Raw genomic sequence first — 55,765 nt, forward strand, 5'->3', positions numbered from 1 at the left:
CGCCGCCCCCGCCCCCCCCCGCCGGGTTAGCTGGTTATAACCCAGCCACCAAAACCATAGATTAAGGATTAAGGGGGGTAACCACCGTTACTGGGCCCCCCCCCCGGCGCCGCGGCTCGGCCGCCTGGAAGTCGGCCTCGCGTGGTGGGGGCGTTGGGTGGGGAGGAGCGCCGGGAGTGGGAGTGGGTGGGGGGAGATGAGGGAAAGGGGAGATGAGGTGAGGAAGTGGGAGGGGGTGGTGGGGTGGATTGTGTGGCGTACTGCCGACCTGGCCTCGGGTGGGCGGGGGCTGTGACAGGATCTCCACGGTTCATACGTTGAGGGGTGATCGTGCGCGTCCTGTCCGTTGACCTGGGCACTTCCAACACCGTCGCGGTGCTCGCGGCGCACGGGCGCCCGCCCAGGGTCGTCGAGGTGGACGGGTCCGCCACGATGCCCTCGGCCGTGTACTGCGAAGAGGACGGCACGCTGGTCGTCGGGCGTGACGCCGAGCGGCGGGCGCGGTTGGACCCCTCGCGGTTCGAGCCCAACCCCAAGCGGCGGGTGGACGACGGGGCGCTGCTGCTCGGGGACAACGTGGTGCCGGTCACCGAGGCGCTGGCGGCCGTGCTGCGGCGCGTGCTGGAGGAGACCACCCGGCAGCTCGGCGGCGAGTCGCTGGACGAGGTCCGGCTCACGCACCCCGCCCAGTGGGGGCCGACCCGGCGCAACGTGCTGCTGTCTGCGGCCCGGCTGGCGGGCGTGACCACGGACATCGTGATGGTGCCCGAACCGGTCGCGGCGGCGTCGCACTACGCCTCGCTGTCGGTGGGGCAGGCGCTGGCCGTGTACGACCTGGGCGCGGGCACGTTCGACGTGGCGATCGTCGGCGCGACCCAGAACGGGTTCACCGTGCTCGCCGAGGACGGTCTGTCGGACCTGGGCGGCCTGGACGTGGACCAGGCGCTGTTGGAGCACGTGGGGCGCCAGGTGTCGCACCGCGACCCGGCCGGCTGGCAGCGGCTGCTGCGCCCCGAGTCGACGGCGGACCGCCGTGCGCGTCGGGCGTTGCAGGAGGACGTGAGGGCGGCCAAGGAGTCGTTGTCGCGGCACGCGCACACCGAGGTGCCGATGCCGGAGCCGTTCGAGGACGTCCTGGTCAACCGGTCCGACCTGGAGGCGCTGGTCCGGCCGAGCATGTTGCGCAGCGCGGAGCTGCTGGCCTCGACGATCCGGTCCACCGGCATGGCGCCCAACCAGCTCGCGGGCATCTACCTGGTGGGCGGGTCGAGCCGGATCCCGCTGGTGGCGACCATGATCACCGAGCAGGTGCGGGTGGTGCCGACCAGCCTGGACCAGCCGGAGACGGCGGTCGCGCTGGGCGCGCACCACGTGCCCAAGGACGGCGTGACGCCGCGCGCCGAGCAGCGCCCGGCGAAGGTGGCCACCGAGCCCGCGACCGTGGTGACCAAGCCGGTGACCGGCCCGAACCCCGTCGCCACCGCCCCGTACCCGCCGAACCCGACCGCCAGCGGCGGTTACCCGGTGAACCCGGCGGTCAGCGGTGCCTACCCGGTGAACCCGGCGGTGAGCGGCCCGTACCAGGTCAACCCGGCGGTCAGCGGCCCGTACCAGGTGAACTTCCCGCAGACGGGTCCGCAGCAGTTCAACTTCCCGAGCGTCGCGCCGCGCGCGCAGCCGCCGCAGAAGAAGCCGAGCAAGAACGTGCTGATCGCGGTGGGTGCGGCCGTGGTGGTCGCGGTGGCGGCGGTGGGTGGCTTCTTCGCGTTCGCCGGCGACGGCGTGCCCGGCGTGGAGGAGTGCAAGACCGAGACCGAGAAGGACGCCCAGGGCTTCACGCAGTGCCTGAAGCAGCTCGCGGGCAAGGTGCCGGACACGAGCACGTGCAAGGCGGGCGGTGCGGCCGGTGTGTCGGGTATCAGCGCCATCAAGGGCACCGTGGTGAGCTGCGCGGTCCAGGGCGACTACTCGGTGCAGTACATCCTCACCGAGACGGTCACGGGCGCGCAGCAGGGCGCGGACGCCGTGGTCCGCTCCTTGAAGACCGACATGGTCGAAGCGGAGTGGGCGGGCAACGGGCTGAAGGGCAAGTACCGGGCCGCTGCGGACGGTGGTGTGGGGTTGCTCGCATTCACTGCGGACGACCGGCCGCTGCTCGGCATCGTGACCAAGAGCGGCGGTGGCGACCTCACGGCCGACGCCATCGCCGACTTCTTCGAGAGCACCGTCCAGCCCGGTACCTGACACTTACGGAGGCTGTGCGCAGGCCGTTCGGCCTGGCACGATGATGATCATGACCACGGTCGAGGTGGTTCAGCGGCGGGTGCTCCGGGTCCTCGGGGTGACCCAGGTGCTCGGCGCGGCGGGCGTCACCATCGGCCTGGCCGTGTCGACGCTGATCGCCGCCTCGCTGTCCGGTTTGGACGCGGTCGGCGGCCTGGCGCAGACCGCCGCGGTCCTCGGCGCGGCCCTGTTCGCCCTGCCCTCGGCACGCCTGGCCGCACGCCGTGGCCGCCGCCCGGCGCTCATCCTCGGCTACGGCGCGGGCGCGGCCGGCGCCCTGGTCGCGGCGTGCGCGGTGGTCCTCGGCTCGTGGCAGGTGCTGGTCGCCGCGCTGGTCCTGTTCGGGGCCGCGAGCAGCGCGAACCTGGCCGCCCGGTACGCCGGGACGGACCTGGCACACCCCCGGCGGCGGGCCCGCGCGCTGGCGGTCGTGGTGTGGGCGGCGACGCTCGGCGCGGTCGCCGGGCCCAACCTGGCCGACCCGGCGGGGCGGCTCGTCGCGGGGCTCGGCCTGCCGGTGGGTGCGGGCCCGTACCTGGCGGCGGCGCTGCTGTTCGGCGTGGCCGCGCTGGTCGTGCTGCGCTTCCTGCGGCCCGACCCGCTGACCACCGCGCAGTCGGCGGCACCGGTGACGCCCGCGCACTGCGCCGGGGGAGTGGGCGACACGCGCGGGTCCGGCGCGGTGTGGCGCGCGCTGCCCGCGACCGGGAAGCTCGCGCTGGGCGGTATCACGCTGTGCCACACGGCGATGGTGGGGCTCATGTCGATGACTCCCGTGCACATGGACCACGCGGGGTCGTCGCTCCAGGTCGTGGGCGTGGTGATCAGCCTGCACGTCGCGGCGATGTACGCGGCCAGCCCGCTGTTCGGGTGGCTGGCCGACCGGCTGGGCCGGGTGCCCGTGCTCGCCGTCGGCTCGGCGCTGGTGGTGGCCGCCTCCGGCGTCGCGGGCATGGCGCCGGCGCACGACGCGCCGCAGCTCGCGGTCGGTCTGGCGCTGCTCGGCCTCGGCTGGTCGGCGGGTCTGGTGGCGGGGTCCGCGCTGCTCACCGAGTCGGTCGCGGTGGCCGACCGGCCGGCCGCGCAGGGGCTGTCCGACCTGTGCATGAACATCGGCGGTGCGGCCGGCGGCATCACGGCGGGGATCGTGGTGACGGCCTGGTCTTACGCCGCGCTGGGGCTGATCGTGGGGTTCACGGCGCTGCCGCTGCTGGTGGCGTGCCTGTTCACGGCGTTGCAGCGGGTCCGCTGATCACTTCCTGCGGTGGTGGTACCACCAGGCGCGGAGCCCGACCACGATCGCGGCGATCAGACCCGCGATGACCACGATCTGGTAGAGCCACGAGGCCGTCGAGTCGTCCATGGTGCGAGGTTAGCGGGCGGCGGCGGCGAATCCGCGCACCCGGCTCGTCTCGCCGGCCGTGCGCCACACCATTCCCCATTCCAGGTGAGGAGCGCCTTCAAGGGGCAGGAACGCGATCTTGGGGCGCGCGAAGTACTCGGCCGCGTGCGCGCCCAGCGGGCACACGCCTTCACCGTTCACGACGACCGTCATGAGTTCCTGGAACGTCGTGAGGGCGCGGCCACGCGCGATGGGCAGACCCGACGGCGTGGTGTCGCGCCAGAAGGCGGCGCGGAACACGGTGTCGCGGGCGAGGTCTTCCATGGTGACGCGCGGCTGCCTGGTGAACGGGTGGTCGTCGGCGACCGCCAGGACCACCGGCTCGCGGTGCACCACCGGGCCCGCCGTGAGGTCGGGCTCGTCGACCGGGAACAGCGTCACCAGCACGTCCACCTCGTCGTCCCGGAGCAGCGTGAACGGGTCCCCGAACGGCGCTTCGCGGACCCGGACCTCGCTGCCCGGGTGCGCGGCGCGGAAGCGGGCCAGGACGTCCGGGACGAGGTCGGCGAGCGCGGGGGCCTCGAAGCCCACCCGCAGCAGGCCGGTGCCGCGCCCGGCCGCGACGGCGCGTTCGACGCCCTCCACGATCCGCCGGTACGCGGGGCCGATGTCGTCGCGCAGCCGCCGACCGATGGGGGTCAGCGCGACGCGCCTGCTGGTGCGCTCGAACAGGGGCGCCCCGATGCGGCGTTCCAACTGCTTCACGGTCTGGCTGACGCGGGCCTGGGAGACGTGCAGGCGGGCGGCCGTGCGGCTGAAGTGCAGCTCCTCGGCCAAGGTCAGGAAGATCTCGATGTCCCGCCGTTCCATAATGCCCAGATTATCGTTCGTTGCGTTCCCGGTCGTTGATGAGCCCGCCGTCCGGGGAGATCGTTGCCTCATGGAGAACACGCTGCTCATCCGGGCCGACCAGGCCGAGAAGCTCACCGCCGACCCCGCTGCCGTCGTCACCCTGCTCGCCGACCTGGAGGGCCTCACCAGCAACCGCTCCACCTTCCTGGACGGTGCGGACGGTGCGCCGCCGCACTTCCACACCCGGGCGTCGGAGCTGTTCTTCGTGCTCGACGGCACCCTTCAGGTGCTGCTCGACCAGGACGTCCTCACGCTGGAGCGCGGCGACTTCCTGGTCGTGCCGCCGCGCACGCCCCACGCGTTCGGCGCGGCCAAGGGCGCGGACGCCGACGTGCTGTTCGTCTTCACGCCCGGCATGGGCCGGTTCGACTACTACCGCCTGCTGGACCGCGTCCAGCGCGGTCAGGCCGACCCCGCCGAGATCGGCGCGTCGCAGGACCTCTACGACAACCACTACGTCGACAGCCCGGCGTGGAAGGCGGCGCGCTAGCCTGGGTGCGATGCGCAATACGGTGTTCCGCAAGCTGATGTCCGGCGAGTTCGGCCAGGTCAGGGCGGAGATGGTGGCCAGGGACCACGTGATGTCCGCCCTCGGCGGGCGCACCGCCGACGAGGCACTGGAGGCGGGCCTGCCGCCGAAGGAGATCTGGTTGGCCGTCTGCGACGCGTTCGACGTGCCGGAACACCGGCGGTGACCGGCGAGTCGACCGGGCGGTCGAACACCTGTTCGGCTATAGTCCCCGACACGTCCGGGTGACACATCCCCGCTGGTGACCCGGTCTCCGCCGAGAAATGTCGTACCCCGCCCGTAACGTCGGCCCCGACATCGCTCAGCGACCCAGAAGACAAACCGAGGTGGACTCCAGATGGCACAGGCACCCGACCGGGACAAGGCCCTCGAACTGGCCCTGGCCCAGATCGACAAGCAGTTCGGCAAGGGCTCGGTCATGCGGCTCGGCGAGGAAGGCCGCGCCCCGATCGAGGTGATCCCGACCGGCGCGATCGCGCTCGACGTCGCGCTCGGCATCGGTGGCCTGCCCCGAGGCCGCGTGGTGGAGATCTACGGCCCGGAATCGTCCGGTAAGACGACCGTCGCGCTGCACGCCGTGGCCAACGCCCAGCGCAACGGCGGCATCGCCGCGTTCATCGACGCGGAGCACGCGCTCGACCCGGACTACGCCCGCAAGCTCGGCGTCGACACCGACGCGCTGCTGGTGTCCCAGCCGGACACCGGCGAGCAGGCGCTGGAGATCGCGGACATGCTGGTCCGCTCCGGTGCGCTGGACATCCTGGTGATCGACTCGGTGGCCGCGCTGGTGCCCCGGGCCGAGATCGAGGGCGAGATGGGCGACAACCACGTCGGCCTCCAGGCGCGGTTGATGAGCCAGGCGCTGCGCAAGATCACCGGTGCGCTGAACACGTCCGGCACCACCGCGATCTTCATCAACCAGCTGCGCGAGAAGATCGGCGTGATGTTCGGCTCCCCGGAGACCACGACCGGTGGCAAGGCGCTGAAGTTCTACGCGTCGGTCCGCCTGGACGTGCGCCGCATCGAGACGCTGAAGGACGGCGGCGAGCCGGTCGGCAACCGCACCCGCGTCAAGGTCGTGAAGAACAAGGTCGCCCCGCCGTTCAAGCAGGCCGAGTTCGACATCCTCTACGGCCAGGGCATCAGCCGCGAGGGCTCGCTCATCGACATGGGCGTCGACCAGGCGATCCTGCGCAAGTCCGGTGCCTGGTACACCTACGAGGGCGACCAGCTCGGGCAGGGCAAGGAGAACGCCCGCAAGTTCCTGCGCGAGAACCCCGACGTGGCGAACGAGATCGAGAAGCGGATCAAGGACAAGCTCGGCATCGGCGCGACCCTCGACGCCGACGACAGCGCGCCCGCGCCGGTCGACTTCTAGCGGTGGCGGGGCACGGCGGCCGTGGTCGCGGGGCACCTCGCGACCTCGCGGCCGACGCCTGGGGCGATCCGGCGGTGCCGGGCGGGTCAGGCGGGCCGGTGGACGGCCGGGCGGATGTCGAGCCGGTGGGTTCGGGCGGTGGTCCGGTGGACGGCCGGGCGGGCGCTGAGCCGGCCGAGGACGACCCGTTCGAGGTGTGGGGCCAGCGCCGGGGTGAGGCCGGTGAAGCCGTGCCGTTCACGCCCGCCGGCGGGCCGGTCGGTGGTGTGGACGACGACCCGTTCGAGGCGTTGGGCCGGCGGCGGTCGGCGTCGGGTGAGGCGCTGCCCGCCGGGCCCGGGTTTGCCCGGGTCGAGCAGGTCGAGTGCCCTGCCGAGGATCCGTTCGCGGAGCCGGTGTCCGAGGCTGGGGCCGGGTCTGCGGTCGAGCCTGGGTCTGCGGTCGAGCCTGGAGCTGGAGCTGAGGCCGGGTCTGCGGTTGAGGCCGGGTCTGCGTTCGAGCCGCCGGTCAAGCCCGAGTCCTCGTCCGTGGGGGTGTCCTGGGGCGAGGGGCAGGAGCAGTCCGGTCGCGGGCGGGGGGCCTCCGGGAGGGGGCGGTCCGGTCGTGGGCGAGGGTCGGGGCGGCGTGGGGAGCGGGAGGGCGAGCCGGATGCGGAGGCCGCGCCGGTCGACCCCGCGAAGGAGCGGCGCAAGGCGGCGGACATCTGCTACGCCCTGCTGACCGCGCGGGCCCGCACCCGCGTGGAACTCAGAGACGCCCTGCTGCGCAAGGGGATCCGCGAGGAGACCGCCGAACTGGTGCTCGGGCGGTTCGACCGTGCGGGTCTGATCGACGACGCCGCGTTCGCCGAGGTCTGGGTCCGGTCCCGGCACACCTACCAGGGCCTGGGGCGTCGGGCGCTGGCGCGGGAGCTGCGGCGCAAGGGCGTGGCCGACGAGGTGGCCGCCGAAGCCGTCGCGGCCGTGGACGACGAGGCCGAGCAGGAGCGGGCGCGGGAGCTGGTGCGCAAGAAGCTCCGCTCGATGTCCGGTGTGGACGACCAGGCGAAGATCCGCCGGCTGGTCGGTGCCCTGGCGCGCAAGGGTTACGCCGAGGGCATGGCCTACCGGGTGGTGCGCGAGGAGCTGCGCGCCGCCGAGGTCGACTCGCCGCTGGACGACTTCCTGCCCGACTGAGCACGTGCTCCTCCCGCACAGCGACCGGTGCAGTGGTGCCGGTCCCGGTGTCCGCGCCGGCTATCGTGGCGCGGACCGAGGGGGAGGCGCTGTGGGAAACGCCGTGAGGCACGTCGTCTGGGACTGGAACGGCACGCTGCTGGACGACGTCCACGCCATGCTGGGCGCGGTGAACCGGGTGTGCCTGCACTACGGCCGGGCCGCCGTCGAGCTGGACGAGTGGCGCGCGATGTTCAGCCGCCCGCTGCCCGCCTGCTACGAGCGCCTGCTCGGACGGGCCCTGTCCGCGCGGGACTGGGACGACATCGACGTGCTCTACCACGAGGAGTACCGCGCGCTGCTGGACACGTGCCGGCTGGCGGCGGGCGTGCCGGACCTGCTGCGCGGCTGGTCGGGCACGCAGTCGCTGCTGTCGCTGTGGTTCCACGACGAGCTGGTCCCGCTGGTCGACCGGCACGGGCTGACCGGCCTGTTCACCCGGGTCGACGGGCTGCGCCGGGCGGCCGGCGGCGGGTCGAAGGCCGGGCACCTGGCCGCGCACCTCGCCGATCAGGGCCTCGACCCGGCGGACGTGCTGCTGGTCGGTGACGTGGTGGACGACGCCGAGGCGGCGCTGCACGTCGGCGCGCGGGCGGTCCTGGTCACCACCGGCATGGGCGACCGGCCCCGGCTCACGGCGACCGGCGTCCCGGTGGTCGACTCGATCCAGGAGGCGTTCGCCCGCTTCACCTGACGAGCCGCCCGGTGCCGGGACGCGGAGCCCGGCACCGGGGGAGTCGGCGTCAGAGCGCGGACGCGGCCTTCGCCAGGGCTTCGACCCGGTCGAAGTCGCCGGCGGCCAGCGCGTCCTTCGGCGTCAGCCACGACCCGCCGACGCAGCCGACGTTCGGCAGCGCCAGGTAGCGCGGCGCGGTGTCCACCGTGATGCCGCCGGTCGGGCAGAAGCGCAGGCCGGGCAGCGGGCCGCCGACCGACTTGAGGAAGTCCGCGCCGCCCGCAGCCTCGGCCGGGAAGAACTTCAGCGCGGTCAGGCCCCGCTCGGCCAGCTCCATCGCCTCGGACACGGTCGCCGCGCCCGGCAGGAACGGCAGGCCGGTGTCCTCCACGGCGTTGAGCACGCGGGCCGTCGACCCCGGGGTGACCAGGAACGCCGCACCGGCCTTGGCGGCCTGCTCGGCGTGCTCCGGCGCGGTCACGGTGCCCGCACCCAGCACGATGTCCGGCACCTCGGCGGCGATCCGCTCGATCGCGCCCAGGGCGGCGGGGGTGCGCAGGGTCAGCTCGATGACGCGGATGCCCCCGCGCAGCAGCGCCCGCGCCAGCGGCACGGCCTGCTCGGCGTCGTCCAGCACGACGACCGGGATGACGGGGGACAGGTCCAGCAGATCAGCGCTGGTGGTCACCGGGTTACCTCCTGGTTCGCGCGGCCCGCGAAGTGCGAGGCCGCGATGGGGCCGAACACGCTGGCGCCCCGGTCGGCCGGTCCGACCGAGCGGCGCAGCGCGGCGAACAGCTCACGTCCGGTGCCGGTCCACGCCTGCGCGTCCGGCGGGAAGTCCACCAAATCGCGGGCGGCGAGCTCGGCCGGGTCCACCAGCGCCTCCAGCGTGCCGGTCCCGGCGTCGACGCGCAGCACGTCGCCGTCGCGCACGCGGGCCAGCGGGCCGCCGACGGCGGCTTCCGGCGTGACCTGGATGGCGGCCGGGATCTTGCCCGACGCGCCGGACATCCGGCCGTCGGTGACCAGCGCGACCCGGAAGCCCCGGTCCACCAGCACGCCCAGCGCGGGGATGAGCTTGTGCAGCTCGGGCATCCCGTTGGCCTGCGGGCCCTGCTGCCGAACCACGACCACGACGTCGCGCTCCAGCTCGCCCGCCCGGAACGCGGCGCTGAACGCCTCCTGCGAGGTGAACACCCGCGCGGGGGCCTCGACCACCCGGTGCTCGGGCTTGACCGCCGACACCTTGATCACCGCGCGGCCCAGGTTGCCGCTCAGCATCCGCAGCCCGCCGTCGGCCGCGAACGGGTCCGACACCGGCCGCAGCACCTCCGGGTCCAGCGTGTGGCCCGGACCGTTCCGCCAGGTCAGCACACCTTCGACGAGGGTCGGCTCCTGGCGGTAGCGGTCCAGCCCGGTGCCCGCGACGGTGCGCACGTCGGCGTGCAGCAGCCCGGCGTCGAGCAGCGTGCCGACCAGGAACTGGACGCCGCCGGCGGCCTGGAAGTGGTTGATGTCGGCGCTGCCGTTCGGGTAGACCCGGGTGAGCAGCGGCACCACCGCCGACAGGTCGGCGAAGTCGTCCCAGCCGAGTTCGATGCCGGCGGCGGACGCGACGGCCACCAGGTGCATGGTGTGGTTGGTCGACCCGCCGGTGGCCAGCAGCGCGATCACGCCGTTGACCACGGACTTCTCGTCCACCACGTGGCCGACGGGCGTGTAGTCGTCGCCCCGGCTGATCTCCACGGCCCGGCGCGCGGCCTCCTCGGTCAGCGCGCGCCGCAGCCTGGTGCCCGGCGGCACGAAGCTCGCACCGGGCAGGTGCAGGCCCATCACCTCGACCACGAGCTGGTTGGAGTTGGCGGTGCCGTAGAACGTGCAGGTGCCGGGGCTGTGGTAGGAGGCAGCCTCGGCTTCGAGCAGGTCCTCCCGGGTCGCCTTGCCCTCGGCGAACAGCTGCCGCACGCGGGCCTTCTCCGAGTTCGGCAGGCCCGAGTGCATGGGGCCGGCGGGCACCAGGACGGCGGGCAGGTGCCCGAACGACAGGGCGCCGATGAGCAGGCCGGGCACGATCTTGTCGCACACGCCGAGCAGCAGCGCCGCGTCGAACATGTCGTGCGACAGGGCGACGGCGGTGGACATGGCGATCACGTCCCGGCTGAACAGCGACAGCTCCATGCCCGCGCGGCCCTGGGTGATGCCGTCGCACATCGCGGGCACGCCGCCCGCGAACTGGGCGACGCCGCCGACCGCGCGCGCCGCGTCCTTGATCCACGCCGGGTACTCGTCCATCGGCTGGTGCGCGGACAGCATGTCGTTGTAGGCGGACACGATCGCCACGTTCGGGCGACGGTTGGCGCGCAGCAACTCCTTGTCACCGCCCGTGATGCCCGCGAAGCCGTGCGCGAAGTTGCTGCACGCGAGGTCCCGGCGGACCGGGCCCTCGGAGTACGACTCGGCGATTCTCTGCAGGTAGGCGGACCGGCTGGCGGCGCTGCGGGCGGCGATGCGGGCCGTCACCTCGGCGACGACGGGGTGCACGCTCATGGTTCGCTGTCTCCGGTGGTGATCACGGGCCGTGGTGGGCCCGGTGGGACGACAGCGCTGGCGTCGCACGGACGGACGTGACAGCACCCACACTATGTCACGACGCGTCCCCTCCACAAAAACGATTCAGGAGGTGAGACGCGACGCGGCGACGTGTGGTGCTTGTCACAGCGGCTCGGAGCGGGCAGAGTCGGCACCCGGACCCCCAAGGGAGGTGCTGCCATGACGTCCTCGGAGATCGTGGAACTGCGTCGAACGCTCGGCCAGCTTCGCCACTGCGTCGGTTCCCTGCGCGCGCGGTACGGCGACGTCGCCGCGGTGCAACGGCTGGCCAACGACGTCGAGCGGATGGACATCGACGCGACCGAGCTCCTCGACCTGGACCGCACACCCCGCCAGCGCGAAGCGCCCCGGGTGGAGAGGGAGGTCGTGGTCGTGCCGGACACCCCCTACGACCCCAAGCTCTGGCACGACGCCGACGACGAGGGTCTTGGCGGGTACCGCCACACCTGAACGACCACGAGCCCGGCCCCCGCGTCACCACGCGGGGGCCGGTTTCGGTTTTCCAGCCCCCTGTCCCCGACCTGCCGTCCCGCCCCCGCCCCCGGTCCCGGCAGCCCCGACCCCCGTCCCCGAACGAGCTCGACCGAACCGACCGACCGTCCCCGCCACAACGAAGTGGAACCGAGGTGAGGTATGAGGGCGCAGATCGCCCAGCGCACGTTGCGCACGGACCGGTGGTGGCTACCGCCCCTGGTGACCGTCGTGGGTCTGCTGCTGATCTCGATCTACGCGGCGGTGCGCACCTTCATGGGCGACTACTACTGGGTCGACGAGTACCGGTACCTGACGCCCATGTACTCGCCCTGCCTGAGCCAGGAGTGCGTGGAGGCGGCGGCGCACTTCGGTCGCCCGCTGCCCGAGCTGCCGGGGTTCCTCACGCCCCCGGTGGTGATCATCCCGTTCCTGCTGGGGTTCCGGGTGACCTGCTACTACTACCGCAAGGCGTACTACCGCTCCGCCTGGATGTCGCCGCCGGCGTGCGCGGTCGCCGAACCGCACGCCAAGTACACCGGTGAGACCCGGTTCCCGCTGGTCGCCCAGAACCTGCACCGCTACTTCTTCTACGCGGCCTCGGTCCTGTTGCTGATCAACATCTACGACGCGGTCTACTCGCTGACCGCCGGGTTCGGCGTGGGCAACATCGTGCTGCTGGTGAACGTGGCGCTGCTCGGCGCGTACACGCTGTCCTGCCACTCGTGCCGGCACATCGCGGGCGGGCGGCTCAAGCACTTCTCCAAGCACCCCGTGCGGTACTGGATGTGGACCCGGATCTCCCAGCTGAACGCCCGCCACATGCAGTTGGCGTGGGCCTCGCTGATCTTCGTCTGCGTCACCGACCTCTACGTCGCGCTGGTCTCCTCCGGGACGATCGCCGACCTCCGGATCATCGACTGAGGAGTTGGACTTGCCCGAGGTGGAACGGCATTCGTTCGACGTGCTGGTGATCGGCGCGGGAGGCGCCGGCCTGCGCGCGGCGATCGAGGCCAGGGAGCACGGGATGCGCACGGCGGTGCTGTGCAAGTCGCTGTTCGGCAAGGCGCACACGGTGATGGCCGAGGGCGGCATCGCCGCGGCCATGGGCAACGTCAACTCCAACGACAACTGGCAGGTGCACTTCCGCGACACCATGCGCGGCGGCAAGTTCCTGAACAACTGGCGGATGGCGGAGCTGCACGCGCGCGAGGCCCCGGACCGGGTGTGGGAGTTGGAGACCTACGGCGCGCTGTTCGACCGCACCAAGGACGGCCGGATCAGCCAGCGCAACTTCGGCGGCCACGAGTACCCGAGGCTGGCGCACGTCGGCGACCGCACCGGCCTGGAGCTGATCCGCTCGTTGCAGCAGAAAGTCGTGTCGCTGCAACAGGACGACCACGCGGCGACCGGTGACTACGAGTCGCGGCTGAAGGTCTTCCAGGAGTTCACCGTCACGGAGCTGGTGCTCGACGGCGGGCGGATCGCGGGCGCGTTCGGGTACTGGCGCGAGTCCGGCAGGTTCGTGCTGTTCGAGGCACCCGCCGTGGTGCTGGCGACCGGTGGCATCGGCAAGTCGTTCAAGGTGACCTCGAACTCGTGGGAGTACACCGGGGACGGGCACGCGCTCGCGCTGCGGGCGGGCGCGTCGCTGATCAACATGGAGTTCATCCAGTTCCACCCGACGGGCATGGTGTGGCCGCCGTCGGTGAAGGGGATCCTGGTCACCGAGTCCGTGCGCGGCGACGGCGGCGTGCTGCGCAACTCGGACGGCAAGCGGTTCATGTTCGACTACATCCCCGAGGTGTTCAAGGACAAGTACGCCGACAACGAGGCCGAGGCCGACCGCTGGTACGCCGATCCCGACCACAACCGCCGGCCCCCGGAGCTGCTGCCGCGCGACGAGGTGGCGCGCGCCATCAACTCGGAGGTCAAGGCGGGTCGGGGTTCCGAGCACGGCGGCGTGTTCCTGGACGTGTCGACCCGGCTGCCCGCCGAGGAGATCGTCCGGCGGCTGCCGTCGATGCACCACCAGTTCAAGGAGCTGGCGGACGTCGACATCACCGCGCAGCCGATGGAGGTCGGGCCGACCTGCCACTACGTGATGGGCGGCGTGCAGGTCGAACCCGACACCGGGGCGTCCTCGGTGCCGGGGCTGTTCGCGGCCGGCGAGGTGTCCGGCGGGATGCACGGCTCCAACCGGCTCGGCGGCAACTCGCTGTCCGACCTGCTGGTGTTCGGCCGCCGCGCGGGCGAAGGCGCGGCGGCCTACGTGTCCGGGCTCGGCGAGCGGCCGGCGTGCTCGGACGAGGCGGTCGCCGAGGCGCACCGCGTCGCCGTGGAACCGTTCTCGCGCGAGGGCGGCGAGAACCCGTACACGCTGCACGTGGAGTTGCAGCAGGCGATGAACGACCTGGTCGGCATCATCCGGCGGGCCGAGGAGATGGGCCAGGCGCTGCAGCGCCTGGACGACCTCAAGCAGCGCGCGCTCTCGCTGACCGTCGAGGGCCACCGCCAGTTCAACCCCGGCTGGCACTTGGCGCTGGACCTGCGGAACATGCTGCTGGTCAGCGAGTGCGTGGCCCGCGCGGCGCTGCTGCGCACCGAGTCGCGCGGCGGCCACACCCGCGACGACCACCCGGGCATGGACCCCGACTGGCGGCGGAAGCTGTTGGTGTGCACGGCGTCCGGCGCGGACGTCGAGGTCGCCGAGCAGCCGCAGGTCCCGATCCGGGCGGACCTGCTGGCGCTGTTCGAGTCCACCGAGCTGCAGAAGTACCTGACCGCCGACGAACTGGAGGGCTGACATGGGGTACCAGGGGCACTTCAGGGTGTGGCGCGGTGATGCGGACGGGGGCGGCCTGCACGACTTCACCGTGGAGGTGAACGAGGGCGAGGTCGTCCTCGACGTGATCCACCGGTTGCAGGCCACCCAGGCGGCGGACCTGGCCGTGCGGTGGAACTGCAAGGCCGGCAAGTGCGGCTCGTGCTCGGCGGAGATCAACGGCCGGCCCCGGCTGCTGTGCATGACCCGGATGTCGGTGTTCGCCGAGGACGAGACGGTCACCGTCACGCCGATGCGCACGTTCCCGGTGATCCGCGACCTCGTGACCGACGTGTCCTACAACTACGAGAAGGCGCGTGAAGTCAAGGCGTTCCAGCCGCCGAAGGGCGTCGCGCCGGGCGACTACCGGATGGCCCAGGTCGACGTCGAGCGGTCCCAGGAGTTCCGCAAGTGCATCGAGTGCTTCCTGTGCCAGAACACCTGCCACGTGGTGCGCGACCACGAGGAGAACAAGGAGGCGTTCTCCGGCCCGAGGTTCCTGATGCGGGTGGCGGAACTGGAGATGCACCCGCTGGACGAGGCGGACCGGGTCCGGGACGCGCAGTCCGAGCACGGCCTCGGCCTGTGCAACATCACCAAGTGCTGCACGGAGGTCTGCCCGGAGCACATCAAGATCACCGACAACGCCCTGATCCCGATGAAGGAACGCGTCGCGGACCGCCGCTACGACCCGCTCGTCTGGCTGGGCGACAAGCTGTTCCGCAGGTCCTGATGGCAGTCGGCCGGGTGGTCGCCACCCGGCCGACTCCGCATGGACGAACCGGTCAGACGTGTACGACCACTACGCGCTCCTCTTTCGCGCGTTGCGGTTCTTCGACCAGCCGGTGCAGGTCGTCAGGATCGCTGGTGAGCAGTACGACGGGGCGAGCTTGCCTCAACGCGGTGGCCGCGACCATTGCGTCGACTGCGCACCGATGCCCGGACAGGCCGGTGCTCCCGAGCAGTTCCCCGGCGGACCGTCCGATTTCTGGGGTCACCGGTACGACCACGACTCTGGACAGAACGCGGTGTACCGGTGCGTCACGGGCTCCTCCGCGAAGCACCTCCGCCAAGGTGACCGCGCTGACGACGGCCCTGCCGCGACGAAGACGTGCGGTGTCCAGGTAGGCCCGGGCACGGGGGTCCCCGGCCGCGATCTTGACCAACCCTTCACTGTCGAGGACCAGGGTCCCGCCGCTCACTGCCGGACGTCCGGCCAAGCCGCTCCCGCCTCCGCCAAGAACCGCTCCGGCACGGGGCCGTGCTCCTCGTCCAGCAACGCGGCCAGCTCACCCAGCAGGTCCAGCTCCAACTGCCGTGCGACGGCTTCGGTCACGTACTGGCTGAACTCGCCACGACCCACCCGTCGTTGCACGGCCGCAGTCAGCTCCTCGGGCATCGACACGCTGACCTTGCGCGCTCGTCCGAGGGGGTGGCCGGCTTGCCGGGACTCCGGGTGGGCGACCGGGTCATCTCCGGACGGTGGATGCCACGGAGGCGATGCCTCGCCCGTGCCGTGGAGGGACGCCAGTTGTCGGGCGAGCCTCGTCACCGATTCAGCATGACCGGCGAGCGAAGGTGGACCCACCTCCGCGTCAGCGGGCTCGAAAGGGCGTGCGGCCATAGTTCGATACTACCAGCGGTAGTAAGGTGGAGCTGCTGTTGCATCACATGCAACAGGAGATCCATTGATTCCGTTCACCGACGACCGTCGGCCCGGCCCTGCTCAGCCGCCCTCGGTCCAGTAGCGCTGGAGCCTGGCGACCGCTTCGTCCTTGCTCATCCCGGCCACCTCGGACTCGTCGAGGCCGGCACGCGTGATCAACATGTGCACGAGGTCGGCGGGCAGGGCCGCCGCCGGCGGCTCAGGCGCCCCACGAGCAGGTCTGATGCCGTCCCGCACGCATGACCAGAACGTCGGTTCGTCGACGTCGAGTTGATCGCGGAGGATGTGCTTCCACACGCTCTGCCCGTAGTTCGTGCGGTCCACCGGGTGCGAGACGCGGGTGCGCAGAACCCTGCCGTCGACAAGATCGAGTTCACAGGTGACGTGATGCGTCCCGGTTCGGCCGCGGGCGTCGCGCACCCGGCGCCATTCCTCTGCCCGGCAGAACGTTTCGTGATCTCTGCGCGTGGGCTGCGGCCAGGAAGTCACCGCGCGGAACCGACGAGCCAGTCGCGTAGCTGCTCGTCGTCGCTGAAGCTGATCAGGTGCACCAATCCCCAGTTGTCGCGGTGGTTCGGGGCGTTGAGCAGGCGCTCCTGCCAGTCGTCCGCGTACTCCCGCAGAGCGTCGATCATCTCGGTGATCGCCTCGTCGAACGACGCGCCGTCAGCGGCCACCGGCAGCCCTGGGATGAACACCGACCAGCCGCCTGCCTCCGGGACGACCTGGGTGCGCGCCGGAACGATCGATGCGAGGAAGTCGCGCAGCCGCTTCACGTCCACGACAGCTGTCGTGGCCGAATCACGACGAACCGTGGCAACCCGCCCCGTCTCCGCAGCATCCAGCAAGTCCTTCAAGTGCGCGCGAGCGTCGGTGTAGCTGTCGTAGTGAACTGCAGACATGCCGGCCTCCCCGGGTGGTCCTGACGACCAGGATGCCTGCGCGACGTAAGTACGTCAAGTACGTCAAGTACGTCAAGTACGTCAAGTGCTTCTGCGCGTGCTGCGACTGCGAGCGGAGGTGGCAGAGCCGGGGCAACATCCGTCGCCCCGGCTCCGACCGGCTACTTCACCTGCTGAACGCGATCAGCTGCACCCGGAGGTGGAGCCGCAGCCCTCGCACAGGTAGCACGAGCCCGCCGGGCGCATCTTCGTGCCGCAGGTCATGCACAGCGGGGCGTCGGCGGTCGTGCCCAGGTGCAGTTCCAGCAGCTCGGTGGAGCTGCCCACCTGGACGTTCTGCGCCTGCGGCTTCTCCTCGACGGCGGCCTTCGGGGTCGCGTCGACCGACGTGCGCAGGCCCTCCAGGTCCACGTCGCCGCTGCCGTAGTTCTCGTTCACCTGCGCGGTCCGCTCGTCGGCGGTGAAGATGCCGAGCTGCGAGCGCTTCTCGAACGGCAGGTAGTCCAGCGCCAGGCGGCGGAACAGGTAGTCCAGGACGCTGGTGGCGATCCGGACGTCCGGGTCGTCGGTCATGCCGGCCGGCTCGAAGCGCAAGTTCTGGAACTTCGAGACGTAGAACTCCAGCGGGATGCCGTACTGGAGGCCCACCGAGATCGACATCGAGAACGCGTCCATCACGCCGGCCAGGGTGGAGCCCTGCTTGCCGAGCTTGACGAAGATCTCGCCCAGGCCGTCGTCCGGGTACGAGCCGGCGTGCAGGTAGCCCTCCGCGCCGCCCACCGTGAACGACACGGTCTGAGACGGGCGCTTCTTGGGCAGCCGCTTGCGGACCGGGCGGTACTCCACGACCGTCTCGGGCTTGGCCTCGGCCGACGCCTTCGCGGACTTGCCCGCCGACAGCGGCTGGCCGACCTTGCAGTTGTCGCGGTAGATGGCCAGCGCCTTCAGGCCCATCTTCCAGCCCTGGTAGTAGACGTCCTCGACGTCCTCGACGGTCGCCGTCTCCGGCATGTTCACCGTCTTGGAGATCGCGCCGGACAGGAACGGCTGGACCGCCGCCATCATCCGGACGTGGCCCATCGGCGCGATGGAGCGGTCGCCCATGGCGCAGTCGAAGACCTCGTAGTGCTCCAGCTTGAGGCCGGGCGCGTCGACCACGTGGCCGTGCTCGCCGATGAACTCGACGATCGCCTCGACCTGCTCGTCCTGGTAGCCCAGGGACTTCAGCGCGCGCGGCACCGTCTGGTTGACGATCTGCATGGAGCCGCCGCCGACCAGCTTCTTGAACTTGACCAGGGCGAGGTCGGGCTCGATGCCGGTGGTGTCGCAGTCCATCATCAGGCCGATGGTGCCGGTCGGGGCCAGCACCGACGCCTGCGCGTTGCGCCAGCCGTTCTTCGCGCCGACCTGGATGCCGTCCTGCCACGCGCGGGTGGCGACCTTGTGCACCGCCGAGTCGTTCGCGTGGAGCGTGCGGATCAGGTCGTTGGCGGCGGCGTGCTTGCGGATGACCCGCTGGTGCGCCTCGGCGTTGCGGGCGTAGCCCTCGTACGGGCCGACGATCCCGGCCAGCTCGGCGGACCGCTTGTAGGCCACCGCCTGCATCAGCGAGGTGATGGTGGCGGCGAGCGAACGGCCGCCCTCCGAGTCGTAGGCGTGGCCGGTGGCCATCAGCAGCGCGCCCAGGTTGGCGTAGCCGATGCCGAGCTGGCGGAACTTGCGGGTGGTCTCTGCGATCGGCTCGGTCGGGAAGTCCGCGAAGCTGATCGAGATCTCCATCGCGGTGATGACCAGCTCGACCGACTTGGCGAACAGCTCCGCGTCGAACCGGCCGTCGTCCTTGAGGAACTTCATCAGGTTCAGCGATGCGAGGTTGCAGCTGGAGTTGTCCAGGTGCATGTACTCCGAGCACGGGTTCGAGGCGGTGATCCGACCGGACTCCGGCGTGGTGTGCCAGTCGTTGATCGTCCCGTCGTACTGGATGCCCGGGTCGGCGCACTCCCACGCCGCCTTGGCCAGCTTGCGGAACAGCGACTTGGCGTCGACGTGCTCGATCACCTCGCCCGTCTGGCGGGCGCGCAGGCCGAACTGGCCGCCGTTCTCGTAGGCGTGCATGAACTCGTCCGACACCCGGATCGAGTTGTTCGCGTTCTGGTACTGCACGGAGACGATGTCCCGACCGCCCAGGTCCATGTCGAACCCGGCGTCGCGCAGCGCGCGGACCTTGTCCTCCTCCCGCGCCTTGGTCTCGATGAACTCCTCGACGTCGGGGTGGTCCACGTCGAGCACGACCATCTTCGCCGCGCGGCGGGTCGCGCCACCCGACTTGATGGTGCCCGCCGACGCGTCCGCGCCGCGCATGAACGAGACCGGGCCGGATGCCGTGCCGCCCGAGGACAGCAGCTCCTTGGAGGAGCGGATGCGCGAGAGGTTCAGGCCCGCGCCCGAACCGCCCTTGAAGATCAGGCCCTCCTCGCGGTACCAGTTGAGGATCGACTCCATGGTGTCGTCCACGGCGAGGATGAAGCACGCGCTGACCTGCTGCGGCGAGTTCGTGCCGACGTTGAACCACACCGGCGAGTTGAAGCTGAACACCTGGTGCAGCAGCATCCAGGTCAGCTCGTGCTCGAACGCCGTGGCGTCCTCGTCGGTGCCGAAGTAGCCGTGCTCGACACCCGCCTCGGTGTAGGTCTTGACGACGCGGTCGATGAGCTGGCGCAGGCTGTGCTCGCGCTGCGGGGTGCCCACCGCGCCCCGGAAGTACTTGCTGGTCACGATGTTCGTCGCGTTCACCGACCAGAAGTCCGGGAACTCGACACCGCGCTGCTCGAAGTTGATCGAGCCGTCGCGCCAGTTCGTCATGACGACGTCGCGGCGCTCCCACGTCACCTCGTCGTAGGGGTGCACGCCCTCGGTGGTGTAAACGCGGGCCACGGCGAGGCGCTTGTCCCCCGCACCGTTCCGGGTGGCCGTCTTCTTGCTGGTGCCACCAACGGTTTCCGTCATTCCCCGTTCCTCTTTCCGCGCGTCGTCGAAATCGGTGGTGCGACCAACGTCCGGGCTCCCGTCCGAGGCGGTCGCGGGCATGTTCGTGTGCCACTGGGTCTGGCGTGGTGCGGCTTTGCGGTGGTGCGGCTCGGTGTGCGGTGGTGCGATTCGCGCGGGGCTAATCCCGCTGCGCGGTGCGCAGGTCCGCGATCTCCTTCTCGAAGTCCTCGACCGAGGAGAACGACCGGTAGACGCTGGCGAAGCGCAGGTACGCCACTTCGTCGAGGTCTCTGAGCGGACCGAGGATCGCCAGGCCCACCTCGTGGCTGGGGATCTCGGCGCAGCCGGTCGCGCGGATGGACTCCTCGACGCGCTGGGCCAGCAGGTGGAACGCGTCCTCGTCCACGGGCCTGCCCTGGCACGCGCGGCGCACGCCGGTGACGACCTTGTCCCGGCTGAACGGCTCGGTCACCCCGGACCTCTTCACCACGGCGAGCACGGCCTCCTCGACGGTGGTGTAGCGGCGGCCACAGCTGGAGCACGACCGGCGGCGGCGGATCACCTGACCTTCGTCCACCTCGCGCGAGTCGACCACGCGGGAGTCCGAGTTCCGGCAGAACGGACAGCGCACGACTGGTCACCCTTCCCTGCGCGGCACCCACCGCATCAGCCCCACTGGCGGGGAATACCCCAACCTGTGGACTGACTACGCCGGTGTCACCACTAGATGTGGGGGTCAACCTATGCCGGTGGCACATCTGGTGCAAGTCGGTCCCCGGCGTGTCGCGGCCGACACGGTCGGGTGAAACTCGCTGCGACGGGGCGGCTACCGGGTGGCTGCCGGGTGACGGCCCGGGGCACGGCCGGCGACACCTTAGCGGCTCCGCGCGGTGGCGCGGGCGGGGTGCGCGGCGTGGCCGTGGGTGACGTGGTGGTGAGCGGCTCGGCGGTGCGTGGCGCGGCCGTGGGCGGCGCGGCAGGCGAGGGGCTCAGCGGGGGAGGGGCGCAGCGGGTAAGAAGCCGTCGCGGCTCTTGGTCGGCCGGTCCTGCCCGGCCGGGCGGGCGGGTGCGGAGCGGGGGAGCATCAGTTCGCCGGTGCGGTGCGGCCGTCCGGGACCACCAGGGGCAGGCCGGGGGTGATCACCGTGGTGTCGGTGAGGTGGTTCAGCTCCTTGATGCGGTCCACCACCGCCTGCGGGTTGCTGTCCGGGGCGGAGCGCTCCGCCACGTCCCACAGCGACTCACCCACCTGGACGTGCACGACGCTGGTCCGTTCGGGGACCGTCGTCGCGCCCGAGCCGTACAGGTAGAGCAGGCTCAGCGCCACCGCCGCCACGACCGCAGCCGCCGCGTAGAGCGCGAACTGGAGGGCCGGGTGGCGGGGGTCCTCGCGGACCTCGCACGCCACCGGGTCGGGCGCGGCGCCCGCGGGGAGCGGGCGGGCGCGCGGCGTGGCGGGGCGGCGCGCGTCCCCGAAGGTGCGCAGGACCCTCGGACCGGGGTGGGCCTGCACTCCCCGGCGCACGTCCTCCGCCGTGGTCCCGTCCACGAGGTCGAACCCGTTCCGCGTGCCAACGACCACCGCCATGACGCCTCCATCGCAGGTCATCCGATCATGATCGAACTGTTGTTCGATCGAACGTCCGTGCGAATGTCTACCACTTCGACCGGGAAATCCGGAAGGACACGCCGACACTTACTTCGAACAGGTGTTTGATCTGGGCGTTGAGTGCGACTACCTTCACAACTGCAAGATCGACGCACAGCCGGCCTGGGCAATCGGGACCGGTGAGGAGGGAAGCACTGTGGCTCGCAAGACCGACGACGACCTGCGCATCGCCGCCGATGCGCCCTCCGCCCCCGGACCCGCCGACATCGCGGGCAACGCCGGGCTCACGCTCCGGCAGCGGAAGGTGCTCGACGTCATCCGGGACTGGCTGGACCGGTTCGGCTACCCGCCCAGCGTCCGGGAGATCGGCGAGGCGGTCGGCCTGACCTCCACCTCCTCCGTCGCGCACCAGTTGCGCGCGCTGGAGCGCAAGGGCTTCCTCCGGCGCGACCCGAACCGCCCGCGCGCGGTGGGCGTGCTGCCCGCCGAGATCGTGACCGGGGTCGACCCGGCCGCGCGGCCGACGCCGGCGTACGTGCCGATGCTGGGCAGGATCGCGGCCGGTGGGCCGATCCTGGCCGAGGAGTCCATCGAGGACGTGTTCCCGCTGCCGCGCGAGATCGTCGGCGAGGGGGAGGTGTTCCTGCTCAAGGTCGTGGGTGACTCGATGGTGGACGCGGCCATCACCGACGGCGACTGGGTGGTCGTCCGCCAGCAGCCGACCGCCGACAACGGCGACGTGGTCGCGGCCATGATCGACGGCGAGGCGACGGTGAAGACGTTCAAGCGTCGGGACGGGCACGTGTGGCTGCTGCCGCACAACTCCGCGTACCAGCCGATCCTGGGCGACGAGGCGTCGATCCTGGGCAAGGTCGTGGCGGTGCTGCGCAGGCTCTGACCGCCGTGGTGGCCACGGCGGGTGCCGGGGCCGGTCACGGTGCTGCGCGGGCTCTGAGCCGGGCAGCGGCGTGCGCCTAGACCCGCCTGCGGCGGGAGCGGCGGATGGCCAGGGCGACCAGCGCCAGCGCGGCTGCTCCCGCGCCCAGCACCGGCCACAGCGGGCGCTCCTCGGGGCTCGCCGAGGTGTCCACCGCCGCCGGCTCACCCCGCCCCGGCTCCTCCGGAGCGGGTGCGGTGGTCGTCGGTTTCGGGATCGCCGACGCCGCCGCTCCGGCGACTGCGCGCACGGTCGAGCTGGTCGCGCCCTGGTTGCCGAACTCCGAGGCGGACAGCAGGGTGCCGTCCGGGTCGAACGCGATGGCCTCGCCCTGCGCCTCGTCCGGCAGCGGGATGCGGACCGGGTCGCCCTCCAGCGCCGTGGCCAGGTCGCCGTCCGGGACGGGGAACAGGTAGGCGTCGGTGTAGGTGCGCAGCGCCGCGACCTTGCCGTCCTTCGACATCGCGCCCCCGGTGACGACCCGGGTCATCACCGAGCTCTGCACCGGGCCGCCCGGCGTGTCGGTGCCGCTGATGGACACCCGCGCGACCTGCTCCAACGGGGTCGGCCCGGCTCCGTCCCACGCGCCGGCGGGCCGGTACACCAGCGCCGACCCGATCGGCTCCTTGGTCACCAGGTGCGGGGTCCCGTCGGCGGCCAGCAGCAGGGCCTCCGCGTCGTGCTTGCCGTCGGGGTAGGTGAAGCGGAAGATCCGCGCCGACCCGTCCTGGCCGACGGCGTGCAGGGCGACCGTCTCGCGGGACTTGCCGTTGTCGCCCGTGTCGGCCAGCCAGAGCGTGCCGTCCGGGGCCAGGGCCAGGTCCTCGACGTCGTACGGGTTGGTCGCGGCGGTGATCGTGTCGGTGATCCGGCAGCGCCGGTCCAGCACGTGCACCTCGATGGCACCGTTGTCGCTGTCGTTGACCGCGAACCACCGGTCACCGTCCGACGCCAGCCCCGACAGCTCTTCCAAGCGCCGGTCGGCCACGTCGCAGACGTCGGCGACGGCCGGCTGCGCCGTGGCGAAGCCGGCCGTCAGGGTCAGGGTCAGCAGTGCGGCGTTGATCAACGGGTCAGGCGCGGCTTCCGTCCACGGCGAACTGCTCCAGCACGCCGGCCAGGTCCGGGCGGACCCGGGCGCTCAGCTCGGTGCCCTCCTCGGTGTGCCGCTCCTTGAGGATCTCGCCCTCGCGGTGGATGCGGGCGACGATCTCGCCGCGCGCGTAGGGCACCAGGGCCTCCACCACGACCTCCGGGCGCGGGATCAGCGTGGCGATGCGCTCCCGCAGCTCCTCGATGCCCTCGCCGGTGCGCGCGGACACCAGGACGGCGGTCGGGAACAGGTGGCGCAGCCGGGCCAGGCCCAGCTCGCCCACCGCGTCGACCTTGTTGACCACCAGCAGCTCCGCCGGCATCGGGTCGTCGCGGCGCTCGCTGATCTCGGAGATCACCTCGCGCACGGCCGTGACCTGCTTCTCCGGCATCCCGTCCGAGCCGTCCACGACGTGCACCAGCAGGTCGGCGTCCGCGACCTCCTCCAGCGTCGACCGGAACGCCTCCACGAGCTGGTGGGGCAGGTGCCGGACGAAGCCGACCGTGTCGGTGAGCGTGTAGGGCAGGCCCTCCGGGGTGGTGCTGCGCCTGGTCGTCGGGTCGAGGGTGGCGAACAGCGCGTCCTCCACCAGCACGCCCGCGCCGGTCAGGGCGTTGAGCAGGCTGGACTTGCCGGCGTTGGTGTAGCCGGCGATGGCCACGTTGGGCACCGCGTTGGCGACCCGGGCACCGCGCTTGGTGTCCCGGATGACGCTCATGGCCGTGATCTGCCTGCGCAGCTTCGCGATCCGGGCGCGGATGCGCCGCCGGTCGGTCTCCAGCTTGGTCTCACCGGGACCGCGCAGGCCCACGCCGCCGTTGCCGCCGCCGGCACGACCACCGGCCTGCCGGGACAGCGACTCGCCCCAGCCGCGCAGGCGGGGCAGCAGGTACTGGAGCTGGGCCAGCTCGACCTGCGCCTTGCCCTCCTTGGAGGAGGCGTGCTGGGCGAAGATGTCGAGGATGAGCGCGGTGCGGTCGACGACCTTGACCTTGAGCTTCTCCTCCAGCTGCCGGAGCTGGCCGGGGGACAGCTCGCCGTCGCAGATCACCGTGTCCGCGCCGGTCGAGATCACGATGTCGCGCAGCTCGGAGACCTTGCCGGAGCCGATGTAGGTGGCCGGGTCGGGCCGGTCGCGCCGCTGCACGAGGCCCTCCAGCACCTCGGAGCCCGCCGTCTCGGCGAGCAGCGCCAGCTCGGCCAGCGAGGCGTCGGAGTCGGCGGCGGTCCCCTCGGTCCACACGCCGACCAGCACGACGCGCTCCAGGCGGAGCTGCCGGTACTCGACCTCGGTGACGTCCTGGAGCTCGGTGGACAAGCCCGAGACGCGGCGCAGCGCGGCTCGTTCGGCGAGGGCGAGCTCGCCGGTGGACAGCTCGGCGTCGTGGTCGAGCCAGTCGTTGCTGTGGTGCGTGTTTTCCGTCATTTGCCTCTCATCGTCGCACGTCCGGACGCCGTCGCCGAGTGGTTAACCGCCGGATCAGTCTCCGGGGTACACCGCGAGGTAGAGCGCCACGCGGTCCCCGGAGGGGTCGCCCGGCTCGGCTGCCAGCTCATCGAACAACGAACGGAGCCGCCGGTTTAGTTCCTCGCGGTCCACCCGGACGACGAGCCGGGTCTGGTCGAGGCGGGCCGGGTCGACCTCGGCGACCTCGGCGAGGTACGCCTCCAGCACGTGGCTGCCGACCGCCGCACCGCCCGCGAGCCGCCACGACAGGCCGGTGGACAGGTAGGGGACCTCCCGCGCGCCCCGGTTGCCGGTGCGCGCCGGCTGCGCCTCCAGGAAGCCCGCGGCGACGAGCTTGCGCACGTGGTGGAGGGTGGTGGCGGGGTCCTTGCCGAGCCGGTGGGCGATCTCCTTGTTGGTGAGCGCGCGGTCGTAGGTCAGCCGGATGATGCGCAACCGCACCGCCGAGGCGAGCGCGGCGGCCTCGGCTTCGGTGGCGGGGCGCCGGTGCATGGTGCGCAGCCTAAGCGATTGACACTTTCCAATCACTTCGGTGAGACTCCCCGCCGTGTCCCTCTGGCATCACCGCGACTTCCGGCTGCTCTGGGCCGGCGACACCATCAGCCAGTTCGGCTCGACCATCGGCCGCACCGTGCTGCCGCTGCTCGCCGTGGGCGCGCTCGCCGCCACCCCGGTGCAGATGGGCCTGCTGACCGCCGCGAGCACGGCCGCGTTCCTGCTCATCGGCCTGCCCGCCGGGGTGTGGGTGGACCGGCTGCGCCGCCGCCCGGTGATGCTCACGGCGGACTTCGTGCGCGCCGCGCTGATGCTGTCCGTCCCCGTCGCCTGGTGGCTGGGCACGCTCACCTTCGCCCACCTCGTCGTGGTCGCGCTGCTGGTCGGGGCGGCCACGGTCATGTTCGACATCGCCTACCAGTCGTACCTGCCCGCGCTGGTCGGGCGGGACCAGCTCGTGGAGGGCAACGCGAAGCTCACCGCGAGCCAGTCCGTGGCCGAGGTGAGCGGACCGGCTGCCGCAGGTGGCGTCGCGCAGGCCGTGGGTGCGGCCAACGGCATCCTGGCCACCGGCGTCGGGTACCTGTGCTCGGCGCTGTTCCTGCTGCGCATCCGCACCGAGGAGCCCACGCCGAGGGTGCCCGACCGGCCCGGCCTGGTCGGCGAGATCGCCGAGGGCCTGCGGTTCGTCTTCGGCAACCGGTCGCTGCGCGCGGTCGTCGGCACCACCGGCACGGCGAACTTCTTCGACGGCGTGGCGCTCGCCGTGCTCGTGCTGTTCCTGGTCCGCGACCTGGGCCTGTCCGAGGGCGTGACCGGGCTGGTGCTCAGCTCGGCGGGCGTGGGCGGCGTGCTCGGCGCGCTGACCGCGAACCGGTGGAACGCGCGGTTCGGCCAGACCCGGGTGATCTGGCTGTCGATACTGGTCACCCAGCCGTTCGGGCTGCTGCTGCCGCTGGCCGGCCCGGACTGGCGGCTCGGGTTCGTGGTGGTCGCGGACCTGGTGCTGGCCTACGGGGCCATCGTCTACAACATCGCCCAGGTCAGCTACCGGCAGGCGATCTGCCCGGACCACCTGCTCGGCCGGATGAACGCCTCCATCCGGTTCGTGGTGTGGGGCGCGCTGCCGCTGGGCGGGCTGGTCGGCGGGCTGCTCGGGTCGCAGGTCGGCATCCTGGCCACGCTGTGGGTCGCGGTGGTCGGGCGCGCGCTCTCACCCGCCTGGGTCGTGTTCTCACCGTTGCGGTCCGCGCACGGCACCGTCACCACTGCGGGCGATGCGGGGCGGGTCGGGTGATCACTAGCGTCGCACCCCATGGTTGACACGACCCTGGTGCGCGACGGTCTCCGGTTCGGCGAAGGACCCCGGCGCGGACCGGACGGCAGGCTCCACTACTCCGACTTCTACGACCACGAGGTGCGCGCGCTCGACCTCGACACCGGGGCCGAGGAGGTCGTCTGCGCGGTCCCCGGCCAGCCGTCCGGGCTGGGCTGGCTGCCCGACGGCCGGCTGCTCGTGGTGTCCATGAAAGACCGCGTGGTCCTGCGGCTCGAAGACAGCGGGCTGGTCCGGCACGCCGACCTGAACGACATCGCCACCTTCCACGCCAACGACATGCTGGTCGACGCGCACGGCCGCGCCTACGTGGGCAACTTCGGCTTCGACCTGCACGCGGCGATCGCGGCCGGCGGCGAGGCCCAGCTCCTGGGACCCGACCGGGTCGTGCCCGGCACGCCGCTGGCGCTGGTCCAGCCCGACGGCACGACCTCCGTCGCCGCCGACGACCTGAAGTTCCCCAACGGCATGGGCCTGCTGCCGGACGGCCGCCTGGTGGTCGCCGAGACGCTGGCGTTCGGGCTGACGGCGTTCGACGTGGCGTCCGACGGGACGCTGTCCGGCCGCCGCGTCTGGGCCCCGCTGCGCGACCACTTCATCGCACCGGACGGCATCGCCGTGGACGACGAGGGCGGCGTGTGGGTGGCGGCTGCGTTGCAGCCTTACGCGTTCCGCGTGGTCGAAGGCGGCGAGATCACCCACCGCGTCGAAACCAGCCAGATCTGCTTCGCCGTGGCGATCGTGGACGACCGCCTGGTGTGCTGCACCGCGCCCACCTCGCAGCCCGAGGTCGTCAGCACCGCGCGCCTCGGCCGCCTGGAGGTCCACCGGCTCTGACACCGCCGCCGGCGTCACCGACTACTGGGCGTCCCACCAGGTCTGGTCGAGCTCTCCGCGAGCGAGCAGCACGGCCGGCCCGGTGAGGGTGGACGTCTCCTCCTCGACCACCACCGTCACCTGTCCACCCAGGACGTCCACAGTGGCCTTGCCGGTGCGCAGGCCGGTGCCGTGCAGCCACGCCGCCACGGTGGCGACCGTGCCCGTCCCGCACGACCGGGTCTCGCCGACGCCGCGCTCGTGCACGCGCATCCGCAGCGCCCCGTCGCCCAGCACGTTGACGAACTCGACGTTCACGCCCTCCGGGAACACCGCCGGGTCGTACTGCGGCTGGTCGCGCAGGTCCAGGGACTCGACCGGGGTCGTCGTCACGCACGCCAGGTGCGGGTTGCCGACGTTCACCGCCACCCCGGCGAACTCCACCCCGCCGACCCGCGCTGACGACGTCCCGGTGACCCGCGCGGGACCCATGTCCGCCGTCACCGTGCCGTCCTCGTGGGCGGTGATCAGGCGCCGACCGCCCCGGGTACCGACCTCGAACTCACCCGGCGGCACCAGACCGGCGTCCACCAGGTAGCGGGCGAACACGCGCACGCCGTTGCCGCACATCTCGGCGATGGACCCGTCCGCGTTGCGGTAGTCCATGAACCACGGGCCGAGGTCGGGCCGCACGACCCGCAGCACGCCGTCCGCGCCCAGCCCGCGCTGCCGGTCGCACAGCGCCCGCACGCGCGACTCGGTCAGGTCCAGCAGGCCGTCCGGGTCCGGCAGCAGCACGAAGTCGTTCTCGGTGCCGTGGCCCTTCAGAAACTCGACTCCCACGCCCACCAGGCTACGTCGCCAGCAGCGCGAGCACGTCGGCGACCAGGTCGTCGGAGCCCGCGTCGAACCAGGTGACCCGCCGGTCGCGCCGGAACCAGGAGCGCTGCCTGCGCACGAACCGCCGGGTGGCCTGCGCGGTCTCCGCCGCCGCCGTGGTCAGGTCGTACTCGCCGTCGAACGCGGCCAGCACCTGCTGGTAGCCCAGCGCCCGGGACGCCGTGCGGCCCTCCCGCAGCCCGACCGCCTCCAGCGCCCGCACCTCGTCCACCAGGCCGTCGGCGAACATCCGGGCCGCCCGCCGGTCGACCCGCTCGTCCAGTTCGGACACCTCGCGGTCCAGCCCCACCAGCACCGCGCCGTAGCGGGCCGGTCCGGGCTTGGGCAGGGTCGCCGAGAACGGCTGCCCGGTCAGCTCGATGACCTCCAGCGCCCGCACCACGCGGCGGCCGTTGGTGGGCAGGATGGCCAGCGCGGCGGCCGGGTCGAGCTGGGCGAGCCTGCCGTGCAGGGTCTCCGCGCCGAACACCGCCAGCTCGTTCTCCAACTGGCCCCGGATGCGGTCGTCGGTGCCCGGGAACACCAGGTCGTCCAGCACCGCCTGCACGTACAGGCCCGAGCCGCCGACCAGCACCGGCACCGTGCCCGCGCCGAGCAGCGACTCGATCACCGCACGCGCTTCCCGCTGGTAGGCGGCGACCGAGGCGGGCTCGGTCACGTCCAGCACGTCCAGCAGGTGGTGCGGCACCCCCCGCCGCTCGGCCTCGGTCACCTTCGCGGTGCCGATGTCCATGCCCCGGTAGAACTGCATCGAGTCGGCGTTGACCACCTCGCCGCCCAGCTCGACGGCCAGCCGCACGGCGAGGTCGGACTTGCCGGTGGCGGTGGGGCCGACGACGGCGACGGGGGCGTTCACGGGGTCAAGCCTCCCAGACGGCCACGTGGTAGCCGACGCCGAAGGGTGCCGAGAACTCCGACCGGGTGCACCGCCACGCGCCGGGGACGCCGGCCAGCACCTGCCACGCCGCCCGCCCCCGCGCGCCCAGCTCGTCCGCGAGAACCGGGTCGAGCGCTTTCAACGCCGCCACGTCGGCCGTGGCGAGCGCGTCGCGCACCGACTCGTCGAACGGCGCGGCGCGCTCGTCCGGCCGCCCCACGGCGTGCTCGCCGTGCCGGTGCGAGCCGTCGGCGAGCACCAGCAGCGCCCGTCCCGGCAACTGTGACCCGAATGAGACGCAGTCGGCCACCGGCAGATCCGGCGGCACCAGGTGCACTTGGACGGAGCGCGCGCCGGCGTGCTCCCGGAGCCACCCGGCGACCAGCGCGGGCAGGGGCAGCGAGGGATCCGCCGGGGAGGCCGGACCGTCGAGCGAAACCCGCACGTCAACGCCGAACCCCCGGAAGGAACCGGAGGTGTCGGCCACCGTCCGGGGCCCGGACGGGTCGACCGCGACGGCCGTCCAGTCGACGTCGTGGGCGGCCAGCTCGCGTGCGGCGGCGAGGCACGCGGACCGCACGGACGCGGTTTCCGGGACGGCCCCGCCGACCAGTTCCGGCACGAGGAGGGGAGGGTGCGGGACCACGGCGACACGCGAGATCATGACAACGCACGCTACTCATCGGCCACCACCAGTACCGATGAGAGCCTTGACCTGTTTGAATGCGCGCGGGGTACTGGGCACTGCCTGAGGTGTCGCGGTACCCGGGTGCTGGGCCCCGCCATCGGCGGGGCGCCCGTGGTCGGCACGGGCACCACGAAGTGGGCAGGCGAGGAGGAAGCCGGCGATGACGGAGCACGAGACGACACCGGAAGCCACTGGTGACAGTGGTACGGGGGCGGTGGTCGAGGAGACGCGGGTGGAAAGCAGCACGCCTCCGCCGGTCCCCGTGGCGTCGGACCACCCTGACCGCTGGGGGCGCGTGGACGCGGACGGCACCGTCTACGTCAAGACGGCCGACGGGGAGCGGGTCGTCGGTTCCTGGCAGGCGGGCGAGCCCGCCGAGGGCCTGGCGCACTTCGCGCGCCGGTTCGACGACATCCGCACCGAGGTCGAGCTGCTGGTGACCCGGCTGTCGTCCGGGGCGGGCGACCCGAAGCACGCGCTGACCAGCGCCAAGCACGTCCAGGAGAGCCTGGCCGACGCGGCCGTGGTCGGCGACCTGGCGGCGCTGGCCGCGCGGGTGGACCACGTGCTGGCCAAGGCCGAAGAGGGCCTGGAGGCGGCGAAGGCGGCCAAGGACGAGGCGCGGGCGCAGGCGGGCGCGCGCAAGCTCCAGCTGGTGGAGGAGGCCGAGGTCCTGGCCAACGAGTCCACCCAGTGGAAGGCGGCGGGCGACCGGCTGCGGACGATCCTGGACGAGTGGAAGACCATCCGGGGCGTCGACCGCAAGACCGACGAGCAGCTGTGGCGGCGGTTCTCCAAGGCCCGCGACGCGTTCAACCGCCGGCGGGGCTCGCACTTCGCCGACCTGGACCGCCAGCGCGGCGTCGCCAAGAACCGCAAGCAGGAGCTCGTGGAGGAGGCCGAGAAGCTCGTCTCGTCCGACGACTGGGGCCCCACCGCCGGCCGCTACAAGGACCTGATGGTCGAGTGGAAGGCCGCCGGCCGCGCGCCGAAGGAGGCCGACGACGCCCTGTGGCAGCGCTTCCGCGCGGCGCAGGACGCGTTCTTCGCCAAGCGCTCGGAGGCGTTCTCGGAGCGTGACGCGGAGTTCTCGGCGAACGCGAAGCTCAAGGAAGAGCTGCTCGCCGAAGCCGAGCACATCGACCCGTCGCACGACCTGGAAGCGGCCCGCCAGCAGCTCTACAAGATCCAGGAGCGCTGGGACGCCATCGGCAAGGTCCCGCGCGAACGGGTCCGCGAGCTGGAGGGCAAGCTCCGCACCATCGAGGAGAAGGTGCGCGGCGCGGTCGACGCCCAGTGGCGCCGTTCCGACCCCGAGGCCGAAGCCCGAGTGGCCCAGTTCCGGGAACGCGTCGAGCAGTTCGAGGCCCAGGCCGAAAAGGCCCGCACGGCCGGCGACAAGCGCCGCGCCGAACAGGCCGAAGCCCAGGCGAAGCAGTGGCGCGAATGGCTCGCGGCAGCAGAACAGGCCGTAGCCACCCGCTGACCGACGAACAACCAAAACAGCCCGGCCTCAGCAACACGAGAGGCCGGGCTGTTTCACGAAAAACAAGCAGAAGCACGCCAAATCGAAGCCGCGCAGCACGGGCCAAACCGTCTGCGTGTCATCCCCGTGTGGCCTGCACGCAGTGAACCGCGCTTGAGCAGTGAGTGCAAGCACGCTTTTCGCTTGCACTCACTGCTCAAGGGTGGTTGCCTTGGCCAGGCCACACGGGGATGACACGCAGACCCACCGCCTTTGTCATCCTTGGCGGCCTGCCTGTCCGGCGAGGACGCTTTTGCTCTTCTTCTTTTTAAGACCTAAAAGCAAAGCCTAAAAGCAAAGCCTAAAAGAAAAAACGAAAAAGAAAAGAAAAAGCCGAAAAGCGACGCTCGCCGCTGGGCAGGCCATACGGGGAGAACACAAGGGCGGTTGCGTCCTTTTCGGGTGCTGCCGCTTTGTGCGTTATTGGATCGGTGGCCTTGATGCCGCGACTCTCAGCCATTTGACCAGCAGCAGGATCACTGCGATCACGGCCACCACGAGTCCTGCTCCTGGGCCGTCTCCCGGTTCGTGGCCGGTGGTCGTCTGGGTCATCCAGATCGACAGCACGCCGCTCACCGATGCCGCGAACAGCGCCAGGGCCGTCACCCAGGCCAGGGCCCACCTGCGGATCGCCAGCGTCGCGGCCGACAGGAGGACGCCCGCCGTCAGGGCCGCGTACGAGAACACCTTCGGGATCGCCCTGGCCTCGCCCAGCAGGACGTCCAGGCCGGTCTGGTCGCCGAGCCACGGGAGGATCATCGACACCAGGACGGCCAGGACCGCCACCGCGATGGTCAGCGCGCCCCGGCCCGGGTCGAAGCGCTTGGCGGCCGAGCGGCCGACCTCGTTGATCTCGGCCCTCAGTTCGCTCATGTCGTCGCGTCCGTCGCTCATCGTCCGACCGAGCACCCGCCGACGGCGGCCGGGAGCGGGTCGGGGGTGCCGAACTTCGGGAGTCCGAGGGTCACGCCGGACGTCTTGGGCTTGATACCGGCCTCCGAGCGGTCGCCCGCCTTGGTGCGGCGGTGGGTCAGGACGGCGCCGTCCGCGATCAGGTTGTGCGGCGCGGCGTAGGTCACGACGGTCTCCACGACGTCGCCGGGGCGGATCGGCGCGTCGCCGGGGGTGAAGTGGACCAGCCGGCCGTCGCGCGCCCGGCCCGACATCCGCTGCGTCTCCGCGTCCTTGCGGCCCTCGCCGTGCGCGACGAGCAGTTCCACCCTCCGACCGACCTGGAGCTTGTTCTGCTCCCACGCCAGCTCGTTGACCAGCGTGACGAGTCGGTCGTAGCGCTCCTGCACGACCTGCTTGGGCAGTTGGTCGGGCAGTTCGGCGGCGGGCGTGCCGGGGCGCTTGGAGTACTGGAAGGTGAACGCGCTGGAGAACCGCGACTCGCGCACGACGTCGAGCGTGGCCTGGAAGTCCTCCTCGGTCTCGCCGGGGAAGCCGACGATGATGTCGGTGGTGATGGCCGCGTCGGGCATGGCCGCGCGCACGTTGTCCAGGATCGACAGGTACTTCGCGGACCGGTAGGACCTGCGCATCTCCTTGAGCACGCGGTCGGAGCCCGACTGGAGCGGCATGTGCAGTTGGTGGCACACGGTCGGCGTCTCGGCCATCGCGGCGATGACGTCGTCGGTGAAGTCCTTCGGGTGCGGCGAGGTGAACCGGACCCGCTCCAAGCCGTCGATGCCGCCGGTCGCGCGCAGCAGCTTGCCGAACGCGAAGCGGTCGCCGAACTCGACGCCGTAGGAGTTGACGTTCTGCCCGAGGAGGGTCACCTCCAGCACGCCTTCGTCGGCCAGCGCCTGGACCTCGGCGAGCACCTCGCCGGGTCGCCGGTCCTTCTCCTTGCCGCGCAGCGACGGGACGATGCAGAACGTGCACGTGTTGTTGCACCCGACCGACACCGACACCCACCCGGAGTAGGCGGAGTCGCGGCGCGCGGGCAGCGTGGACGGGAAGGTCTCCAGCGCGTCGAGGATCTCGACCTGGGCCTCCCGGTTGTGCCGGGCGCGCTCCAACAGCACGGGCAGCGAACCGATGTTGTGCGTGCCGAACACCACGTCGACCCACGGCGCGCGCCGGACGATCTCGCCCTGGTCCTTCTGCGCGAGGCAGCCGCCGACCGCGATCTGCATGTCCGGGTTCGCGGTCTTGGCCGGGGCGAGGTGGCCGAGCGTGCCGTACAGCTTGTTGTCCGCGTTCTCCCGCACCGCGCAGGTGTTGAACACCACCACGTCGGGGGCCGCGTCGCCTTCCACGGGCGCGTAGCCCGCGTCTTCGAGCATCCCGGCGAGGCGCTCGGAGTCGTGCACGTTCATCTGACACCCGAACGTGCGGATCTGGAAGGTCCTGGGAACCTGCAACGTGCTCACGTAGTCACCATATCCCCTGGTCAGTGACCGCTTGAGGCCACGGTCGCGGTGCGTCCACCGATGCTGCCCACCAGGTAGGTCACTCCGTGGGGCGAGGCGGTCCGAGGCGGCCCGCCGGCCGCGCGCCGCGCGTGGATGACGCTCCGGTGTCCACCCCGCATCGTATGCGCCGCGCCGCCGCGACCTCCGGGGGCACCGGCCCTGACCGGGCGCAATCCTTCCGGCGGGGTCCGGCGCGGGCGGCCGACGTGCGACGATGCGACCGTGTCGGGAACGCTGTTCAGAGTGCACGCCGCAGGGGCCGTGCTGGCCCTGGCCGCCCTGTCGGTGACGGCGTGCGGTCACGACTTCGACCAGGTCAAGCTCACCATGGTGGCGGGCAGCGACACGGGCGTCTACTACCGGCTCAGCACCGCGCTGGCCGACGCCTGGACGCGCGACCCGGGCATCCCGCGCCCGCAGGTCGTGGCCACCGCCGGTTCGGTGGACAACCTGGAACGGCTGCGCACCGGCCAGGCCCAGGTGGGGTTCTCGGCGGCCGACGCGGCGGAGGAGGCGCAGGCCGGCACCGGCGGGCACCGGCTCTACGCGCTGGCCCGGATGCACGACGACTACCTCCAGCTCGCCGTGCGCGCCGACCTCCCGGCGACCAAGCTGACCGACCTCAAGGGCCTGCGGGTCTCGCTCGGCGCGCGCGACTCGGGCGTGAAGCTGATCGCCGAACGCCTGCTGCGCTCGGCGAACCTGTCGCCGACCGACGACCTGCAACCGCGCTACCTCGACCTCAACGCCACCACGGACGCGATGCGCGAAGGCGCGCTGGACGCGTTCTTCTGGTCCGGCGGCGTGCCGACGACCGGTGTGACGACGCTCGCCACGACCGTGCGGCTGCGGATGCTCGACCTGGGCGACGTGCTGCCGAACCTGCGCCGGCTCTACCCGGTCTACGGGTCGGCGACGCTGCCCGCGTCGGCCTACGAGCTGCCCGGCGGGCCGGTGGCCAAACCGGTCACCACGCTGGTCGTGCGCAACTTCCTGCTGGTCACCGACGCGATGCCGGAGGACGTGGCGGCGGCGCTGCTGCGCGGGTTGTTCAAGGCGCAGCCGGAGCTGGTCGCGGTCAGCCCGGTGGCCCGGTCGATCGAGGTCAGATCGGCGATCGAGACCACCCCGCTGCCGCTGCACCCCGGCGCGAAGACCTACTACCGCGACGTGAAGGTCTAGCCGTTCGGCCGGCCCTCCACCGGGAAGGTCACCTCGACCCGGAGCCCGCCGCCGTCGGGCAGCGACAGCCGCACCTCGCCGCCCACCCGCTCCACGATCTGCCGCACGATGGCCAGCCCCAGCCCGGACCCCTGGATGTTCTGGTGCGCGGGGGAGCGCCAGAAGCGGTCGGTGGCCCGTGCCAGCTCGTCGGGCGGGAGCCCGGGGCCCTCGTCGCGCACGGACAGCCGGACCAGGCCGTCCCGCCGCCGCACGTCGACCAGCACCAGCGTGTCGTCGGGGGCGAACTTCAGCGCGTTGTCCAGCAGCGCGTCCAGCACGGCCTCCACGCCGCGCGGCGGGGCCAGCGCCCGGCCGCCGGGCTCGCCGTCGAGCACCAGGTGCACCGAGCGGGCGGCGGCGGCCGGCTGCCACGCGGACAGCCGGCCGGCGACGGCCCGGTCCACGTCCACCCCCACCGGGTCGACCGACGGCGAGCCGGCCCGCGCCATCGCCAGCAGCTCGTCCAGGATGCGGTTGAGCCGGTCCGCCTCGTCCAGCGCGGCGACCTGGTGCACCTCGCCGTCCCCGGACACGTGGCCATCCAGGTTGGACAGTCGCAGCTTCAGCGCGGTCAGCGGGTTGCGGAGCTGGTGGGAGGCGTCCGCGACGAACGCGCGCTGCGCGGCCAGCACGTCACCGACGTTCGCCGCCATCTGGTCGAACGAGCGGGAGAGCTGCCGCAGCTCCGGCGGCCCGGACGAGGACCCGACCGGCTGCACCGGCTTGCCGGACACCACCGCGCCCAGCAGCGCGCCGGTCGCGTCGTCGAGCCGGCGCACCGGCCGCAGCGTCCAGCGCACCAGCGGCAGCGCCGCCAGCACCGCGAGCGCCAGCACCAGCAGGCTCGCCGCGAGCAGCAGCACCCACCACCACATCACCTCGGTCCGGGTCTTGATGGTGGGCGAGAACGTGACGACCGCGCCGCGCACCTCGCCGTCCACCAGCACCGGTTCGGCCAGCACCAGGTCGTCCTGGTCCCACGGCATGAGCAGGCCGGGCGCGACCGGCTGCCGCCCGGCGAGCGCGCCCCGGACCAGGTCCGACACCGGGTCCGAGGTCACGTCGACGCCCTGCCCGGAGGCCGCGACGACCTTGCCGGACCGGTCGAGCAGCGCCACCCGGATGCCGTAGAGGTCCTGGTAGCGGGCCAGCTCGCGCTCCAGCACGACCGGCTGGTCGTCGATCAGCGGGCGCTGCGCCACGGACGCGAACCGCGCGGTGTCGGTCAGCCGGTCCAGGAACATCTCCTGCTGCTCGCCCGCCGCGACCCCGCGCCCGAGCGGCACGCCCATGCCGACCAGCACCACCACCACGAGGGTGAGCACGATGCCCAGCAGCCGCGACCGCACTCAGCCCCCGACCGAGCTGAGCCGGTAGCCGACGCCGCGCACCGTCTCCAGCAGCGCGGGCCGGCCGAGCTTGGTGCGCAGGGTGGCCACGTGCACGTCCAGCGTCCGGTTCGCGCCGGCCCACGTGCGGCCCCACACCTCGGCGAGGATGCGCTCCCGGGTGCACACCGCGCCGCCCGCCGCCATCACCAGCGCGAGCACCTGGAACTCCTTGCGCGACAGCGCCACGGGTTCACCCGCCACGGTGACCTCGTGCCGGGCGAGGTCGACCCGCACGTCGGCCGCCTCGAACACCTCGGTGCCCGCCACGCCGACCCCGACCGGGTCGCCGCGCCGCCGCCGCACCGCGTGCACCCGCGCCACCAGTTCACCCACGTCGTACGGTTTGACCAGGTAGTCGTCCGCGCCGGCGTGCAGGCCGAGGATGCGGTCGTCGATCTCGCCCCGCGCCGACACGACGATGATCGCCACGTCGCTCGCGGCCCGTATGCTGCGGCACAGGGTGACCCCGTCCACGTCCGGCAGACCGAGGTCCAGCAGCACCACGTCCACCCCCGACAACCGATCGAGCGTCCCCCGACCGGTTGCTTGTCGGTCTACCGTGAAACCACGCCGCGTCAGCGCCGGGACCAGCGCTTCCGCGACGCGGTCGTCGTCTTCGACCAACAGCACGCGCACCGGCGTCCTCCCAGGTTATTGTCGCCTGCCTGTGACAGAGTTGAGACCCTAAGTCTTGCTCAACCGCCTGGACTGTGGTGGTGACGCACACCTAGGTTTCCGCCATCCCTCAGGAACCCCCGTTGGAGGATCTGATGACCGCCCCCACACCTGCTCCGCCGATGATCCGGATGGCGGGCGTGGACAAGTTCTTCGGGCCCCTGCACGTCCTCAAGGACATCGCGCTGGAGGTGCCGAAGGGCCAGGTCGTCGTCGTGCTCGGGCCGTCGGGTTCGGGCAAGTCCACGCTGTGCCGCACGATCAACCGCCTGGAGCCCGTCGACAAGGGCACCATCGAGGTCGACGGCCAGCCCCTGCCCGCCGAGGGCAAGGAGCTGGCCCGGTTGCGGGCCGACGTGGGCATGGTCTTCCAGTCGTTCAACCTGTTCGCCCACAAGAGCATCGTCGACAACGTGATGCTCGCGCCGCTCAAGGTCCGCAAGACCCCGGCGGCCGACGCCCGCAAGACGGCGATGGAGCTGCTGGAACGGGTCGGCATCGCGAGCCAGGCGGAGAAGTTCCCGGCCCAGCTGTCGGGTGGGCAGCAGCAGCGCGCGGCGATCGCCCGCGCCCTGGCGATGCGCCCCAAGGTGATGCTGTTCGACGAGCCGACCTCCGCGCTGGACCCCGAGATGGTCCAGGAGGTGCTGGACGTCATGACCACGCTGGCCAAGGAGGGCATGACCATGCTCGTGGTCACCCACGAGATGGGCTTCGCCCGCAAGGCCGCCGACCGCGTGGTGTTCATGGCCGACGGCGAGATCGTGGAGGACTCGACGCCGGAGGACTTCTTCTCCGCGCCGAAGTCGAACCGCGCGAAGGACTTCCTTGGCAAGATCCTGACCCACTGAAGTCCCGTGACCGCGGCGCTGGGCCTGGCGCCGCCCCACCCCGAAGAAGAGCAGGAGATTGACGATGAGGGTTCGCACCCTTGCGGTGGTGCTGCTGGCGGGCGGCCTCGCCCTGACCGCGTGCGGCAAGGAGGGGAGCCCCGGCGCGTCGACCCCGGCCCCCACGCAGAAGGTCGAGAGCGACGTCAAGGTCGAGGGTTCCAAGACGTTCGAGAGCATCACCAAGCGCGGCAAGGTCGTCATCGGCGTCAAGGAGGACCAGCCGGGCCTGGGCCTCAAGGACGCGACCACGAACAAGTACAGCGGTTTCGACATCGAGATCGCCAAGCTGATCGCCTCCAAGCTGGGCTACGGCGAGGACAAGATCGACTACAAGGCGATCGCGTCCGCCGGGCGCGAGCAGGCGCTGATCAACGGCGACGTGGACTACTACGTCGGCACCTACACGATCAACGCGGGCCGCAAGGAGAAGGTCGGCTTCGCCGGCCCGTACTTCACGGCCGGCCAGGACCTGCTGGTCCGCGCGGACGACAACTCGATCACCGGCCCGGAGACCCTCAAGGGCAAGAAGGTCTGCTCGGTGACCGGCTCCACCCCGATCAAGAACATCAAGGACAAGGGGTACACGGAGCCGGAGAACATCTCCGAGTACCAGAACTACTCCCAGTGCGTGGCGAAGCTCGCCGAGGGCGCGATCGACGCGGTGACCACCGACGACGCGATCCTCAAGGGCTACGCGGCCGAGGAGAAGGACAAGTTCAAGGTCGTCGGCAAGCCGTTCTCCAACGAGCCCTACGGCATCGGCCTGGCCAAGGACGACAAGCCGCTGCGGGACAAGGTGAACGACATCCTGCAGACCGCGATCGACGACGGCACCTGGCAGAAGATCTACGACGCGACGCTGGGCAAGTCGGGTTCCCCGGCGACGAAGCCCGTGATCGACCGCTACTGATCACCGCACCCGGCGCCGCCGTCCGGCGCTGATGGTGGCCGGCGACCGCGCGGGTCGCCGGCCACCCCCTTTTCGTCCCCCGGCGAGGAAGTCCGATGAGCATCCTTTCCACCTACGCCGACCTGTTCCTCAGGGCGTTCGGCACGACCATCCAACTGTTCCTGTACGCCGCGGTCGGGTCGCTGGTGCTGGGCACCCTGCTGGCGATGCTGCGGGTCAGCCCCGTCCCCGTGTTCCGCTGGACCGGCACCGCTTACGTGACGCTGGTCCGCAACACGCCGCTGACCCTGGTGTTCTTCTTCTTCGTCTTCGCCTTCCCGCTGCTCAAGATCGTGAAGCTGGACCCGTTCCAGGGCGCGGTCGTCGCCCTGACGCTCTACACCTCGGCGTTCATCTGCGAGGTGGTCCGCTCGGGCATCAACACGGTGCCGGTCGGGCAGGCGGAGGCGTCCCGCGCGCTGGGGCTGACGTTCGGCCAGATGCTGTTCAGCGTGGTGCTGCCGCAGGCCCTGCGCTCGGTGGTCCCGCCGCTGGTCAGCACGCTGATCGCGTTGCTGAAGAACACCACCATCTCGGCGGGCTTCTCGGTGGGCGACGCCGGCTCCATCAGCTACGTGCTGTCCGAGAACGGTGAGGACATGCTGCTGGGCCTGTCCTGGGTGGCGTTCTTCTTCGTCCTGCTGGTGATCCCGTTGACCCTGGTGCAGCGCGCACTGGAGAGGCGTTGGAGCGTGGCCCGATGAGCTCCGTCCTGTTCGACGTCCCCGGCCCCCGGGCCAGGCTGCGGCACCGGGTGCTGGCCGTCGTCGGCGTGCTCGGCGTGGCCGGCCTGATCGGCTTCACGCTGTACCGCTTCTACGACAGCGGCCAGTTCGAGCCGCGCCTGTGGGAGTGGATCCAGTACGAGAACGTCCAGATCGAGCTGCTCAAGCGGCTGGGCAACACGCTGTCCGCGTTCGGCGCGGGCGCGGTGCTGGCGCTGCTGCTCGGCGCGATCCTGGCGGCCGGGCGGCTGTCCGACCACGCGTTCTGGCGGGTGCCGGCGGCGATCCTGGTCGAGGTCTTCCGCGCGATCCCGCTGCTGATCCTGATCTTCCTGTTCTACTACGGCTCGTCGACGTTCGGCTTCAAGCCGACGCCGTTCATGGCCGTGGTGGCGGGCCTGACGCTGTACAACGGCTCGGTGCTGGCCGAGATCTTCCGGGCCGGCGTGCTGTCGCTGCCCAAGGGGCAGGCCGAGGCCGCGTACGCGCTGGGGATGCGCAAGACCCAGGTGATGACGACCGTGCTGCTGCCGCAGGCGCTGCGGGTCATGCTGCCGACCATCGTCAGCCAGCTCGTCGTGCTGCTCAAGGACACCGCGCTGGGCTTCATCATCACGTACAACGAGCTGCTGGACTACGTCAAGTACCTCGGCGCGCAGGGCCAGTTCGGCCGGCCGCTGGTGCCGCTCACGCTGGTGGTCGGTGCCATGTACATCTCGATGTGCCTGCTGCTCACGTGGTTGGCGTCCTCGCTGGAGAAGCGCAACCGGCGCAACAAGAAGGCCGTGGACCGGGTGCAGGACGCGCCGCCGGCGGTGCCGGCGGACGCGTAGCACCCGCCGCCGGGCGAAGGGGGAGCCGATCCGGCTCCCCTTTTTCGTGTCCGGGGGCCGCGCGCCACGTAACCTCGCGGGTATGGCGGAGGAACCCGGCACCCTGGTGAAGGCGCAGCAAGGCGCGGTGGACCACCTGCTGCGCGTCGGCATCGAGGGCTTCGGCCCGTTCAAGAGCGCCCAGCACGTGGCGGACGACCTGCTCGCCCAGGGGCTGACCAGGGACGAGGCGGTGCGGAGCATGATCCGCACGCACGTCGCGGCGGCCGGCATCCAGGGGTTCGCCACCAACCTCGGCGGCCTGATCACCCTCCCGGTGACCCTGCCCGCGAACGTCGCCGCCGCGTACCTGGTGCAGACGCACCTGATCGCGTCCATCGCCGCAGTGCACGGGCACGACCTGGAGAGCGACGAGGTGCGCACGGCGATCCTGCTGTGCCTGCTCGGCAACGCCGGCACCGAGGTGGTGAAGAAGGCGGGCATCAAGGCGGGCGCGAAGCTCACCATGGGCCTGATCGAGCGCATCCCGGCGCAGCTCATCCGGGAGATCAACAAGCGGGTCGGGTTCCAGCTGATCGCCAAGTACGGTACGAGCAAGGCGGGCATCACGCTGGCCAAGGGCGTGCCGCTGGTCGGCGGGGTCATCGGCGGCACGTTCGACGCCGTGACGACCCGGGCGGTCGGCGGGTTCGCCCGGCGCTTCTTCGCCACGCCGCCCGGTGCGCCGCAGGTCGTGGACGGCCGGGTGGTGGAGCCCGAGGTGCTGGAGGGCGAGATCGTCGGCGAGATCCGCTACGACGGGGCGCCCGAGCGCGACTGAGCGGCCCGGCCCGGTGCCACGGCGCGGGGCGGGCGGCGCGCGTTCGCGCCGGCCGGGCGTGATCGTTCCACTGTGGAGGGTTGATCGGCTCTCCGCTCCAGGGCCGGGCCGACCGCCGCGTCCCCGCGTCCGCCTGACTGTCCACATCGGACAGGCGACCGACTGTGTCCTTGATCGCCGGAAAAAGTGCTTGGCAACGCCGGGTCGGACCCGCTAACGTCTGCGTCATGTTCTTCCAGATCTACCTCTGAGGATTCCTCCTCCTTCGCGCCGCACCAGGCTGCCGAGCCGGTGCCGAGCGCTCTTCTCCTGGTGGCCCTAGCGGCTCTTCGACGATCTCTTCCGCTCGTCCGCGAGCGGGGTCGTCAGCCTTTGCACGCCTCGAACTCACCCAGGAGGCGGTCGTATGCCCACCACGCGCACCGGACAACCCGACGACGGTCAGCAGCCGACCAACCGGCGAGCCCGTCGCTCGAACGGCGCCACCCAGCCCCGCCACGGCGGCGGCCGGGTGGTCGTCGCCCCGCGCCACTACGCCCAGCGCCGCCGCTGACCAGCGGTTCCGCCACACCCAGGAGGCTTTCCGATGATCGATCACGAGAACACCGCGAGCGACGCCGAGCAGCCCGGTTCCGAGCCTTCGGAGCAGGAGCAGCCCGTCGTCCAGAACCGCGCGGCACGACGCGGCCACGCCCGGAAGAACGAGGGCGTGGCCAAGGTGCCCGGCCGGCCGCACCAGGCGAGTTTCGTCGGGCGCAGGGTGTTCCGCCGCACCGGCGGCTGAACCCCGCCGCGATCCCGGCGCCGTGACATCACGCGGTGCCGGCGTGCGCGAACCCCCGCGCTCGCGGCCGGCCTCCCACCCGCTGCCGGCGTCCCGTTGCCCCGGGACGCCGGCAGCTTCGGCGTGCCCGGCGCAGGACCGGGCGTTGCGACGACCGGGTGCGCGGCCGGGCCGTCGCGCCCGCTGCCGGGGACCTCTGCGTGGTCGGACACGGCCGTCGAGGTGGTGCCAACCGGTCGAACGTGCTCTTTTCGGGCGCGGACCCTGCCGTTGGCGACGCTCGGGAACTAGCCTGGCCGGGTAGCCCTGAGTTCAGTCGCCACGGGTCGGGTCGAGATCAGGAGGCGCCACGTGAGGATCGCGGACGTGTTGCGGGTCAAGGGCTCGGCCGTGGCCACGGTCGGAGCGGACTCCTCGGTGGCGGACCTGGTGGCCGCGCTGGCGGAGCACAACGTGGGTGCGATGGTCGTCGTGGACGACTCCGGCATCGCCGGGATCGTCTCGGAGCGCGACGTCGTCCGCCACCTGCACGACCGGGGCGCGGGCCTGCTGGCCTCGGCGGTGGCCGACATCATGACCGCCGAGGTGTTCACCTGCTCGCCGAAGGACTCGGTGGACAGCCTCACCGTGCTGATGACCGAGCGCCGCATCCGGCACGTGCCGGTGGTCGCCGACGGCGGGCTGGTCGGCATTGTCAGCATCGGCGACGTGGTCAAGAGCCGGATCAGCCAGCTCGAAGAGGGCCAGGACCAGCTGACCGCCTACATCGCCCAGGGCTGAGCCCGGGGGCGCGTCAGTCGTGCGCCCTCCGGTAGTGCCGGCTGACCCTGGCCCGGTTGCCGCACGACGGTTTGCACCACTGCTGCTGCGGGTGCGCCTTCACGAAGTACCTGATGCAGCGCGGCGCGGGGCAGGCGCGCAGGTTCTCGCGCTCGTCGCCGGCCAGGAACTCGATCGCCGCCGTGGCCAGGTCGGCGAGCAGCCGCTCGGGTGCCTCGGCGCGGTCGTCGTACCGCAGCCGCACCGGCTCCCCCCACTCCAGCCGCGCCGCCCTCGGCACCCGCGCCGCCGTGTCGTTGACCAGGTCGAGCGCTGACCCGAGCGGCATCAGGTGCGGCGCGTCCAGGCGCTCGCCGACGCGCACGGCGTGCGCGAGCAGCGACCGGACCGCCCGGCGCAGCTCGACCACCCGCAGCCGCAACTCCTCGGACACCGGGCGGACGTCGGTCCACGCGGCGAGCTGGTCGAGCGTGGCGAGGTCGTCGACGAGCCCGCCACGGCCGTCGTGCCGGACCGTGCCCGCGAACTCCAACGTCCGGTTCATCCGCACATCCTAATGGACTTGAGGTAGTGATCCCGCTAGGTTCCTAACGGTCAGAGTCGTTCTCACCCATTAGGGGAAGCCGTGGCGAACAGCACCACCGCACCCGCGCGCGTAGTCGACGCCGTGATGGACGCGCACCGCCGCCTCGCCACCGTCACCGGGGCGGTGACCGACGCGCAGGTCGGCGAGCCCTCCGCGCTGCCCGGCTGGACGCGCGGGCACGTGCTCGCGCACCTCGCGCACGTCACCGAGGCCATGGCCCGCCAGGCCGAGCTGGAAGGCACCGAGGTGGAGCCGTACGCCGGGGGCCGCCCCGCGCGCGACGCCGCGATCGAGGCCGCGTCCGGGCGTTCCGCCGCCGAGCACCGCGCCGCGATCGCCGCCGCCGTGACCCGCCTGGCCGACGCGTGGGCCGGCGTCCGCGACTGGGGCTCACCGGTCCTCTACCGGGACGGGGTGCTCCTCGACACGGCGTTCGCGCTGTGGCGGGAGGTCGAGATCCACACGGCGGACCTGGGCCTCGTGCCGCCCGCGTGGTCGCCGGAGTTCCACGACCACGCGGTGGACTTCCTGGCCGCGCGCGTGCCGGACGGCGTCCGGGTCACCCTGGTGTCCACGAGCGACGGTCGGGAGTGGACGATCGGCTCCGGCGCGGACGTGGAACTGCGGGGGAGTTCGGACGACCTCGTCGCGTGGCTGGCCGGCCGCGCGCCGGGGAACCCGCTGACCGGCGAGCCGCCCGCGCTCAACCCGTGGCCGTAGGCAGCTCCAGCCCGAAGTCGTCGCGCAGCGCGGTGGCCAGCTCGTCCGGGGTCAGGACGCGCTTGCGCGGCCCGTCTGCCGGGGTGGCCACCGTGAGCTGGTCGCCGGTCAGCGCGTAGCGGGCGTTCTCGTCGGTGCGCTGCACCAGCAGCCTGCCGACGAACGCGCTCGACGGGTGCGTCGACAGGTAGTAGTTGAGGATCTCGAAGTCCGCGCGCGTGCGCGGGTCCTCGGTGAAGTCGTACAGCGGCACCCAGTCGCCGCTCTGGTACGAGCTCAACGTCCACACCGCGCCGTCCAGGTCGAGCCGGAACGACCAGTCGCCCTGCTGCTCGAAGGCGTCCTGCAGCAGCGGCAGCGGCGTCAGCAGGCCACCGCCGCCGAAACCCACGTCCGCCAACCACTTCCGGTCCACCCGCAGCAGGGCGTGGGTGCGCGGGATGTCGCCCCCGCGACCCAGCAGCACGCGTGCGGCGAGTGCCGTGACCTGGTACCCGAACCGTTCCAGCACGGCCGCGAACAGCAGGTTCTGCTCGTAGCAGTACCCGCCCCGGCGTCGGCGGACCAGCTTGTCCTGGAGCGCGGGCACGTCCAGCGCGATCGGCACGCCCAGGCCGATGTCGGCGTTCTCGAAGGGGATCGACCGCAGGTGCGCGCGGTGCAGCCCGCGCAGGGTGGTGATCGCGTCGGCGTCCGGGTCGGGCCGGAAGCCGACACGGGTCAGGTACGCGTCGAGGTCGAGCTGTTCACCGTTCCACACCCGTCCAGCATGGCAGCTCCCGCTCCGCGCGGGAGGTCGGCTTCGACACGGTCCCGCCGTGCCGAGCTGAAGTCCACAGAGGACAGCCGGCCCCGGGAGGTGCCCGCTCGACCGGGCCGGCGCGGGTGCGGCCGATCAGGCGCGCGGGATGCGCGCGCGGCGGGCGGGGGAGAGGGAGATCGCCACTGCCTGCGCCACCAGGCCGGTGACCCCGACCCAGACGGCGGTCCGCGAGCCGGCCGCGTCGGCGACCAGGCCGCCGATCGGGGCGCCGACCACGATCATGCCCCGGTTGAGGGAGCGGATGGTGGAGTTCATCCGGCCCTGGAGGTGGTCCGGGGTGATGGCCTGGCGGTAGCCCATCTCGGGCGGGCTGTCGAAGCCGATGCCGAAGCCCCACGTGAACTGGGCGGCGGCGAGCAGCGCCAGGCCGGTGGCCGACGGGTCGGCGAACGGGAGGAGCGCCCACGCGGCCGGCGTGATCCACCGGCCGGCGACGATCACCGCGCCGGCACCGAAGCGGTCGGTCGCCGCCGTCGACACCGAGGAGCCCAGGACCGCGCCCACCCCGGCGGCGGCGAAGGTGAGGCTGAGTTCGAACTCGTCGAAGCCGAGTTCCCGGTGCACGAAGTACGCGAACACCGGGGTGATCATGCTGTTGAACAGGAACCACGCGTGGGAGGTGATCGCCATCGGGGCCAGCACGGGGTGGCGGTAGACCCAGGCCAGGCCCTCGCGCACCTCGCGCTTGAGGTTGCGGGACTCGCGCGGCGGCACGGTCTCCGGTACCCGCAGGGTCGCCAGGAGCACGGCCGACACCAGGTAGGACACGGCGTCCAGCAGGATCGCGACGGGTGCCCCGACGACTTTGACCAGCCAGCCCGCTGCCAACGGGCCGGTGGTCTGGGCGACCGCCCGGGTCTGCTCCATCCGGGCGTTCGCGGTGGTCAGGCGTTCCGCCGGGACCAACCGGGGCAGGAACGACTGGTGGGCGGCGTCGTACACCAGCGACAACGTCCCGAACACCGCGACCAGCCCGATCAGCACGGGCAGCGTCAGCGCGCCGCAGGCGTGCAGGGCCGGGATCGCCCCCAGCACGACCGCCCGCGCCACGTCCGCGCCGATCAGGAGCGGGCGCCGCCGCCTGCGGTCCGCGAGCACCCCGGCGAGCAGGCCGAACAGCAGGTAGGGCAGCCACTGCGCGGCGCTGAGCAGGCCCAGCCCGCTCTGGTCGGCGCCGAGCTGGTCCATGGCCAGGATGCTCAGGGCCAGCGCGGTGACGTGCGTGCCGACCAGCGACACCGTGTCGGCGGCCCAGAACCGCGCGAACGTCACGCGACCGATCATCGCAGATCGTCTACAACCGTAGTCGAACCGGTGCCGTCGAACGGCAGGTGCCGGGACGGCAGTTCACACCGGGTTTCGCTGCTGCACGGCGTGGGGACGGATAAATTCACGTGATGCTGCACGAGATCACCGAAGCCGCGCGCGGCTTCCTCGACGTGCTCGACGCAGGGCAGCGGGAGGCCGCGTCCCGTGCCGCCACCGACGACGACCTCCGCCGGAGCTGGGCCTACACGCCCGGCCCGCGCCCCGGTGTCGTGCTCGGCGACCTCGGCCGCGAGCAGCGCAAAGCCGCCCACCGGCTGCTGTCGTGCGTGCTCAGCCCCCACACGTACGCGCAGGTCACCGCCGTGATGGCGCTGGAGGACGTGCTCGACGACCGGGAAGGCGGCCGGCGCGACCGCCACCACGGCGACTACTGGGCGGTCCTGCTCGGGGAGCCGGGCGACGACCCGTGGGGCTGGCGCGTCGAGGGCCACCACCTGTCGGTCAGCGTGGTCGTGGTCGACGGCCGCATCTCGGCGACGCCGTTCTTCCTCGGCGCGAACCCCGCTCGCGTCACCTACCGGGGCCGCACGGTCGCGCAGCCGCTGCGCCTGGAGGAGGAGCTGGCGCGCGAGCTGCTGGACCGGATGGGGCCGACCGCGCGCGGCCTCGCCGTCGTCGGCGACCGGCCGCCGCCGGACCTGCTCACCGGGAACGCGCCGGTGGTCGGCGACGTCGAGCCGCAGGGCGTGACGCCCGCCCAGCTCGCCCGCCCGTCGCGGGAGCTGCTGGTCGGGCTCGTCCGCTGCTACCTGGACCGGCTGCACGGCGACCTCGCCGACGACGAGTTCGACCACCTCGACCTCGACCGCCTGCACTTCGCGTGGCAAGGTTCGGCCAGGCGCGGCGAAGGCCACTACTACCGCATCCAGGGACCGGAGTTGCTGATCGAGTACGACAACACCGCGAACGACGCCAACCACGCGCACTCGGTGTGGCGCAGGCGTTCCGGCGACTTCGGCGAGGACCTCCTCGCCGCGCACCGGGCGGCGGTGGGGCACGCATGACCCCCGAAGAGGCCATCGCCGAGCAGGAGCGGTTGCGCCCGCTGGTGCAGCCGTGGAGCGCCCCGGACCTCTCCGTCCGGTACGTCGCCGGGCTGGACGTCTCGTACGCGGACGACGACCGGCTGGCCGGCGCGGTCGTCGTGCTGGACGCGGAGACGCTGCACACGGTCGACACCGCAGTCGTCGTCGGCACCGCCGAGTTCCCCTACCTGCCCGGGTTGTTCGCCTTCCGCGAGCTGCCGCCGCTGCTGCGGGCGCTGGAGAAGCTGACCGTCACGCCCGACCTGCTGGTGTGCGACGGCCAGGGGCTGGCGCACCCCCGGCGCTTCGGCCTGGCGTGCCACCTGGGCGTGGTGGCCGACCTGCCCAGCGTCGGGGTGGCGAAGACGCCGATGGGCCGGTTCGACCAGCCGTCCCGGGAGCGCGGCGCGGTCACCGACCTGGTGGAGGACGGCGAGGTCGTCGGGCGCGCGCTGCGCACCCGCGACGGCGTCAAGCCGGTGTTCGTGTCGGTGGGGCACAAGATCGACCTCGACCGCGCGTGCGCCGAGGTGCTGCGCCTGTGCGTGATGCGGCTGCCCGAGACGACCCGCAGGTCCGACGCGCTGGGGCGTGCCCGGCTCAAGTAGCGGTTCAGCCCAGGTGGGCGAGTTCCGGGTGCCGCCGGACGTAGGCGTCCAGCAGGTCGCGCGCGGTGGTGACCGAGTCGACCAGGGGGTGCAGGGCGAACGCCTTGAGCGCGGCGGCCCGCGTGCCCTCCAGCACCAGCCGGTCCACCGCCTTCACCGACGTGACCAGCCCGGCTGCGTGGTCGGGCAGCGGGCTGACCGGGAGGGGGTGCGCGCCGGTCGCGTCGACCGTGCACGGAACCTCCACCACCGCCCGCTCGTCCAGGAAGGACAGCGTGGACCCGTTGCGGACGTTCAGGATCGACGTCGTGGCCTCGCCGGTGGCGATCGCCCGCATCACCTCCAGCGCCACGTGCTCGTACCCGCCGCCGTCCAGCGTGTCCCGCTCCTGCTTCATGTAGGTCGCCTCGCGCTCCAGCCGCGTGGTCTCCCAGTCGACCTCGCCCCGGTAGAACCGCTCCTGCTGGTGCAGCAGGAAAGCACCCCGGTCGTCGCCCATCGCATCCCGCGTGTCGTAGTAGTAGTGCAGGTACTCGTTGGGGATGACGCCGAGGGCCTGGAGGAACTCGACGCCGAACAGCCGGCCCTCCTCGAACGAGAGCAACGCCTCGGGGTCGGCCAGCAACGCCGGAAGCAGGTCGTCGTTCCCGCGCCGGACCCCTTGCAACCACCCGAGGTGGTTCAGGCCCGCGTAGTCGAACGTGACCCCGTCGACGCCCAGCGCGTGCGCCACCCGCCGGCACAGGCCGACCGGGGAGTCGCAGATGCCGATCACCCTGGGGCCCAAGTGCTCCGCCATCGCCTCGGTGACCAGGCCCGCCGGGTTGGTGAAGTTGACCACCCACGCGCCGGGAGCCAGCCGGGCGACCCGGCGGGCGATCTCCCGTGCCGTGGGCACCGTGCGCAGCCCGTACGCGATCCCGCCCGCGCCGACGGTCTCCTGACCCAACACGCCGTGCGCGTGCGCGATGCCCTCGTCGGCAGCGCGCCCGGCGAGGCCGCCGACCCGGATGGCGGAGAACACGAAGTCCGCTCCGCGCAGCGCCTCGTCCAGGTCGGTGGTGGCGGTGATCTGGGGACCGTCGGGCAGCACCGCCCGGATGCTCGCCAACCGCGCCGCGTCCACGTCGTGCAGGACGAGGTCGTCCACCCACCCGGCGGCGACCAGCGCCCGGTGCACCTGCGGTACGCGGAACCCGCCGCCGCCCAGGATGACCAGCTTCATGCGTCCCATCCTGCCCGTTCGAGCAACCCGACGAAGGCCGAGGTCAGCGGATCGGGGTCCTTGTGGCTGAACGCCGCCAGCTCGCGCCGCACGGGCGGCTCCGGCCGCACCACCACCCCGTCGAACGTCTCCGGCAGCACGTTGCGCGGCACCAGCGCGGGACCCAGCCCGGCCGCCGCCAGCACCGGAACGGACGCGGTCTGCTCGGTGCGCACCGCCGCCCACGGCTGGAACCCCAACCCCCGGCACACCTCGGCCACGAACTCGGCCAGCCCGTTGCCGGGCGCGGGCAGCACCCACCCCTCGTCGGCGAACGCCCGCAGGTCGACCGACCCGTCGTGCGGCGAACCCGGCGGCAGGACCAGCACGAACTCCTCCACGCCGAGCAGCCGGCAGAACCCCGACCACTCCGGCGGCTTCGGCCCGACCGCCACGTCGGCCTGGCCCCGCGCCATGGCCTCGCGCAGTTCGTCGGTGTGCCGGTGCTCGAACAGCCGGATGCGCACGTCGGGGTGCAGCGTCCGCCACTCGCGCAGGACGGGCGGCAACGCGCCCAGCGTCAACGAGTAGACCGTGGCCACGGACAGCTCCCCGCACTCCAGCCCGCTCACGCGCCGGGCGGCGACCTTCGCGCGTTCCGCGTCGGCGAGGGCGGACCTGGCGAACGGCAGCCACGCGCGTCCGGCGGGCGTAAGGCGCACGGCACGGGGGAGCCGGTCCAGCAGGGGAGTGCCCACGGACCGTTCCAGCGCACGGATCTGGTGGGAGAGCGCGGGCTGGGTGACGTGCAACAGATCGGCAGCGCGGGTGAAAGACCCTTCGTCGACGACGGTGACCAGGTACTCGAACTGCCGCAGAGTCATGAACGGAGTTTATAGCGAGGGTAGAGAACATGCCTTGGACTTATCACTCCAGGTGGCTCGATGATCAATCCGTGGCACTCAACGAACAGGCCCGCGCCGCTCTGGCGAAGACCGCCGGTGCGACTCCCGTGCAGGAGTCGACCGTCTACGACGCACGGCGGGCTTTCCTCGGCTTCAAGGACCTCCAGGGCGAGCCGCAGCCGGCCCGGGTCGACCACCTCTTCGTCCCCGGCCCCACCGCCGACCTGCCGGCCCGCATCTACCGGCCCGCCGGCGACGGCCCGCTGCCCGCGATCGTCTTCCTGCACGGCAGCGGTTTCGTGATCGGCAACCTCGACGTGTACGACGTGTTCCTGCGTGCGCTGGCCAACGCCACCGGGCACGCGGTGTTCGCGGTGAACTACCAGAAGGCCCCCGAGCACCCGTTCCCGATCCCGCTGGACGACTCCTACGCGGCCACGTCCTGGCTGTACGACCACGCGGTCGAACTCGGCGTCGACCCCGACCGGATCGGCGTCGCCGGCGACAGCGCGGGTGGCACCCTCGCCGCCGGCGTGACGCTCAAAGCGCGCGAGAACGGCTTGCGCCTGGCGTTCCAGGTACTCGTGTACCCGCCGATGGACACCGACTTCGACACGCCGTCCTACCTCGACCACGCCACCGGCTACGGCGTGCAGCGGGAGGGGATGCGCTGGTCCTGGGCGCAGTACCTCGGCGACCGGGAGCCGTGCGGGCTCGCCGCCCCGCTGCGCTGCGAACTGCACGACCTGCCGCCCGCGTTCGTGGCCCTCGCGGAGCACGACCCCGTGCGCACGGACGGCGAACGGTACGCCGAGAAGCTCGCCGCAGCGGGTGTGCCGGTGCACGTAAGGCACTTCGAAGGCGCTGTGCACGCGTTCGTGCTCCAGGACGCGCTGATGGACGAGCCGCACATCCTGATCCGCGAACTCGCCACGTGGTTGGGAGAGCTGTGATGCCGCTCGCACTCATCGCGCTGGCCATCGGCGCGTTCGGCATCGGCACCACCGAGTTCGTGATCGTCGGGCTGCTGCCGCAGGTCGCGTCGGACCTCGGCGTGTCGATCCCGTCCGCCGGGCTGCTGGTCTCCGGCTACGCGCTGAGCGTCGTGGTCGGCGCACCGCTGATCACCGCCGGCGGGTCGCGGCTGCCGCGCAAGAAGCTGCTCGTGGGGCTGATGGCCCTGTTCATCCTCGGCAACCTGCTGTGCGCGGTGGCCGACAGCTACGCCCTGCTCATGGTCGGCCGGGTGGTGGCCGCGCTGTGCCACGGCGCGTTCTTCGGCGTCGGCGCCGTGGTCGCGGCCGGCCTGGTCGCGCCGGACCGGCGGGCGCGGGCGATCGCGCTGATGTTCACCGGGCTGACCGTGGCCAACGTGCTCGGCGTGCCGATGGGCACCGCGCTGGGCCAGGCGTTCGGCTGGCGCTCGACGTTCTGGGCGGTGACCGCGCTCGGCATCGCCGGCCTGGTCGGGATCATGGCGCTGGTGCCGCCGCAGCCCGCGTCCGACGGCCTGCTCGGCGAGCTGGCGGTGTTCCGGCGGCCCGGCGTGTGGCTCGCGCTGGGCACGACGGCGCTGGGCTTCGGCGCGGTCTTCGCGTCGTTCACCTACATCGCGCCGATGATGACCGAGGTGGCCGGGTTCTCGCCGGGCGCGGTGACCTGGTTGCTGGTGCTCTTCGGGGCCGGCCTGTGCGTGGGGAACGTGCTGGGCGGACGCGCGGCGGACCGCCGTCTGATGCCGAGCCTCTACGCGATCCTCGCGGTGCTGGTCGTCGTCCTGGTGGCATTCGTGTTCACCGCGCAATCCCAACTGCTGGGCGCGGTGACGATCGCCCTGCTCGGCGTGGCCGGTTTCGCCACCGTGGCTCCGTTGCAGACCCGCGTGCTGCAACAGGCCGAAGGCGCTCCCGCGCTCGCGTCGGCCGCCAACATCGCCGCGTTCAACCTCGGCAACGCGGCGGGCGCGTGGCTCGGCGGCGCCGCCATCGACGCCGGACTCGGCTACACCGCGCCGAACTGGGTGGCCGCGCTGATGGCGGCGGGTGCGCTCGCCGTGGCGCTGGCGAGCGGTCGGCGGGCCCGTGCGGCGGTACCCGCCTGAGCCGTCCGGCAGGCGGCTGCACACCGGTTCGCGCTGGTCAAGGGCCGATCGGCGGGTCTTGTTCAAAAGTCCACAGTGGACTCAACTGGCCCTTGACACGTCTCGCGGCGTAGGGGGAAGGTCTGCACCGACCTGTCCTGCACATGATGGGGGAACAGCCGTGAAGGGTGTTCGGAGAGTCGCGGTCCTGGCGGCTCTGGCAACGCTGCCGCTGGGCCTGCTGCCCGCGGTGGCCTCGGCCGCGCCGGAAGGCCCGGTGTTCAAGGACGGCGAGGCGCAGCCCGTCTTCGACCCGAAGGACGTGGTCAAGGAGAGCGTCTGGGTCCGCGCACCGGTCGACAGCGACCGCGACGGCCGCGACGACGAGGTCTACGCCGAGGTCGTGCGGCAGGGGGCCACCACCCGGGGGCTCAAGGTCCCGGTGGTGTTCTTCAACAGCCCGTACTTCTCCGGCGGCAACGACGTGGCCAACCACAACGTCGACCTGGAGCTGTACGTGCCGAACCGGCGCGGCGGCTACGACAAGCGCGACGGCTCGAAGCTCAAGGCGCAGGCGGACGAGCGGATCGCGGCGGCCGTGGGCCCCAACGCCGGCCCCATCACGTCCGCGCGCTACGAGTCGTACTTCATCTCGCGCGGGTTCGCCATGGTGTACGGGGAATCGCTCGGCACCGGCAAGTCCAGCGGCTGCCCCACCTCCGGTGGGCGCAACGAGACCATCGGGTCCAAGTCCGTGATCGACTGGCTCAACGGCCGCACCACCGCGCGAGACGCGGCGGGCAAGAAGGTCAAGGCCACGTGGAGCACGGGCAAGGTCGGCATGATGGGCGTGTCCTACAACGGCACGCTGCCCAACGCCGTGGCGTCCACGGGCGTGCGCGGTCTTGAGGCCATCGTGCCCATCGCGGCCATCTCCAGTTGGTACGACTACTACCGCGCCGACGGGGCCGTCGTCGCACCCGGTACCTACCAGGGCGAAGACCTGGACGTGCTCGCGGAGTACGTCTACACGCGCGAAGACCGCGAGATCTGCAAGCCGATCATCGCCGAGGTCGCCGAGAAGCAGGACCGGGTCACCGGCGACTACAGCGCGTTCTGGGACGAGCGGAACTACGTCAAGGACGCGCACAAGGTGCGCGCGGCGGTGCTCGCCGTGCACGGCCTGAGCGACTGGAACGTCAAGACCAAGCACGTCGCGCAGTGGTACGAGGCACTGCGCCGCAACGGCGTCGAGCACAAGATCTGGCTGCACCAGTCCGGCCACACCGACCCCGACACGCTGCGGTCCGTCGAGTGGCGGCGCACGATCAACAAGTGGTTCAGCCACTACCTGTACGGGCTCGACAACGGCATCGAGAAGGAGCCGAAGTCGACCATCCAGCGCGAGGACCGCACGACGTGGACCGACGAGGCGGACTGGCCCGCCCCCGGCACGTCGAAGGCCAGGCTGTACCCGTGGGCCGGCGGCTCGGCCAAGGGCGCGCTCCGGTCGTCGTCGGTGCCCGGCAAGCCCGTCGTGGAGACGCTGCGCGACGACTCGTCCAAGCTCGCCGAAGACCTGGTCGACCTGCCCAGCTCCGGCAACCGGTTGGCTTACGGCACCCGTGCGTCGGCCACGCCGCTGCGGCTGTCCGGGACGCCCCGCGTGGAGCTGGCAGTGTCCTTCGACCGGCCTGCGGCGAACGTGACCGCGCTCCTGGTGGACCGCGCGCCGGACGGGACCAGCCACGTGATCACGCGCGGGTGGACCGACCCGCAGAACCGTGACGGGCTGTCCAAGTCGAAGCCGGTCACGCCGGGGAAGACCTACCGGCTCGACGTCGAGTTGCAGCCGCAGGACTACATCGTGCCCGCCGGGCACTCCCTGGAGTTCGTGCTGGTGTCCAGCGACTACGACTACACGTTGCGGCCCAAGCCGGGCGTGGGGCTGTCCGTCGACCTCACGTCCACGACCGTGGAACTCCCCGTGGTCGGCGGACCGGCGGCACTGCGTCGTTCGATCGGCTAGTCGCGTACGCCTTAACGCTCCCCCTTGCGCACACAGCGGCGTAAGGGGGAGCTTTTCTTTCCCGTGTGCGGACTTCCATTCGACCAAAAACGTCAAATGTCATCTGATCGGGTGCAGACAGTGGCGGCCTCCCCATTTCCCCGCCAAAATCAATGACATGACAGCTCCCGTGAAACCCAATCACCTCCGCACGCCGGGCGACGTGATCGCAGCCCTGCCCTACCTGCTCGGTTTCCACCCGGCCGATTCCCTGGTCCTGCTCATCCTCGAAGGCGGCTCGATCGCGCAGACCCTCCGCCTCGACCTGCCCGCCACCCGCAACGACCGCAGGGTCGCCGACGAGTTGGCCCTGTCCTTACGGGGTCGGCCGCCGACCCACGCCGTCGCCGTGGTCGTCGGAGGGGGTCGCGGCGACCCCCCGAACTGCTGCCGCGCGAGCACCTGGTGGCGCAGTTGACCGCGTCCCTGGGCTACGTGGGCGTCCGCGTGACGTGCGCCGCGTGGTCCCCGGCCACGGCGAAGGGCTCGCCGTGGCTGAGCTACGACGACCTGGGCGACCAAGGCGTAGTGCCGGACCCGACGTCCACGACCATCGCCGCGCGGGCCGTGGCCCAGGGGTTGGTCACCCACCGGGACCGCGAGACCCTGGCCGCCTCCCTCACCCCGGACCCGCCGGAGGCCCTGTCCCGCCGCTCCGCCCTGCTCGACCGCGCGGCAGCCGAGACCGAGGTCCACGAGCACGAGGACTTCGCCACCATGATCCGCCACCGGGCCCTGGTCCGGGAGGCGGTGGCCCGCACCCGCTTCCGGGCCGAACCCCTGACCGACCGCGAGGTGGCCGACCTGGCGTTCGCCCTGTCCGACCCGTGGGTGCGCGACGCGAGCCTGGCGGACGCGATCAGCGAGCACGCCGAGGGGGCGGAACGGCTCTGGACAGAACTGACCAGGGCCAGCCCCACCCCGGAAAGGGCCGAGCCCGCCGCGCTGCTGGCGTTCTCCGCCTACGTCCGGGGAGACGGCGCACTGGCCCTGATAGCCCTGGACCGCGCCGAAGAAGCCCTCCCCGGCCACCGCCTGGCCCTGCTCCTCCGAACAGCCCTGGAAAACGGAATGCCACCCACCACGATAAGAGGTCTGGCCGAACGAGCCGCCGCCGGCGAGTGGTTCCCCCGAGAACAACCCGAATAACGCCCACCAGGTTGGTGCGCAGAATGAGGAGGTGAAGATGGAAGGCTGACTTGCCGGTCCGGGCGAGCTGCGCTCCTCCGGACCGAGCGCGGCCAAGGGACTACGAATTCACAACGGTGTTGCGATCCCATCAGCTCGTCGGGACACAGCCCCAACGTCCCGAGTCGTCGCCGCCGGTACCGAGGGCTGATCTGCCGTGCCTCGCCCGGTCCGGATCAGCCTGCCGGCCCAC

The 55,765-nt window shown here is 71.8% G+C and carries 55 protein-coding genes and 1 pseudogene; 31 read left to right on the top strand and 25 right to left on the bottom strand.

What is annotated here, in order from left to right; translation table 11 throughout:
- Window positions 1–330 precede the first annotated feature (330 nt).
- Window positions 331–2,244 (top strand): Hsp70 family protein, encoded by a 1,914-nt coding sequence (locus AB0I60_RS33855; protein WP_360737639.1) that lies wholly within the window; start codon window positions 331–333, stop codon window positions 2,242–2,244.
- A 49-nt stretch (window positions 2,245–2,293) separates the two neighbouring features.
- On the top strand, window positions 2,294–3,535 hold the full coding sequence (locus AB0I60_RS33860; protein ID WP_360737343.1) for an MFS transporter: 1,242 nt from the start codon (window positions 2,294–2,296) through the stop codon (window positions 3,533–3,535).
- Between the two features lie 120 nt (window positions 3,536–3,655).
- Here the strand turns inward: AB0I60_RS33860 and AB0I60_RS33865 are convergent, their stop codons facing one another.
- Window positions 3,656–4,495 (bottom strand): LysR family transcriptional regulator, encoded by an 840-nt coding sequence (locus AB0I60_RS33865; RefSeq protein WP_360737345.1) that lies wholly within the window; start codon window positions 4,493–4,495, stop codon window positions 3,656–3,658.
- 70 nt (window positions 4,496–4,565) lie between these two features.
- On the opposite strand from AB0I60_RS33865, the gene AB0I60_RS33870 reads away from it, so the two are divergent.
- The 5 genes from AB0I60_RS33870 (at window position 4,566) to AB0I60_RS33890 (ending at window position 8,352) form a co-directional block, all read left to right on the top strand.
- Entirely contained in the window at window positions 4,566–5,027 is a 462-nt protein-coding gene (locus AB0I60_RS33870; protein WP_360737347.1) for a cupin domain-containing protein, read from the top strand.
- 10 nt (window positions 5,028–5,037) lie between these two features.
- Window positions 5,038–5,232, top strand: a complete 195-nt coding sequence (locus AB0I60_RS33875; protein ID WP_360737350.1) for a DUF3046 domain-containing protein — start codon at window positions 5,038–5,040, stop codon at window positions 5,230–5,232.
- A 171-nt stretch (window positions 5,233–5,403) separates the two neighbouring features.
- Window positions 5,404–6,444, top strand: a complete 1,041-nt coding sequence (gene recA / locus AB0I60_RS33880) for a recombinase RecA (protein WP_360737353.1) — start codon at window positions 5,404–5,406, stop codon at window positions 6,442–6,444.
- Window positions 6,445–7,145: 701 nt separating this feature from the next.
- On the top strand, window positions 7,146–7,619 hold the full coding sequence (locus AB0I60_RS33885; RefSeq protein ID WP_360737641.1) for a regulatory protein RecX: 474 nt from the start codon (window positions 7,146–7,148) through the stop codon (window positions 7,617–7,619).
- Between the two features lie 91 nt (window positions 7,620–7,710).
- The gene (locus tag AB0I60_RS33890; protein WP_360737356.1) at window positions 7,711–8,352 is read left to right on the top strand and encodes an HAD family hydrolase; all 642 of its coding nucleotides are present in this window, start codon (window positions 7,711–7,713) and stop codon (window positions 8,350–8,352) included.
- Window positions 8,353–8,401: 49 nt separating this feature from the next.
- Here the strand turns inward: AB0I60_RS33890 and eda are convergent, their stop codons facing one another.
- Both eda and edd read right to left on the bottom strand, forming a co-directional pair.
- On the bottom strand, window positions 8,402–9,022 hold the full coding sequence (eda, locus tag AB0I60_RS33895) for a bifunctional 4-hydroxy-2-oxoglutarate aldolase/2-dehydro-3-deoxy-phosphogluconate aldolase (RefSeq protein WP_360737359.1): 621 nt from the start codon (window positions 9,020–9,022) through the stop codon (window positions 8,402–8,404).
- A complete protein-coding gene (gene edd / locus AB0I60_RS33900; protein WP_360737362.1) occupies window positions 9,019–10,884 on the bottom strand; it encodes a phosphogluconate dehydratase in 1,866 nt (621 codons plus the stop codon). Before edd ends, eda begins: the two co-directional genes overlap by 4 nt.
- A gap of 222 nt (window positions 10,885–11,106) precedes the next feature.
- Here edd and AB0I60_RS33905 point away from each other — a divergent pair, with 222 nt between their 5' ends.
- From AB0I60_RS33905 to AB0I60_RS33920, 4 genes are all read left to right on the top strand, one after another.
- Window positions 11,107–11,397, top strand: coding sequence for a hypothetical protein (locus AB0I60_RS33905; protein WP_360737365.1), 291 nt, complete (start codon window positions 11,107–11,109; stop codon window positions 11,395–11,397).
- 183 nt (window positions 11,398–11,580) lie between these two features.
- Entirely contained in the window at window positions 11,581–12,342 is a 762-nt protein-coding gene (locus AB0I60_RS33910) for a hypothetical protein (RefSeq protein ID WP_360737367.1), read from the top strand.
- A 10-nt stretch (window positions 12,343–12,352) separates the two neighbouring features.
- On the top strand, window positions 12,353–14,224 hold the full coding sequence (locus AB0I60_RS33915) for a fumarate reductase/succinate dehydrogenase flavoprotein subunit (RefSeq protein ID WP_360737370.1): 1,872 nt from the start codon (window positions 12,353–12,355) through the stop codon (window positions 14,222–14,224).
- 1 nt (window position 14,225) lies between these two features.
- Complete coding sequence (locus AB0I60_RS33920) at window positions 14,226–14,975, top strand: succinate dehydrogenase/fumarate reductase iron-sulfur subunit (RefSeq protein ID WP_360737372.1); 750 nt, start codon at window positions 14,226–14,228, stop codon at window positions 14,973–14,975.
- 52 nt (window positions 14,976–15,027) lie between these two features.
- Here AB0I60_RS33920 and AB0I60_RS33925 read toward each other — a convergent pair whose 3' ends face one another.
- The 7 genes from AB0I60_RS33925 to AB0I60_RS33955 form a co-directional block, all read right to left on the bottom strand.
- Window positions 15,028–15,444 (bottom strand): PIN domain-containing protein, encoded by a 417-nt coding sequence (locus tag AB0I60_RS33925; protein ID WP_360737374.1) that lies wholly within the window; start codon window positions 15,442–15,444, stop codon window positions 15,028–15,030.
- Window positions 15,441–15,641 (bottom strand): hypothetical protein, encoded by a 201-nt coding sequence (locus tag AB0I60_RS33930; protein WP_360737377.1) that lies wholly within the window; start codon window positions 15,639–15,641, stop codon window positions 15,441–15,443. The genes AB0I60_RS33925 and AB0I60_RS33930 overlap by 4 nt, the downstream gene beginning before the upstream one ends.
- Window positions 15,642–15,968: 327 nt before the next feature.
- Window positions 15,969–16,328, bottom strand: a complete 360-nt coding sequence (locus tag AB0I60_RS33935) for a cytotoxic translational repressor of toxin-antitoxin stability system (RefSeq protein WP_360737380.1) — start codon at window positions 16,326–16,328, stop codon at window positions 15,969–15,971.
- Window positions 16,329–16,393: 65 nt separating this feature from the next.
- Window positions 16,394–16,810, bottom strand: coding sequence for a prevent-host-death protein (locus AB0I60_RS33940; protein ID WP_360737382.1), 417 nt, complete (start codon window positions 16,808–16,810; stop codon window positions 16,394–16,396).
- 183 nt (window positions 16,811–16,993) lie between these two features.
- Window positions 16,994–19,816: a vitamin B12-dependent ribonucleotide reductase gene (locus AB0I60_RS33945; protein WP_360737385.1), complete on the bottom strand. Its 2,823-nt coding sequence runs from the start codon at window positions 19,814–19,816 to the stop codon at window positions 16,994–16,996.
- A gap of 160 nt (window positions 19,817–19,976) precedes the next feature.
- A complete protein-coding gene (nrdR, locus tag AB0I60_RS33950) occupies window positions 19,977–20,429 on the bottom strand; it encodes a transcriptional regulator NrdR (RefSeq protein ID WP_360737388.1) in 453 nt (150 codons plus the stop codon).
- A gap of 453 nt (window positions 20,430–20,882) precedes the next feature.
- On the bottom strand, window positions 20,883–21,386 hold the full coding sequence (locus AB0I60_RS33955; RefSeq protein WP_360737390.1) for a LysM peptidoglycan-binding domain-containing protein: 504 nt from the start codon (window positions 21,384–21,386) through the stop codon (window positions 20,883–20,885).
- Between the two features lie 247 nt (window positions 21,387–21,633).
- Between AB0I60_RS33955 and lexA the strand changes: the two genes are divergently transcribed.
- Window positions 21,634–22,305 carry a transcriptional repressor LexA gene (lexA, locus tag AB0I60_RS33960; protein ID WP_360737644.1) on the top strand — a complete coding sequence of 224 codons (672 nt, stop codon included), beginning with the start codon at window positions 21,634–21,636 and terminating at the stop codon, window positions 22,303–22,305.
- 76 nt (window positions 22,306–22,381) lie between these two features.
- On the opposite strand, the gene AB0I60_RS33965 is transcribed toward lexA, so the two are convergent.
- Genes AB0I60_RS33965 through AB0I60_RS33975 form a run of 3 tightly spaced genes read right to left on the bottom strand, consistent with a single transcriptional unit; the run spans window position 22,382 to window position 25,397 of the window.
- Complete coding sequence (locus AB0I60_RS33965; protein WP_360737392.1) at window positions 22,382–23,413, bottom strand: hypothetical protein; 1,032 nt, start codon at window positions 23,411–23,413, stop codon at window positions 22,382–22,384.
- Window positions 23,414–23,417: 4 nt separating this feature from the next.
- Window positions 23,418–24,863, bottom strand: a complete 1,446-nt coding sequence (gene hflX / locus AB0I60_RS33970) for a GTPase HflX (RefSeq protein WP_360737394.1) — start codon at window positions 24,861–24,863, stop codon at window positions 23,418–23,420.
- Between the two features lie 54 nt (window positions 24,864–24,917).
- Window positions 24,918–25,397 carry a winged helix-turn-helix domain-containing protein gene (locus AB0I60_RS33975; RefSeq protein ID WP_360737396.1) on the bottom strand — a complete coding sequence of 160 codons (480 nt, stop codon included), beginning with the start codon at window positions 25,395–25,397 and terminating at the stop codon, window positions 24,918–24,920.
- A 55-nt stretch (window positions 25,398–25,452) separates the two neighbouring features.
- On the opposite strand from AB0I60_RS33975, the gene AB0I60_RS33980 reads away from it, so the two are divergent.
- Window positions 25,453–26,697, top strand: coding sequence for an MFS transporter (locus tag AB0I60_RS33980; protein ID WP_360737398.1), 1,245 nt, complete (start codon window positions 25,453–25,455; stop codon window positions 26,695–26,697).
- Window positions 26,698–26,715: 18 nt separating this feature from the next.
- Entirely contained in the window at window positions 26,716–27,573 is an 858-nt protein-coding gene (locus AB0I60_RS33985) for an SMP-30/gluconolactonase/LRE family protein (protein ID WP_360737401.1), read from the top strand.
- Between the two features lie 21 nt (window positions 27,574–27,594).
- Here the strand turns inward: AB0I60_RS33985 and dapF are convergent, their stop codons facing one another.
- Genes dapF through AB0I60_RS34000 form a run of 3 tightly spaced genes read right to left on the bottom strand, consistent with a single transcriptional unit; the run spans window position 27,595 to window position 29,993 of the window.
- Window positions 27,595–28,401, bottom strand: a complete 807-nt coding sequence (gene dapF, locus AB0I60_RS33990) for a diaminopimelate epimerase (protein ID WP_360737403.1) — start codon at window positions 28,399–28,401, stop codon at window positions 27,595–27,597.
- A 4-nt stretch (window positions 28,402–28,405) separates the two neighbouring features.
- A complete protein-coding gene (gene miaA / locus AB0I60_RS33995) occupies window positions 28,406–29,308 on the bottom strand; it encodes a tRNA (adenosine(37)-N6)-dimethylallyltransferase MiaA (RefSeq protein ID WP_360737405.1) in 903 nt (300 codons plus the stop codon).
- A 4-nt stretch (window positions 29,309–29,312) separates the two neighbouring features.
- Window positions 29,313–29,993 (bottom strand): class III extradiol dioxygenase subunit B-like domain-containing protein, encoded by a 681-nt coding sequence (locus tag AB0I60_RS34000; protein WP_360737407.1) that lies wholly within the window; start codon window positions 29,991–29,993, stop codon window positions 29,313–29,315.
- A 184-nt stretch (window positions 29,994–30,177) separates the two neighbouring features.
- Between AB0I60_RS34000 and AB0I60_RS34005 the strand changes: the two genes are divergently transcribed.
- Window positions 30,178–31,503: a DUF349 domain-containing protein gene (locus AB0I60_RS34005; protein ID WP_360737409.1), complete on the top strand. Its 1,326-nt coding sequence runs from the start codon at window positions 30,178–30,180 to the stop codon at window positions 31,501–31,503.
- A gap of 459 nt (window positions 31,504–31,962) precedes the next feature.
- On the opposite strand, the gene AB0I60_RS34010 is transcribed toward AB0I60_RS34005, so the two are convergent.
- Both AB0I60_RS34010 and miaB read right to left on the bottom strand, forming a co-directional pair.
- The gene (locus AB0I60_RS34010; protein WP_360737412.1) at window positions 31,963–32,436 is read right to left on the bottom strand and encodes a hypothetical protein; all 474 of its coding nucleotides are present in this window, start codon (window positions 32,434–32,436) and stop codon (window positions 31,963–31,965) included.
- Complete coding sequence (miaB, locus tag AB0I60_RS34015; RefSeq protein WP_360737415.1) at window positions 32,433–33,920, bottom strand: tRNA (N6-isopentenyl adenosine(37)-C2)-methylthiotransferase MiaB; 1,488 nt, start codon at window positions 33,918–33,920, stop codon at window positions 32,433–32,435. The genes AB0I60_RS34010 and miaB overlap by 4 nt, the downstream gene beginning before the upstream one ends.
- A gap of 285 nt (window positions 33,921–34,205) precedes the next feature.
- On the opposite strand from miaB, the gene AB0I60_RS34020 reads away from it, so the two are divergent.
- Complete coding sequence (locus AB0I60_RS34020) at window positions 34,206–35,144, top strand: TAXI family TRAP transporter solute-binding subunit (RefSeq protein ID WP_360737418.1); 939 nt, start codon at window positions 34,206–34,208, stop codon at window positions 35,142–35,144.
- Here the strand turns inward: AB0I60_RS34020 and AB0I60_RS34025 are convergent.
- The gene (locus AB0I60_RS34025; protein WP_360737421.1) at window positions 35,141–36,535 is read right to left on the bottom strand and encodes an ATP-binding protein; all 1,395 of its coding nucleotides are present in this window, start codon (window positions 36,533–36,535) and stop codon (window positions 35,141–35,143) included. The genes AB0I60_RS34020 and AB0I60_RS34025 overlap by 4 nt on opposite strands.
- Entirely contained in the window at window positions 36,536–37,213 is a 678-nt protein-coding gene (locus tag AB0I60_RS34030) for a response regulator transcription factor (protein ID WP_360737424.1), read from the bottom strand.
- Between the two features lie 161 nt (window positions 37,214–37,374).
- Between AB0I60_RS34030 and AB0I60_RS34035 the strand changes: the two genes are divergently transcribed.
- From AB0I60_RS34035 to AB0I60_RS34070, 8 genes are all read left to right on the top strand, one after another.
- The gene (locus AB0I60_RS34035; RefSeq protein WP_360737646.1) at window positions 37,375–38,103 is read left to right on the top strand and encodes an amino acid ABC transporter ATP-binding protein; all 729 of its coding nucleotides are present in this window, start codon (window positions 37,375–37,377) and stop codon (window positions 38,101–38,103) included.
- Between the two features lie 64 nt (window positions 38,104–38,167).
- On the top strand, window positions 38,168–39,055 hold the full coding sequence (locus AB0I60_RS34040) for a glutamate ABC transporter substrate-binding protein (RefSeq protein WP_360737427.1): 888 nt from the start codon (window positions 38,168–38,170) through the stop codon (window positions 39,053–39,055).
- Window positions 39,056–39,150: 95 nt separating this feature from the next.
- The gene (locus AB0I60_RS34045; protein WP_360737430.1) at window positions 39,151–39,798 is read left to right on the top strand and encodes an amino acid ABC transporter permease; all 648 of its coding nucleotides are present in this window, start codon (window positions 39,151–39,153) and stop codon (window positions 39,796–39,798) included.
- Window positions 39,795–40,652, top strand: coding sequence for an amino acid ABC transporter permease (locus tag AB0I60_RS34050; protein WP_360737433.1), 858 nt, complete (start codon window positions 39,795–39,797; stop codon window positions 40,650–40,652). Before AB0I60_RS34045 ends, AB0I60_RS34050 begins: the two co-directional genes overlap by 4 nt.
- Before the next feature lie 82 nt (window positions 40,653–40,734).
- Window positions 40,735–41,472, top strand: coding sequence for an EcsC family protein (locus tag AB0I60_RS34055; RefSeq protein WP_360737436.1), 738 nt, complete (start codon window positions 40,735–40,737; stop codon window positions 41,470–41,472).
- A gap of 406 nt (window positions 41,473–41,878) precedes the next feature.
- Window positions 41,879–42,025, top strand: coding sequence for a hypothetical protein (locus tag AB0I60_RS34060; RefSeq protein WP_360737439.1), 147 nt, complete (start codon window positions 41,879–41,881; stop codon window positions 42,023–42,025).
- Window positions 42,026–42,058: 33 nt separating this feature from the next.
- The gene (locus tag AB0I60_RS34065; protein ID WP_360737442.1) at window positions 42,059–42,256 is read left to right on the top strand and encodes a hypothetical protein; all 198 of its coding nucleotides are present in this window, start codon (window positions 42,059–42,061) and stop codon (window positions 42,254–42,256) included.
- Between the two features lie 351 nt (window positions 42,257–42,607).
- Entirely contained in the window at window positions 42,608–43,036 is a 429-nt protein-coding gene (locus tag AB0I60_RS34070; protein WP_360737445.1) for a CBS domain-containing protein, read from the top strand.
- Between the two features lie 13 nt (window positions 43,037–43,049).
- On the opposite strand, the gene AB0I60_RS34075 is transcribed toward AB0I60_RS34070, so the two are convergent.
- Window positions 43,050–43,580 (bottom strand): ABATE domain-containing protein, encoded by a 531-nt coding sequence (locus AB0I60_RS34075; RefSeq protein ID WP_360737447.1) that lies wholly within the window; start codon window positions 43,578–43,580, stop codon window positions 43,050–43,052.
- A gap of 81 nt (window positions 43,581–43,661) precedes the next feature.
- Here AB0I60_RS34075 and AB0I60_RS34080 point away from each other — a divergent pair, with 81 nt between their 5' ends.
- The gene (locus tag AB0I60_RS34080; protein ID WP_360737450.1) at window positions 43,662–44,342 is read left to right on the top strand and encodes a maleylpyruvate isomerase family mycothiol-dependent enzyme; all 681 of its coding nucleotides are present in this window, start codon (window positions 43,662–43,664) and stop codon (window positions 44,340–44,342) included.
- Here AB0I60_RS34080 and AB0I60_RS34085 read toward each other — a convergent pair.
- Both AB0I60_RS34085 and AB0I60_RS34090 read right to left on the bottom strand, forming a co-directional pair.
- A complete protein-coding gene (locus AB0I60_RS34085; protein WP_360737453.1) occupies window positions 44,326–45,102 on the bottom strand; it encodes an arylamine N-acetyltransferase in 777 nt (258 codons plus the stop codon). The genes AB0I60_RS34080 and AB0I60_RS34085 overlap by 17 nt on opposite strands.
- 135 nt (window positions 45,103–45,237) lie before the next feature.
- Window positions 45,238–46,449 (bottom strand): MFS transporter, encoded by a 1,212-nt coding sequence (locus AB0I60_RS34090; protein WP_360737456.1) that lies wholly within the window; start codon window positions 46,447–46,449, stop codon window positions 45,238–45,240.
- Window positions 46,450–46,562: 113 nt separating this feature from the next.
- Between AB0I60_RS34090 and AB0I60_RS34095 the strand changes: the two genes are divergently transcribed.
- Together AB0I60_RS34095 and AB0I60_RS34100 are read left to right on the top strand one after the other, a co-directional pair.
- Window positions 46,563–47,498 (top strand): DUF3500 domain-containing protein, encoded by a 936-nt coding sequence (locus AB0I60_RS34095; RefSeq protein WP_360737459.1) that lies wholly within the window; start codon window positions 46,563–46,565, stop codon window positions 47,496–47,498.
- Entirely contained in the window at window positions 47,495–48,127 is a 633-nt protein-coding gene (locus tag AB0I60_RS34100) for an endonuclease V (protein ID WP_360737461.1), read from the top strand. Before AB0I60_RS34095 ends, AB0I60_RS34100 begins: the two co-directional genes overlap by 4 nt.
- Window positions 48,128–48,131: 4 nt before the next feature.
- On the opposite strand, the gene AB0I60_RS34105 is transcribed toward AB0I60_RS34100, so the two are convergent.
- Window positions 48,132–49,352 (bottom strand): 6-phospho-beta-glucosidase, encoded by a 1,221-nt coding sequence (locus AB0I60_RS34105; protein WP_360737464.1) that lies wholly within the window; start codon window positions 49,350–49,352, stop codon window positions 48,132–48,134.
- A complete protein-coding gene (locus tag AB0I60_RS34110) occupies window positions 49,349–50,215 on the bottom strand; it encodes a LysR family transcriptional regulator (protein WP_360737467.1) in 867 nt (288 codons plus the stop codon). The genes AB0I60_RS34105 and AB0I60_RS34110 overlap by 4 nt, the downstream gene beginning before the upstream one ends.
- A gap of 71 nt (window positions 50,216–50,286) precedes the next feature.
- On the opposite strand from AB0I60_RS34110, the gene AB0I60_RS34115 reads away from it, so the two are divergent.
- The 4 genes and pseudogenes from AB0I60_RS34115 (at window position 50,287) to AB0I60_RS34130 (ending at window position 55,533) form a co-directional block, all read left to right on the top strand.
- Complete coding sequence (locus tag AB0I60_RS34115) at window positions 50,287–51,189, top strand: alpha/beta hydrolase (protein WP_360737470.1); 903 nt, start codon at window positions 50,287–50,289, stop codon at window positions 51,187–51,189.
- The gene (locus AB0I60_RS34120; RefSeq protein WP_360737472.1) at window positions 51,189–52,337 is read left to right on the top strand and encodes an MFS transporter; all 1,149 of its coding nucleotides are present in this window, start codon (window positions 51,189–51,191) and stop codon (window positions 52,335–52,337) included. The genes AB0I60_RS34115 and AB0I60_RS34120 overlap by 1 nt, the downstream gene beginning before the upstream one ends.
- 160 nt (window positions 52,338–52,497) lie before the next feature.
- Window positions 52,498–54,345: a Xaa-Pro dipeptidyl-peptidase gene (locus tag AB0I60_RS34125; RefSeq protein WP_360737475.1), complete on the top strand. Its 1,848-nt coding sequence runs from the start codon at window positions 52,498–52,500 to the stop codon at window positions 54,343–54,345.
- Window positions 54,346–54,502: 157 nt separating this feature from the next.
- Window positions 54,503–55,533: pseudogene (locus tag AB0I60_RS34130) on the top strand (DUF4192 domain-containing protein).
- Window positions 55,534–55,765: the final 232 nt, after the last annotated feature.

Source organism: Actinosynnema sp. NPDC050436 (genome assembly GCF_040655415.1).
Taxonomy (GTDB): domain Bacteria; phylum Actinomycetota; class Actinomycetes; order Mycobacteriales; family Pseudonocardiaceae; genus Actinosynnema.

Coding starts and splice junctions, on each gene's coding strand:
- AB0I60_RS33860 (WP_360737343.1), top strand. CDS start 2,294: ATGACCACGGTCGAGGTGGTTCAGCGGCGGGTGCTCCGGGTCCTCGGG.
- AB0I60_RS33865 (WP_360737345.1), bottom strand. CDS start 4,495: ATGGAACGGCGGGACATCGAGATCTTCCTGACCTTGGCCGAGGAGCTG.
- AB0I60_RS33870 (WP_360737347.1), top strand. CDS start 4,566: ATGGAGAACACGCTGCTCATCCGGGCCGACCAGGCCGAGAAGCTCACC.
- AB0I60_RS33875 (WP_360737350.1), top strand. CDS start 5,038: ATGCGCAATACGGTGTTCCGCAAGCTGATGTCCGGCGAGTTCGGCCAG.
- recA (WP_360737353.1), top strand. CDS start 5,404: ATGGCACAGGCACCCGACCGGGACAAGGCCCTCGAACTGGCCCTGGCC.
- edd (WP_360737362.1), bottom strand. CDS start 10,884: ATGAGCGTGCACCCCGTCGTCGCCGAGGTGACGGCCCGCATCGCCGCC.
- AB0I60_RS33905 (WP_360737365.1), top strand. CDS start 11,107: ATGACGTCCTCGGAGATCGTGGAACTGCGTCGAACGCTCGGCCAGCTT.
- AB0I60_RS33910 (WP_360737367.1), top strand. CDS start 11,581: ATGAGGGCGCAGATCGCCCAGCGCACGTTGCGCACGGACCGGTGGTGG.
- AB0I60_RS33920 (WP_360737372.1), top strand. CDS start 14,226: ATGGGGTACCAGGGGCACTTCAGGGTGTGGCGCGGTGATGCGGACGGG.
- AB0I60_RS33930 (WP_360737377.1), bottom strand. CDS start 15,641: ATGCCCGAGGAGCTGACTGCGGCCGTGCAACGACGGGTGGGTCGTGGC.
- AB0I60_RS33940 (WP_360737382.1), bottom strand. CDS start 16,810: ATGTCTGCAGTTCACTACGACAGCTACACCGACGCTCGCGCGCACTTG.
- AB0I60_RS33945 (WP_360737385.1), bottom strand. CDS start 19,816: ATGACGGAAACCGTTGGTGGCACCAGCAAGAAGACGGCCACCCGGAAC.
- AB0I60_RS33955 (WP_360737390.1), bottom strand. CDS start 21,386: ATGGCGGTGGTCGTTGGCACGCGGAACGGGTTCGACCTCGTGGACGGG.
- hflX (WP_360737394.1), bottom strand. CDS start 24,863: ATGACGGAAAACACGCACCACAGCAACGACTGGCTCGACCACGACGCC.
- AB0I60_RS33975 (WP_360737396.1), bottom strand. CDS start 25,397: ATGCACCGGCGCCCCGCCACCGAAGCCGAGGCCGCCGCGCTCGCCTCG.
- AB0I60_RS33985 (WP_360737401.1), top strand. CDS start 26,716: ATGGTTGACACGACCCTGGTGCGCGACGGTCTCCGGTTCGGCGAAGGA.
- AB0I60_RS34000 (WP_360737407.1), bottom strand. CDS start 29,993: ATGATCTCGCGTGTCGCCGTGGTCCCGCACCCTCCCCTCCTCGTGCCG.
- AB0I60_RS34005 (WP_360737409.1), top strand. CDS start 30,178: ATGACGGAGCACGAGACGACACCGGAAGCCACTGGTGACAGTGGTACG.
- AB0I60_RS34010 (WP_360737412.1), bottom strand. CDS start 32,436: ATGAGCGACGGACGCGACGACATGAGCGAACTGAGGGCCGAGATCAAC.
- AB0I60_RS34035 (WP_360737646.1), top strand. CDS start 37,375: ATGATCCGGATGGCGGGCGTGGACAAGTTCTTCGGGCCCCTGCACGTC.
- AB0I60_RS34040 (WP_360737427.1), top strand. CDS start 38,168: ATGAGGGTTCGCACCCTTGCGGTGGTGCTGCTGGCGGGCGGCCTCGCC.
- AB0I60_RS34045 (WP_360737430.1), top strand. CDS start 39,151: ATGAGCATCCTTTCCACCTACGCCGACCTGTTCCTCAGGGCGTTCGGC.
- AB0I60_RS34050 (WP_360737433.1), top strand. CDS start 39,795: ATGAGCTCCGTCCTGTTCGACGTCCCCGGCCCCCGGGCCAGGCTGCGG.
- AB0I60_RS34055 (WP_360737436.1), top strand. CDS start 40,735: ATGGCGGAGGAACCCGGCACCCTGGTGAAGGCGCAGCAAGGCGCGGTG.
- AB0I60_RS34060 (WP_360737439.1), top strand. CDS start 41,879: ATGCCCACCACGCGCACCGGACAACCCGACGACGGTCAGCAGCCGACC.
- AB0I60_RS34065 (WP_360737442.1), top strand. CDS start 42,059: ATGATCGATCACGAGAACACCGCGAGCGACGCCGAGCAGCCCGGTTCC.
- AB0I60_RS34075 (WP_360737447.1), bottom strand. CDS start 43,580: ATGAACCGGACGTTGGAGTTCGCGGGCACGGTCCGGCACGACGGCCGT.
- AB0I60_RS34090 (WP_360737456.1), bottom strand. CDS start 46,449: ATGATCGGTCGCGTGACGTTCGCGCGGTTCTGGGCCGCCGACACGGTG.
- AB0I60_RS34095 (WP_360737459.1), top strand. CDS start 46,563: ATGCTGCACGAGATCACCGAAGCCGCGCGCGGCTTCCTCGACGTGCTC.
- AB0I60_RS34100 (WP_360737461.1), top strand. CDS start 47,495: ATGACCCCCGAAGAGGCCATCGCCGAGCAGGAGCGGTTGCGCCCGCTG.
- AB0I60_RS34105 (WP_360737464.1), bottom strand. CDS start 49,352: ATGAAGCTGGTCATCCTGGGCGGCGGCGGGTTCCGCGTACCGCAGGTG.
- AB0I60_RS34110 (WP_360737467.1), bottom strand. CDS start 50,215: ATGACTCTGCGGCAGTTCGAGTACCTGGTCACCGTCGTCGACGAAGGG.
- AB0I60_RS34120 (WP_360737472.1), top strand. CDS start 51,189: ATGCCGCTCGCACTCATCGCGCTGGCCATCGGCGCGTTCGGCATCGGC.